The following is a 50,227-nucleotide window of genomic DNA, read 5'->3' as shown; positions in this document are numbered from 1 at the left end:
GCAGGGCGCGTCGGGCAAAGGTTTAAGCGGTGACGGTGACAGCGCAGGTGTCGGTCTTGGTGCCGTCTGCGGCGCTGGTCGCGGTGATGGTGGCGGTGCCCACGGCCAGGCCGGTGACAAGGCCGGTCTCGCTCACGCTGGCGATGGCTGGGGCGGAACTGGTCCAGGTGACCTGCTGGCTGGCACCGGCCGGGGTGACCACGACTTCGAGGTCTCCGGTATCGCCTACTTCCAGGCTCAAGGTGGCCGGAGTGACATCCACGGCAGCCACAACGATCGGCGCCGGCAGGCGGGTGATGGTCGGCGCCACGCGGCGAGCGGTGTAGTTCAGCTCGACCTGAATGATGTCGGTCGAGCCGCCATCCGGCCAGTCAGCGGTGATCTCCATCTCTGGGATCAGGAACCGGTAACCGCCGTCGGCATTGCCAATGGTGAATTCCAGGCTGATCGCGTCGTTGGTTTTCTGGGCCTTCCACAGCTCGTAGGCCATTTTCGACCAGCTGATGGTGATCGCGCCGGACGGGGTGAAGGTGGTGGCGATGATGTTGCCAGGGTACGGGTTGCCGTTGCCGATGCAGCGCTGGGTTTGCACGGCGTTGTCGAACTGCAGGTTGAAGCTGTCGACGCAGGCGTTGTCTTCACCCACCTGGACGCCGTTGATCTTCAGGCCGCTGATGTCCTTGAAGCTGAACCGGCGCTGGCTGACCTCTGGCTGGGCGTTGATGATGAACGAGGTGTTGTCGCCCTTGTCATCCCAGGCGCGCGCGGCCATGGTCGTAGTGACCGTGACCTCGTTGTCGCCAGGGAAGTCGAAGTTCATGGTGGCGACTTGCACGCCGCGGGCGATGGCCGACACGCCGATGTCGGTCGCGTAGGAGGCGATCGAGAAGGTGATACGGTCGTCGCCCATGGTGAGCTGGTTGCTGGCCCAGGCCTTGCCGAAGCAGGAGGCCATGAACCCGTCCAGCGCACCGAAGCGCCACTTGGTTTCGATATCGCCACCAACGTCCACGGTGGTCTGGGCCGTGCCCTGCGACATGCGGGTGAAGCCGATTTCGTTGTTCTCTTCCGAGTTGAAGGTCGGCATCAGGCCGTTGCTGATTCGCGTCAGCACGTTCCAGTCGCCGGCCGGGGTAACGCCGGGGGTTACTTCTTTGATCCAGGCCAGCTGGACCTTAGCGCCCGAACTCATCGGTGCCTCCTTAGATCGTAGTGATCCGGGGAGGCGTGGCGATCAGAGGGGCCTTTCGGCGTGTCTGGTCAGCGTGCCCGGTGGTTCAGGTTGTTCAGATGTTCAGTTCGACCTCGACAGAGGTCAGGACCTGGCGGCTTACCTCGCCGAATGTGGTGAGGTCGACGTACTGGAGGTTGACGTACTCGACGCTGAGCCCCGTCTTTTCGTTGAAGGCCTTGATCGCGCCATGAATCTGCTCGGCCAGCACGCGGCGCTCTTCGCGCACTTGGTCGATGGTCATGCTTTCACTCATGGTTTCCCACCCTGATGATTGTTGGGATCGGGTCGCCAAGCGCCCAAACGGCCTGCTCCCCGTTAAGCAGATCAGGCTCTTCACGTGTAGCGCTGCCGAAAGGCCCGCGGTCGTCATCACGGACGAAGTAGCTGGTGCGCTCCACGAGCTTTCCATCAATTCGAACTTGCATCGCCACCCTCCTTTGCCGAAAGCCAGCGCTCCCAGGCGGCAAGCGCAGCCTTGGCCGCGCGGATCAAGCTGCGGTGCAGCTCCACGGTTGTCTTGGACATGCTTGACTCTCAGTAGGCGCGATAGGGAATAGAAACGTTGACCTGATACCAGCCGTGCCCGTCATCGCCAATGGTGCTGGCCGAGGCCGCGTAGCACTCGAATGGCCCGGTCGGGTCGCTGTAGAACTCGAAGTGCTGGACCAGCGTGTCGGCGGCCTTGGTGATGGCCAGGGTGCCCTTGTTACTGGGCACGAACAGCTGAACCATGATGATGCCGGTCCGCCGAACGCATGGGCCGATGCCGACCTCTGGCGCGCTGGACAGGCCTGGAACGTCCGCCAGCCTGGCCCAGATGGGTTTGCCGGACGGGTCGAACGGCCCCTGCGGGTTGTTCGGGTAGTCGACAGCTGATGCGGGAATGCCCGCCCACTGCTGCATGCGGCCAATGACAATGGCCCGGATCTGTTCGAAGGTCATGAGTAGGCCTGCGAGACGCTGTTGAACGACACCGCGTAGATGCCAGCGGGCGCCTGCTGGGAGTGCCCATCCTCAAGCGGAACCGCGTATGGAAGGTTGTTCTGAATGAACACCTGCGTGTAAGGCTCAAGCCCGGTCATCACCCTGACGCCCTGCTGGATGGTCTCCGAGCCGGTAGGGTCGACATTGACGCTGCTGGTATACACAGGCGCGCCAACGCTGACGATGTTGTTGCCACGGAACCTCCCAGTGTCGACCGGCGACCGCAGAACGATTTCGTTGAGCATGGCCAGGGCAATGACGCGCACACGATGCGCCAGGGCCTCTTCGACCAGGCCGGTGAACAGGCTTGGCGGTGTGCTCCATCCCCTGCTCTTGGCCATGGCTACTTCCTCAGCTGCATTCGGTAGGTGGCCGAAGCCGGGTCTGCGCGCACCGACTTGACCAGGTAGACCACCTGCTTGGACCGGTCCATCAGATCGGGAGCGGTGATCTTGTGCCCAACATCCGGGGTATCGGTGACCTCGTTGGCAAGCGCGGTGAGGCGCAGGTCGCCGACCAGGATGTTCACGTTGTCGATCCGGCTATCTTCGTAGCGGGACAGCACGCCACGGCCCGCATATGTCACTGGCTGGGCGGTTGTGGTCTCACTGACCGGATCCCAAACGCCAGGCCCCATGTACTCGCCCGCGAAAGTAAGCACCGCGTCGGCCAGGTCCGTATTGAACGCCTGGGCCAGGTCGGCCTGCAGTTCATCGCGAAGTCCCATATCAGCCCCTCACGATCTTGGTCTGGCCGCTGCTGTTCAGGTAATGCGCCAGCAACGCCAGGGCGAACGACTCACCAGCGCTGATGGTTCGGGAGGATTCGGAGTAGGTTTTGCTGCTGGAAACCCCGTCAGCGTTGACCGACTTGCTCAGCACGCCGGTCTCCTTGCTGCCGTAGATGTTCCCTGCCGCAGCCTCTCGGGCAATCTCGGCTCCGGCCTGGATGACGTCGTCCGGTACCGGATCGAACTCAGGCAGGCCGAGATTGGTAATCCAGGTGTTGGCCATCAGCACCGCCCGGGCCTTCTGGTCGTCGGGCGCCCAGGTCGGCCCAAGCAGGGCGTCTACCTGCTCGACGGTGACGTAGATGGTCATTACGCGGCCTCGTCCAGCAGCTTCTTGAGGTCTTCCAGGCTGGCGTCAGGGCTGAATTGCACGCCCTTTTCGATCAGGGAGGCCTGCAGCTTTGCCTTCAGCTCGACTTCTTCGGCAGCCTTCTTGTCGGCAGCGGACTTGCCAGCCTTCGAGCCTTTGGCTTCCTTCAGGGGCTCCGGGTGCTCGTAGCCATCGGGCGCGAAACGCGCATCGATAATCTTGTACCCCTTCTGCCGCAGTTCGGCTTTACGCTCAGGGCTGACCGGGTGCTTCTCGTAAATCACTTTCTCGCTCATGGCGATCTCCTGGGGAATGCGCCCCGGAGGGCGCGGTACCGGTTACTTGGTGGCGTCGCCGATGGTCAGTACGCCGGCCGAGGCCTTGATGCTGTTCGCCACCAGATCCCAGTTGGTGCCGGTGGACAGCTCGGCGTTGGTCGGCGACTTGCCGCCGTTGGCGGTGTCCCAGGTGTAGCCCTTGAGGCCCAGGCCGAAGGTGTAGTCGGCCTGCATGGTGGTCTCGATACGCTCCTTGCCGTTGGAGGTCTCGATGTTGGTGATCAGGTCGGAGCCATCCATCACCACCGCTGCGCCGTCGGCCAGGCTGAGCACCTTCTGCTTGTTCGGGGTGCCGGCCTCGTACAGCGCAGGGGCGTCGGTGATGATCACGGCTTTGCCGAGGATGTCGACCACCTGCACGCCGGAGAACTGGAACAGACGCTCGGCGTTGGCGAGGTTCTGGCCGACCAGCTTGTGGTACATGGCACCGGTCATGACCTGGGCCACCAGGCGCTGGGAAGCGTCACCGAACAGCGCGTGGGCGTTGTTGATCGCGACGTAGGTCACGCCAGCAGTCGCCGAAACGTCGTTGGTGGCGGTCGGCTGGTTGCCAATGGCGCCGGCCAGGGCCGAGATGGCGGTGTTCAGCTGGTCCGCCATGATGGCTTCGGACAGGTTCCGGCTGATCACTTCCAGCGCTTCTTCCGGGTTCTTCTGGATCCAGGAGAGCTGGGAAGGCTCCCACAGGATCGGGCCGAAGCCGCCGGCGATCTTCACCGAGTCGTACTGCTTCTGGGCCAGCGGGGTGGACGCCTGGGCGCCGTTGGCGGCGTAGCGGTCGACGCGACGCTGGGCGCCGTGCAGTCCGGCCCAGAACGATTCCTGCAGGAAGTCGCCGTCGATGCCCTGGGTTGTCAGGCGGATGGCGCCGGCCGAGGATGCGTTGAACTTCTCGACATCCTGAGCCAGGGTCTCGATGGTGGTGCGCTTGAGGTATTCGTTGAATACCTTCATGTTCGAAAGGGCCATTGGGCCTCCTTATTCGCTTGCGGTCAGGCCCTTGATGGCTTCAAGACGTTCAGCCTTGGTACCACCGAAGTTGCCCTTCGTGGTTTTGTGCTGGCCACCGCCGTTCGGCGCGCCGCCGCCATTGGCGCCGGAGCTCTTCAGGATGTGGTCGCGATGGGGGTACTGCGAGACGAGGGTTTCGAGCGCTTCGTTGAAGTCGGCCAGTTCGCCCGGGCGAGCGCGGCTGAAGATCTTCTGGCCCTGGGCGTCGTACGCGACGACCTTGCCTTCCTCGATCTTGAAGTTGCTGCCGAAGGCGGCCTGGACCATGTCAGCGGGAACAGCCATCTTCTCGGCGATGAACTGGGAGCGCGCGAAGCTGCCGCCGATCTTCTCGGCGTACAGCTGCTGCTCGAAGGTCTGCGCCTTGCCGTTAGCTTCATCCAGCTGGGTTTGGAAGGCCTTGCTGATTTCGCCCTTCACCTTCTCGATTTCGCCGGCATCCACCAGCTTCTTGGCGTCGAGGTTGGCAACGATCTCCAGGGCTTTCTTGGCGGCCGCAGCATCTTCGATGCCTTCGAACGCCTTCGCAGTTTTCTCGAAGCTGTCCGCGCGCTCACGGTGCGACTTCGCCTCGGCATTCAGCCGGGTGATGGTGTTGCGAGTGCCAACTGCATCGAAAGCGACGTCCTTGCCGTCGTCATCGGTGTAGACGGGCTTGCCATCTTCGATAACTGCGTACTGCTTGCCATCCACTTCAACAGTCTTGAGTTTCATTTCGTCTCTCTGGGCCATCCGGCCTGTTGGTGAGCCATCCGGCCCCAGGTCGCCCCGTCCATCCGAACCGCAGGCATGAAAAAGCCCCGCACTGGGCGAGGCTTTGCAATTGCGCGCCACGAAATGGCGCTTTGGTGTTTTGTGGCGCGGGCTACAACAGCCGATCCCGCAGCTCATCGAGCGTCAGGAACTTGCCCATGTCGTTGTAGAAGTCCTGCAGCTTCAGCTTGTCCTGGCGCAGCAGCTTCCCCCGCTCCGGGCCGAGGATTTCGTCCTGGCGGGCGGCAGGCTGGCGTGCAAGCCATTGAGCGTACGTGGTCTGCTGCGGCACCTGCCCGTCCATGCTTGCCCGGGTCGCGGCGTCGCTGATCCCCAGCGCTATGGCGCTTTTGAGGATCGGCAGTTTGGTCGAGCGGCAGCAGAAGTGGATTCGGCCAGGGCCGGCTAGCCACGGCACCTTGTGCCCGATCGGTCGGTACGTGCCCAGCGTGTACGGCAGGCGGTCACGGATTCGGCAGGTCGTCGATGTCCGGTTATCCAGCGTGCTCAGCCACTCAACATGGCTGATGATGTCGCTGTTGGCCTCGAATGCCTTGTCGCTGGCCGTCTCTGCTGTGCTGGACACTGCAGACCGGACAACCGCCTCCACCTCCCGGCGAGACCTCTGCAGGATGCCGTCAGCGTACTTCTCCGCCTTGGTACCCATGATCTGCCTGACGATCTCCGGTGTCGTTCGGCCTTCAAGCACGCCAGACCGCACTGCATCGCGGATCGACGCAGCACGGTCAGCCTCAATGCCGGCCATCCACTCGCTGAGCAGCCGCCCCTGGAAGGGCCTTGCCAGCGCAATGGCGCGTACCTGACTGAACTGTGCCACGGCAACCGGGAATCGCGCCTGCACAAGCTCAGGAACAGCCGCTGTAAGCGCAGCGGCCTGAAAGGCAATCTCGTAGCTGGCCACGCCGTCGATGACGCCTGTGAGCGCCTGCTGCAGGCTAAAGAACGTCGATTGATTGATCCGCAGCACGGGCGCCAGAGCGGCATCGATCGCTGCAACGGACGCGCCGGCATCCAGGCTGTCGATGGCAGCAATGAGCGCTGCCCGCAGCTCAGGGTCAGAATTGTTCAGGATCCTGATGATCGCCACGACCTGGCTGTTGCTCAGCCTGGACAGGTCAACCTCATGGCCGATCAGCTCATCCAGCAGCTTCTCGTTGGCCGTCTTCATCACAGCGTACCGAGTGCCGGGCCCTGGGCCTCAATCTTCGCCAGTTCCTCTTCCCAGTCGTATTCGTCGCTGATCACGCCGCGCCGCTGCATCTCGGTGAATAGCGTCTCCTTGCTGATCATCCCGGCGTTCGCCATGGTGACCAGCGTCGGCAGCGACACCTCCGGCATGTAGTCGACGTCGAAATTGCCGCGCATCTCTACGGTTCCGCCATCGCCCAAGCCGCGATAATCGGCCATGAACTGGAGCAGCTGCGCCAGGCAGTCGGCGAAGTGGTGCGCCATGCGCGCGAGCGGGGACAACTCCTGCGCCGCCTCCTCCTCCGCCTGGGTGGCGGTCTTGGTGGCCGTCTTGTCCGGCGTCAGCAGCTTGGCCCCGGCCATGCGCATCTCGTTGATCAGGTCCTGCAGCGCGGTGCGGCCTGACTCGACGGCCTTTCCGGTGTGCTCAACGTATTTGAGGTCACCGTCCTTGGGCAGATCGGTCAGCTGGCCGGTGCCAACCTTGAACTCTGGTGGGATCACCTTCCCTTGGTTGTCGTACTGGGTCTGGATGCCGATGCGCACCAGAATCGGGACGCGGATAACGTGCAGGATGTTGTCTTGGTCGCTCTGGCTTTGCCAATGCTTCACGTTCAGGTGCGCCAACTCAATCAGCGGCGGCTTGGCCGTCATGAAGCCGGTGCGGCCGGTGTAAAAGGTGACCCATGGAATCGCGGTCAGGCTATTGGTGCCTTCCTCGTGCAGCTCCCAGGTACCGCCGGCTGCGGCCTGCTTGCCCCGTACGGCCTTGGCCGACCTGCGATAGGTTCGCCAAGAGCCAGGCTCCAGCACGCGAATTTGCTCGACGCACTTGGCGCCGAACTCCCCATCCTCCTCCTCGACCACCTCGATGTAGCGGATCATGGTCAGCACGCCGCCCTTGGAGCGCCAACCCAGCACCTGCTCAGGCCTCACCATCACAACGTAGGGGCGCACACCGGCGGCCTGCTCGTCGGCCTGGGTCTTGAGCTCTCCGGCTGGCGGGTGATCGACGAAGGCATGGCACAAGCCGTGGCTCAGCCCCTCGGTGAAGAAGCCCACTGCCCAGGAGTTGAGATCGTTGCCGGCGTGATCGATGTCCTTGGTCATCTCGACAATGGCCTCTGGCACATCGTCGCCCACCTGCAGCGGCTCAGCGAACACGCGGGAGGTCATGTTGCCCACGGTCTCGGAGTACGCCGGCAACAGGGTCGATAGGCGCAGGCGCTCTTTGTAGGCCTCGTCGTCTTCGGCTGGGTACTGCGGTAGCAGGGTCTTGCCCGCTGCGCGCATCGCCATCGTCCCGCCCATGAGCGGCGAGATCACGGCCCAGTAGGCGCGCATCGCGTCGACAGCGGGCAGCGTGATGCTCGGGTTATCGCTCATGGTCACATTCTCAGGGATTGGGTCGTGAAGACCGGTCGCTCAATTGGGTAGTCGTGGTGGATGAAGTAGCCACCCGCGTCGTTCGCGTGGTCCACGCCAGATTTCTTGTCAGGCTCGCCATTGGCTGCCCATACCTGCTGCTCCAGGCCGTCTGCATAGGTCGGGCAGCGCAGCGGGTTGATCAGATAACGCCGCTCGCCATTCGCGTTGCAGAACATCGCGTTCATGGCGTTGATCCTGTCCTTCACTGGCGGGTTGGCATCGGGCGCGATGACGCTGAACCCGGCCTGGCGCAGGATGGCGATGTCCGTCTCGCTAGCGTTCACCGACTTTCGCGATCCGCCCGAGGCGTCGGGATAGATCCTGATCTCACAGGTCTTCTCGTAGTCCCTGCCGTTGTGCCGCCAGTAGCGCTCTTTGATGCGCCGGATCATGTCCGGGGTATCAAAGCCGTCGATCAGCTCATCCACTGCCCTGGGCTTGCCGTCCGGCCGTTTGACATGGACGATCGCCGCCATCTTTCCGACGTTGAAGTCCATGCCGATGAACAGGGGCTCTCCAGGCTCTACGGTGTCGAAGCAGGAATTCAGCTTCCGGTCGTAGGCGTGGTAGATCGACCCGGAGTTCAGGTTGACGAACTGGCCGTTCAGGTAGGCCAGGATCAGCTGGGCCGGGTACGACTCCATCAGCGACGGGATGTAGTCGGGCGGCAGGTTCAGCTCGTTGTCGAACGTGCTGGCCTGCACCAGGCCGTACATGCCCTGGAGGGCAGGTTTCTCCCGCAGCTGCTTCACGAACTGCTGGTAGACGAACTTGAACCCCTCGGGGGTAGTCGTCACATCCACGCCGTTCTTCAGCCCGGGCACGTTGTAACGCATCCGGGCAATGATCTTGCGCCAGGCGTGCTCAGCCTTCAGCGCGGGCAGAACGTCGAGCTCGTCGACCAGAGCGTGCCCGATCTTGAAGCCCACGATGGTCTGCGGCTTCTCCATCGAGCGGCAGATGGTCGTGCTGCGGTACTGGCCGCCGCTGTAGAACTCGACCTCTTTGTCGCTCTCCTTCGTCTTGACCTTCAGGCCCCAGTCGAAGGCGACCTCCTCGATGGTCGGGAAGAAGATGTCGCGGATCTGCGGGTACGTCGGAGCAAAGTAGCCGGAGTCGATCCGGGGCCACTCCCATACGTGCTTGCACAGCGCTGCGCAGCCTACCCAGGTCTTACCCGAGCCGAACCCGGCGACGAAGCCGCGGAACTTGTTCTCCATGCGGAGGAAGCTAGCCTGCGGAACGTTCAACGACGGCATCAGGCTTCCTCGCATCCACCACATCAACCTGCACCCGAGTAGGCGGAACGTTGTCGTGGGGATTCTCGTTCTTGGTCTGGCGGTTCACGTAGACATCACCGACCTCTTTGGCCGCCTGCTCCAGCAGCTGAGCCGTCAGGGCAATGTTCTTCATGTTCTCGGCCTTCTCGGCCATCCGCCCCAGCACACGAAGCCGAAACGCTCGGTTGGCGATCGGTATCTCAGCCGTCTCCTCACGGAAGCGCTTACGAGTGTCTTCGAAAAGGGTCACCCAGCGCTTGGCCAGGTCACGCCCAGCACGCTTGGTCGGGTCGTGCGCCTCACACTTCTGCCGGGTAACCTCAAGGCCGAATTCTTCTCGGACGGCTGCCGCGACTTGCGAGGGGGTATCGAAACAGGCCAGGGCCTGAACGATGAAGGCTTTCACCTCGTTGCTCAGGGCCGCCATAGGTTTTCATCCGTCGTGGGTCTGTCAGGGGTCAGGCAGACTTGAGCAGACAGGTTCCGCAGGCCCTCGAAATGTTGATCTTGGCCACCTCAGGCGGCCGGCTTGCAGCTTCGATCAGCTGCTGTACGTCATGCCCGGCGCCGTAGCGGCGAACCACCCCGACGAACTCTTCCACATCGTGTCCACGCAGCGTCAGGCTGGGCAACCCGTCCTGGGTGAACTTGGGCGCGCCGTACTGATCGAGCTTCTGGGCAATGTGGTACAGCTCATGTTCGATGAGGGCGCAGAACTCGGTGTCGGAACACTGGGAGCAGTAGTCGGCAGCCAGTGTGATGACGAAGCCCGGCACCTCGCCGAACCAGTCGATCATCTGTTGCTCTTGCCGGGCCTTCTGCCACCCGCCAGCACGAAACATCACAGCCTCGGCCTGGCCTACCACGGTTCGACCTTGCTTCTCGAAGCAGGCAGACGCCCACAGGAAACGCAGCGGCGCGTCGATCAGGTGTGCATGGTCAGGGTTATGCAGTTCGCCACCCTCACTGAGGATCACAGCCTGCACCCATTCGCCAATCTCGGACGCTGGCTGAAGCCTGGTGCCGAGCATCGATAGCTCAGTCAGCTCCAGCAATGCAGGCGGCGGCATGGGCCTGGCCATCGCTCCGCTCACTTGCATACCATCTTGTGCGTCTCAGCGTGAGCATGGCCATGCAGCAGGCCGACGATCAATCCTTGCGGAAGCCCGGCAGCCTTTGCAACGTCAATCGCAGCCGCCAGCGCGGCGTCTAGGCCGGATACAGCAGCCCTGATGTCGTTACTGACCGGTAGTTCGTGGCGGATCCGAGTGACACAGCCCGCCATCAAATCGTCTCGATGAGTCATGTTGATGGCTTCCCTTTGCGGTACTAATACTTAGTTGTCTGCCTGGGGAGGCTCGAAAAATGCAACAAAGATTCGTTATCGTTCCGGCTGTACCTATCGAAGGTGAGTCCTTCCAAATCGGTAACCGGTTCTATGCCGCCACCACTTCGGGTGGCTTCGACATTTACGACAACCAGGAAAAAGAACGCCTGAAACGCGGCTTTATCAATCGGTCTGAAGCTGCTGCTGCGTGCGAGAAAATGAATGCCGAATCACGCGATCCAGAGCAGCTATTCCCTTTGCTTCGCACAGACTGATACGCACGAACCGGCGCATTGGGAATTTGTGGCGCCCTACCCCGGCTGAAACACATGGCCACGTCGAGCGACCGCGTACAGGACGATCCCGAGCTTGAGGATCACGCCGTACACGGTGGGCACATGACCGTTCATGGCCAGGACGAACGAGCCGAAGGCGCCGATGGCCACCAGGTAGAACGCGACGGCCAGTAGCGGGTGATCCATTGGGCGGATGCGGCGCAGGTAGTCGCACGCAGCGATCACCACCAGCACGCTCAGGAAGGCATTGGCGCCAATCAGGACTTGAATCAGGGTTGAGCTCATTAGGTAGCCCCCTTGGCTCCGAACTGACTCACCACCGACTTCAGGACTGGGATGATGTTCATTGCCAGTAGGCCTATGAGGAAGGCCACGCCGTATTGGGTTTCTCCGCTTGTGCCAAGGCCGAAGTAGCTGATGGCTAGCGGGGTGCAGAAGACTGCCGATGCGAAGCCGGTGAAGAAGGCGGCGACCGCCTGGCCCCGGGTAAGGCCTCGCAGGAAGGTCAGCGAGAGGATTGCTCCTGCGAAGCCGCCAATGATCACGCCGTACTTCACCAGCAGGACGCCGGCAGTCGTGCTTGCTGGTTCGGCCATGAGTGGTTCCTAAAAAATGACCCGATTTAGACCCTTATTAGGGCGCGGGCAAGTAAAAACGGTACACAGAGAGTCAGTTACATGGCCAACAGGCTCTATGCCAGGCATCGGCCGGTATGATTACCTAGGCACAAAAAAGCCCGCACAGGGCGGGCAAAGAGGGATCGTGCTTTTTTAAATCTGGTGGCTGTAGAACAGCGAGTATGACTCGATACCGTCGTTGGGCTGCTTAATGCCAGCGTTGGAGTAGTGAATCGCTCGGATACCAACCTTCTGCGTCTCGCCGATCTTCAAGCCCGCACCGATGCGGTCTTCGAAGTTGAAGGCCGAACCAAAGTCCTGGTCACCCGCGGAGGTGCCGGAAAACACCGCAACGCCAATACCCGCCTCAACAAATGGCTTCACATTGCCGCTACCGAACTCATAGACGAACACAGGAGCGAATGAGAGCGAGTGAGCGCCGCCGGAAGCATCTCCGGCCTCCCAATAGGTATACCCAGCATCCCAGTAACCGGTTAGACGGCCCGCGCTGGACTCAAACCAGCTTCTGTCCCAGTTAAAGCCAACGCCTACGCGCGCTGTAATGCCACCTTGACTTGTCGCGCCCAGCGCCCCGGAAAGCTCAGCTGCTCCGGCGGACGCAGCGACAAGGGACAGGGCTGCAGCAGCTAGAACGGTTTTCATAATCACGGTCTTCCATGTTTGTTTAGTTAGCAACCTATCAGAATCATAGTGCTATCAAAACGTTCCGTGTTACAAAAAAAATTTCTATCCGACCTCGCTCGGCGGGTTCCGCCAGGACTCTTGAGGCCCTCTTCGGGCAATAAAAAACCCGGCACGATGGCCGGGTTTTGGTGTGCCACTCCTCAACACGCGCAGGAATGACAGGATGCAAGAATTTTGTTGCACCGTTGCACGGATGTCAAGCGGCATCTGCCATCAAAACGCCTTCCTCCTGAAGTATCTTGCCAGACGCAACCAGCGCCTCGGCCACCATCTCGTCCAGCACCTTCTCGATGGCCTTCTTCCAGCGCCAGTACGTGGTCCGGTTCAGGCCCTGCCCGTCCCACGTGTTGATGTCGTAGAACTCGGCCGGCAGCACGATCATGTCGGTGGAGCGCTTCACGTACTGCTCGCGGCGCGCCTGGCCGGCGTCCTCGGGCATCTCGCCGCCATCCAGGTGCTTGCCCACGCCAGCGGTGAGGGAGTCGAACTCTGCTCGCTCCCGGGCCGCCCGGCTGGCGACCTCATGCCCCGACTGCGCCTGCACGCCCCTCACAGGCGGGATGGCCCAGGCGGTGACCGCCTTGTGCCGGAACAGGTTCGGCGCCTGCGTGGCGATCAGCGGTACCAGCTTGCCGATCGCATCCACCTTCTTGGCCTTGTGGGTCGAGAACCTGGCCGTCAGCGCATTCCAGTGCCGCGGGATCAGCTTGCTGTGCAGGCGGGCGTGCACCCAGCAGTCAACCAGCATCGCCGCATCCTTGCCAGTGATCTCCCCCTTCAGCTTCGAAGCCTGGACCTTCGGCTCGAAGTCTCCGCCACCAACACCGCTCATGGCCTCTGCCGCAAGGGCGCGCACCACTGCCGCCAACACGCTCTGGTACTTCATGGCTTACCCCCTGCCCGCTTTGCCTTGCTCAAAATGAATTCTTCGTAGTACCGCTTGCGGCGCACCGCCCCAGCCCAGGACAACGCCACACCACCCACCACCATGAGGGTGGCCAAAATCAGGAATCCCCATGCTGGTGTCATGCTGCCGCCCTCCTCAGGTCTTTGAGCTTCTGCCTGTACAGGGCCTTGATGGCCTGCAGGTCCTCGATGGTCAGGCGCTGGGGCTTATGAGGCCCTTCGAGCCAGTCCACCTGGTCGGCGCCGATGCGCTTCACCAACCGGATGCGGTACTCGACTGCGTTACCCGACAGGTTCCGGTTGCACTTCACGCACTGGCGGTGGACGTTCAGCGGCTCGAAGCGCAGCTCCGGACAGGCACCCACAGACCGGTAATGGCCGGCGTCCCAGCGGCTGCCGGTGATGAGATCGTTATCGCTCGGTAGCGAGTCGCAGCTGATGCACGGCAGGCCTGCGTCGCGCTCGCGGATGTATGCATTGAACGCGGTCTGCGCCTCGGCCATGTGCTCGCGGCGGGTCTTCAGCTTCTCCCGGCGCTCCTGCAAGTCCTGGCGAGCCTGCTTGGTGATGGCCTTGGCCGCGATCTTCTGCAGCTTCGGGTCTTTGGCCATGGCCTTCGCACAGGCGATGCTGCACACCTTCTGCGTGGTCATGGACGGTTTGAAGGGCTTGCCGCAACCTGGAGCCTTGCACTTCTTCGGCTTGATCTCGGCTATGCGCATGGCTCAGCCTCCTTGGCTTTCTGCTGCTCGGGCTCGAAGTCGCCGCGCAGGGGCATGAGGAATTGCTCTCTGCATGGCCCTTCGGAGGTCGTCACGCCGCGCTTGTCGGTGTACTGGCCCTCGGTCAGCCGAACGAGCCAGATACGGTTCTCCTCGACGTTGTCTACCCAGCCGCCAGCTTCCAGGAAAATCACCCGGTCATCGCCAAGGTATTCAATCAACTCCACCGTTCTGCCCAGCGTCTCGTATGCAGTGAGGGTGCCGACGATCAACGCGAGATCACCCGCCTTGAATTGATGTCTCATGCCGCTTCCTCGCTCAGCAGATCACTGAACACCACACCCTGCGGCGCGAACTCGGCCACGATCCGGTCGGTGTACTGGCAGCCCTGCGCCCGATCGAACAGCCGGGTCACCGGGAAGCCATCCGGACCGAACATCGCGCACGGCCCCATCAGGCGCAGCTTCACCTCATACGGCAGGTGGATGAACGACTCGGCCCAGCCGGTGCGAAACTCATCACAACCGGCACGCATGATCGGCACGCCGAAGTGCAGCTTGCAGTACCGGCGCACGTCCTCGATGTCGCCCATCTCGGTGCTCTTGGCGATCCGGTCGTACATGGCGAACCACAATGCGTTCTGGTCCAGGGTACGGTCCTTGCCTGGGCGCATGCTGACCACGACGAACTTCTTGTCGCGGAACATGCGGGTGAGCATGGTCACAGCCTCGGAGAGCTTGGCCTGGCTGTTGACGCTGATGCGGTCAGCCATGGTTCGCCTCCTTGGCCATGGCCGCCTCAATGATCTCGTCAATGTTGTCGCAGTAGCCGTAGATGTCCTGCACATCGCCTCGGCAGTTCACTACGTCACGGACAGCGCATCTGATATTTCCGTCAACCTGGCCGCTGATTTCGCCCAAGGCCTTGCGCAGAGCCTCGTACTCTGCCTTGAGATCTTCAATGATCTGCTCATATCGCTCCTGCCCGGACTTGTAGTCTTCGTTCTCAGCCTTGAGCTGGTCGATGATGGCTGCACAGGCCCTGCTGGGCAGAACTGGCGAAGACCTCCGCCATTCGGCTACAAGATCTTGTAAGTGCTCGATCTCCGCGAGCAGGGCCAGGATGGTGGCCGGACTGCATGCAAGGAAAAATGCCTCGTCAGCCTCGCCACGGTCGCCCACAAAGCCGAACTCATTGTTCTTGTGGTCAACCTTGAGCACCAGAGAGCCATCGTCACCAGTGCACTCGTACTTGATGCCTCCGCCAGCAGATTCAAGGCGATCGTAATGGCGACCAGGTGTTGCAGCCTCAGCCAGCGCCTTCAGCTTCTCTTTGTCGATGGTCATGGATTGGCCCTCACACAGGATGTACGAACGGTGGTCAAGGTTCCTTCCAGGTCAGCCTTCGCCTTGGTCGCGGCCTGCTGGCATTCATCCGAAGACCCCATTGGAACCGAAGTCAGGGCATACCCGTTGGCGCCCGCGTACAAGACGATCAGGAAAAAGGCGGTGGTCATGGCTTCACCTCACGAGCCTTTACCTTCAGGCCCTGCTCTTCGATCCCATCTACCGCCTCGTCGCGCATATCGTTCCAGCCGCCTTCATAGCTTGCATACGGTGGGGCATCCATTGGGCTCGGCAGCTCCACCACCACGGCCTCGCGGCTGGCCTGCCAGGCCCACATAGCTGCACCCATAAGAGCCATGCTGTCTTCATGCTGCGCGGCTACAACCTCGGCGATTCCGCACCCAAACTTGGCTCGAAACGCAGCGTCGAACTGCGCTTCCATTTCTGCCGGCATCTTGTTGGTGTCCATCAGTGCTTCTCCCTGGCTACGAGCATGGCGTCCGCGAAGTCGTAAGCGGCTGCGGAGTACTGCGGCATGGTTGTGTGGTTATGGCGATTGCCTTGGGCATCGGTGTAACCCCAGCCGCCGGAGATGATCATGGCGTTCAGTGCGGTCATCGCGATCTCATCACGCAGGCGCACCAGGTCATCTGGTGTGCCGGCCGCGATTGCTTTTGCTGGTCTGGACATCACATCCCCTCCCCGGCCGGCTGCCCGGCGCGCTTGATGTTCAACTTGGCCAGCAGGTGTGCGCGGTTCATGCTGCCTCCTTGCGAGCATTGAGCTTCTCGACGAACTTGGTGAGCGCCCATTCGCAGCGGCTCATTTGGCCGTGCATGGCGGACTTCTCCGAGTTGGCTTCGCGGCTGACGCCGGCCAGGTAGCGCTCGCGAACGCTGCGATCCATGGCGGCCACTGCTGAGCTCTGGGCGATTTCGTAGATATGCAATGCGCCAGGGTGCGGCTGCTTCATACCGACACGCAGGTAGCCGTGGTATGCGTCCTTACCAAGCCCATGCTCGATCAGGCCATGCATCTCGTGAGTGCTGAACTCGACGGTTCGGCCGGCATACAGGACAAGCAGCCGCGCACCGCCGACACCAGGTAACATGAACTGCATGTCGCCATAAGCGATCACCACCGGGCAGCCGGTAGCGGCGCTGGCGTCCATGGCCTTTTCGCGCTCGATTTCCGTTGGATGAGGGCCTTTCACCTCAACGAACAGGCCGGCCCGAGGCAGGTAGAAGTCAGGCAGATAAGCTCCGTGCCGGGTTTTCACCAGGCGCGGCTCATACAGCCAGTCGATGTTCAGGGCGTCCATCATGTCGGCCCAGCGAGTTTCGGAGTGCGAGCGCATGAGATAGCCACCGCGTACGAAAATTGTCTGGCTCATCAGTGCGCACCTTTGAAGTTATTCATCATCGACCTTGCCGAGCGGCGCGGGGCTGGAGCGGTCCGCTCTTCCTCCTCGCGATCACAGTGGGCAGCGTTTACGAAGCGGGCGTACTCACCCTGGAACTGAAGGAGGCAGCCTTTCGGTTGGGCGTGCCGAACTTTCACCACGTCGACTTCAGTGATGCCATTGCGGCCACGTTCTGAGTCGTTGTCGCGATGCGCCATGATGATGACGTCGGCGTCCTGCTCAATCTCGCCCGAGTCGCGCAGGTCGCTCATCTTCGGCTTCGGATCGGCGCGGTTCTCGATGCCACGGTTCAGCTGGGCCAGAACCACCACAGGAATGCCAAGCTCCTTTGCCAGGGCCTTGAAGCCGCGGGTATACGAGCCCAACTCAAGGTTGCGGTTCTGGATGCGGCTGTTCGGATCGGTTGCGATCAAGCTCAGGTAGTCGATCACAATCAGGTCCAGCTTCTTGGCTCGGTGCTGGAACCTGGCGATGCTGCAGATGCGGGAGAACGTGAGCGCCCCCTTGTCGCAAATGCGGATATCGGCTGCCGACAGCTTTGCCACCGCTGCCGTGATCCGGGCAGAAGCATCCTCGTTCATGACCGCTTCGCCGTTTTCAATCCAGTTCTGGCTTACGCCCGCGACCGCTGCAAGCGAGCGCTTGGCCAGTTCCTTGAATGGCATTTCCAGCGAGAAGACCAGCGAAGCTCCGCCCTTCAGGGCAACCCTGTCAGCCAAGCTGGTACCCAGCACCGTTTTCCCGGTACCTGGGCGGCCAGCGATGATGACCAGGTTTCCCGGTCGCGCAGTCTTGACGATCTTGTCCAGTTCGATCAGGCCGAAGTCCTGCCCCATGACCTGAACACCGTCCAGACGATCCTGCATGTCCTCGAACACCGGGCCGAGGGCCTGCTTCATGGTCACGACATCCGGGGTCTCTTCCTGCGCGTTCAGCTCAAGCACCAGGGACTGAGCCAGCGAGATCTGCTCAGGAATACTGCCACCGGTCATCGCGAGGTCCATGATGCGTTGCCCGGCCTCATACAGCCGGCGAGCCTTGGCGCGCTCGACAACGATCTTGGCGTAGTGGCGACCGTTTGCTGCGCTCGGGACCTGGTACATGATCTCTGCGGCATAGGCGATCGTGATCTGGCCGCTCGGCAGTTCCGAGCGAATCTCAGACAGGGTGATCGGGTCCGGCACCATCTTCTTCGAGTGGCAGGCAAGAATCAGGGCGTACAGCGTGCCGTTGTCATCGGTGCTGAAGTCGGCCAGGTCGAGGAATGCGCCGATGTCTTCACACAGGTCAGGCTGATGCATGAGCGCACCCAGCACGCCGTGCTCCGCTTCCATCGCAACCAATGGGCGTTCCATGCTCATACGGCCTCCAGAACTTTCAGGACTTTGTCCTGACGGGTCAGGAACTCAATGTCAGCAGTCCATCCGCTGTCATTCGAGCCGGTCCAATGCCGGTTGGTCAGGCAGTCGTTGAAATACCCCTCCCAGAACTCACTGGTGCGGAACGGGTACGAGCCGTTGATCTCCAGGTTCCAGCAATTGCGGATCTGGCGCTTGCGCTTCTCATTGAGCTTCAGGCAGCGCGGCAGGCGACCACCACAGACTCGGTTGTACAGGTCCATGATCTTGTTGAACGGGATGCGCTCGGCCTTGGGGTCATCAGGTTGAACAGGTTCGGGGGTGGCCTGCTGTTCCGCTCCAGATTCCGAAACCTGGTCCGTCGCAGCGACAGCGGCGACAACTGCGTTAGCAGTAGTTTTTGTATTTATGTCTTTTATGTGTGTAATTTTCGACACAGTGGCAAGTGTCTTTTCTACACAGTGTGTAGATTTCGACACAGTGGATTTCTGGTCAATTTTCCACTCGGAAACAGGCAGGAAAGTGATCGGGTCGCGGCTGCCGCCGTCACGGAACAGCACCCGCTGACGGATCAGGGAGTTGATCGTGCGAGAGACGTTTGCACGCTCAGCGATGGCCTTGGCTTCGTCCTGATACATCATCTTGGCGATGTACAGCGCAGCCACCTTTACGGCTTCCTGGTTGTAACCTGCGGTGAGGCGGTGGATTGCCAGAGCCACGCGAAGCTCACGCCCCGACAGGTCTGCCGCGATCAGGGCCTCGTACAGATCGTTTTCCATCCGGGTAAACCCCCCGGCCGATTTGAGAGAGATGACGTTACTCATGGGCTGCTCCAGGGCGCGGGGCAGCCAGGAACGCATGCAGGTGATGCAAGCATTCACGGACGAGCTGTCGTTTGGATTGTCGCGAGTACTGGGCTCGGACCTGGCGAGCGGCACTCACTGCCAGCTCGAAATGATTGCGCGCCACGAAATCGTGGTTCGCATTTTGTGGCGCGGGCCGGATGAGGGCCTGTACACTTGGGGTCTGTGGATGCATAATTGGTCTCACTTTTATGCGTTGCAGAGAGCCGGGGTGCCACCCGGCTTTTTTGTGCCCATAATTCGGGCTTATCAGGGCCTGTTCAGGCCTTTCGATGAAACGGGGTCACGACTCCTCGCGGGTTGCGAGGCTTGGTTCGGTTGGCCAGTTCTCGACGGATCAGCTCAGCTGCCAGCGCCTCAGGGCTTACGCCCCTTCTCATCGCCTCTTTCTCCAGCTGCTCCATCTGCCCCTGGTCCAATCCGATTTCTTCAATCGGCATGGGGCCTCCTACGGGCCTTCAGGCCACGTTCTGATCGCCGGTATTCTCCGAAGCCAGGGCGGCCAATTGAGCTTCGAGCAGCTCACGGCAGAGCACAGCGCGCTGGGTGCGGTGAAACTTGGCCAGCGCCTGAATCAGTTCGAACGTGTCCTCATCGACCCGGACCTTGATCTCACGGTCGTGCAGGTGCTTGGGGTTGGCGTACATGCTGGCACTGCTCCTTGCGGCTATTGAAGTTTCTGAAGGCGTTTGTGTGGATCGGAGCGGCATGACTAAGCGGCTTGAGTTTTTTGCTCAGCCTTAAGCGCTCCCTGGGTGATCCGCTCGATTTGGTACTGGCGAAGCTCAGGCACTCCATCCCACTGGCGCACAGCCTCGTAGGTGACGCTGAGGGCTTTCGCCAGCGCCGAAACGGAGCCGAAATGCTGGATTGCTTGTGTCTTGGTCATGGCGACCTCCTTTACTTACCCGATATTCAAGCATGCTTGTGATTTCAAGGCAAGCATGCTTGTCAAGCTTCCTTGTAGATTGCTCGCATGAAAATCACTGATCGAATCTCAAAACTCGTCCTGACACGAAAGCCTGCCGTAGGTGCTCGTGGGCTTAAGCGCGATATCGCCACCTCCTGCGGCATCAGTTATGAGGCTGTGCGTCAGTGGTTTGCTGGCGACACGGGCAACATCAAGAATGAGAACTTGGTTCAGCTAGCAGACAAGTACGACACCACTGTCGACTGGCTACTGTCTGGCAAAGGCGAGCCGCCGCGCAGAGGCGATGCGTCTACACATGGAAAGTCCCAGATCAGCAGCGGTGCCGCTGAAAAGGTCATGGAGATGATCCGCAAGCACGCAGGCAAAAGCCTTGACGCGGAAGCGCAGGAAAAGATCGCAGCGGCAGCGCTGACGGCGGCAGGCGAGGCTCAGGGAAAAGTGATTCAGGCCGACTTCTCGGGATTGAAGGCAAAACCAGAAGAAATCGTGATCCGTCAGTACGATGTGCGTGCCTCAATGGGTCATGGCCAGGTGCCAAGTGACTACAACGAGGTGATCCGCAACCTGATCATTCGTGAGGATGTGCTACGCGAAAAAGGCGTGACATACACCTCCCCCCATTCGCTGGCGATGATTACCGGCTGGGGTCAGTCGATGGAGGGGACGATTAACGACAAGGATCCGGTGATCGTTGATCGTGGAGTCAATGAATTTGTTGGTGACGGAATCTACGTCATAACGTGGCAAGAAATGCTGTACATCAAGCGTCTACAAATTCATGACGCAGAACACTTCGACATGATCTCTGACCACGAAAAGCACAAGGATCGAGTGGTCCCGATTGGAGATGTAACCATTCATGCCAAGGTTCTTTTGATCTGGAACGCCAGGAAGGCCTAGCCATGCCCCTAACCAAGCCCAACCAAGACCTCCGCCGCGACCTCCAGGGCCTGGCCTCCGACCTGAAGTGGTCGGCGGTCGAGCTGATGCGGATTGCTGAACGACTGAGCCTGGCTGGAAACGAGCATGACGCCCAGGCAGTGATCAGGATCTGCCAGGTGATGCAGGCTGGGGAGGATCGGTTGGTGGGGTATGGGGATGAGGTGATGGCGGGGCGCATCAGTCGCAGCGAGAACCAATAAAGCGCTTATTCGATAGAGAAGAGAATGGAATCGATTCATCAAATCAAGCTAGCCTCCGAGATGCCTGTAACCTACACCGGAAGGATTACAGACCAGCACCTTATCGACGCCTCTCAGTTTTCTCGCTCGCTCGCAGGCATGAGTCGGCTTTACTCATTGATTGGGCATTACTGTCTCACCTTAGAAGTGCCCGCCCCCAGGGCTCAATTGCCCTTTCAGTGTTTTTCCAGGCCTAGCAAGGAAGGATCATACGCTGCCTACCTAACACTGGCCCATGTAGCGAATGAGTACCAGCTTTTTGCAGACGTTTACAAGGATGCGCTAGACTGGCTAATCTCAAAAGTCATGGGTTTTGTCAAAGACGCCCTCACAGGTAACGGCAACGTGAAAGAACTGGTTGAAGTCATCTCGCAGCAGGCAAAGGCTTCTGCCGAGCTCAACACGTTGCTGGCAAACAGCTTGTCAACAGCACACGGTGACGTGGTGAAGTTGCAAGAAAAATTGATAGAAACTCTGCCCCATCTTGTGTCGGCCGCCAAACCTGCATACCGATCCGCAACCACTCCTGTCGGCAAAAGCTGTAACGCCATGGTCCAATTCGGCGGAACCAGTGAAGAAATTCTCATCTCGGAAGCAGAGGCTATGGCGATGCGCTCAGATGCCGATCTCGAGGTAGGGGCTGCAGCTGAATTCGTTCTTGAGCGAATGGTTGCCCTCAACGTGAATACTGGCCTATGCCGTGTAAAAATTGAGGGGGAGTCCTCCTTGGTGTCAGGACAGGTGGTAGATATCGAGCTATCCATGCCGAACAACCCATATTCCAAAGCGCTGAATGAGCATTCAGCCATGCGCGTCAGGGCGAAGCCCGTCTTCAAAGATGGTGCGCTTTATAGGCTGTTCATTAGCGAAGCCATCCAGTGAATGACGGCCCGCCTCGGCGGGCTTTTTCATGCCTTCACGCTTTTTTCACGCCCTACCCTGCACAGTCAAGGCTCATCCGCTTCCCTACGTTAGCCCGCATTGCAGTGCGGGCTTTTCTTTGGGCGCCACACACCCTCACCCGTGCATCCGTAGCGCAGCATTCGCCGTTCGGATCAGCACCAACCACTCTTGAAAGTCGATCAGGCCCCGATGCCTGAGGTCAGCAGCTGCGTTAATGGCTGTGGAGTAACGCTCTTCGCTTAGCGGGACCCCTGCATAGGTTTCTTTCCATGCTTCTAGAGCATTCGGTCTTTCCTGCTGCTCCTGCTTACTCAGCGACTCGAAATCCTGCTTCATCAACGCGCCCTAACCTTTAGATTAATCGTTTCAGCAATTATACCTATGGCTAGGATGGAAAGATTCAACTACGCGACGAGCGTGACTTTACAGCAGAGTTTTTTGTGTGTTCGTGATGGCTGATGGCCATAGTGGTAGGATGGCGCATCAGCAGATCCGCGAAAGGAATCCCATGCCGCTCATCACCTGCCCTGATTGTCAGCGCGAAATTTCAGACTCAGCACCGGCCTGTCCCGGGTGTGGGAGGCCTGCATATAGGTCGGCCCGGAGATCTCTGGCATACTCGGCCGTTAAAAATTTCCTGGTAGCCGGGGCATGCTTCGGCGCTCTTTACTGGATATTTTCAGGGGCAATCCCAGATCCCAGTTCCGAGCAGTCAGGGCCAGCTGAAGATTACTCTTCTGGTTGGCCAGCAGGACCTAACGTAGCGGGCTTTTCAAAAGACCTGCGTGAGCACGGTAAAAGCCTATGCACCGTCTTCATAACGCCATCAGGTCGCGACAGCCCGATACTCATGATTCAAAAACATAGCGACCAAAACCTTCTCCACCTCAAGCTCTACAATCAAAACTGGTCCTACCCAAAAGACACCTGGGGCAAGCTAAGCGTTGAGTTTCCCGATGGCAACCCGCTTACCCTGAATGGATTCAGATCTGGCCGGGTAGTTGACGCAACCATTCCGACCGCAGCTACTGTCGCTTTCGTTACCAAATTCCGTGAGACAGCCTGGATCATGGTCGTGCAGGCTGGGGAGCAGGAGCCAGCCTGGCGGGTAGATCTGTCCGGGGCGGCGGAGAATATGGTGAAGCTCAACAAGTGCGCCCTAGAGCAGGCCTCGCTACCACCCCAGTAGCGCTGAGAAATTCAACTAATCAACAAGCCCGCCTAGCGCGGGCTTTTTTGTGCTTGTCAGAAAGGCGCCTCCTCTTCGACCGAATCAACCTCCTCCTCTTCCAATACCAAGTCCTCGTCAGTCGGCTTCTCCCATTCAATCAGCACGTCACCATCATCTTGGAATGTCAGGCTAACACCGTCTGTCTCGCCAAGCGCCTCCATAACCTCGTCCCAGGCCTGATCCGTATCGGTTTCCAGTCGGTGAACCAATGCGGAGCACCGCTCTTGAGCTCTTGGTGAATTGATCATCGCTGATATCCGCAGCCCAAGACGCTCTGCGCCTGTCATTTGGCGAGCTTCGGGCTTTGCCGCTTTCTTCGATTTCCCTGTCATGGCCATCTCATTTCTTGTTACTGGATATCCATACAGTAAAGATATTTTTCACAAGCTTGCTTGCATTCGAAGTGCAAGCATGCTTTTATAAATGCAAGCCGACTTGCATAGCAAAACACAAGCGAAGTTGGTTAGGGCCTCAAAAGACCCTCTGCTCTTTCACATTGATGGGAACCTCGCGGATCGATCCCCGGAAACGGGAAGCCCCTTGCGGGCATCGCTGAAAGGCGAACAGCGCGAGCAATAAATTCGATCCCCATGCCAGCTCTGGAACTGGCCAGCTCGAAATCAGGCGCTTACGGCGCGGATGGAGGGTTGAGCTGCAAACGCTCCCTGCCAGGTAGCCCTCAGAACGGGCTGATGCACTGGTACAGCGGGCCACGCCGGGGAACCGGTGGAGGCTGCAGCAACGAAGGAATCGCCCAGGCCACCGTGGCGTGTAACGGAGCCAGCAGGATTTCCTCGATGCCCTTCTCACGAGGGGTATCAGGGAAATCACACGGGAGTCACAACATGAGTGTTGATGCATACGCCGGGATCGACCCGGCACGGAAACGCTGCTGCGCCGTTGGCGAGGCGGATGCCCATAACGTGATGGAGGCGTTGCGGGATGGCCTGATTGTCGTCCCGGTTTCGGTCGATACGGCCAGGATGATTTGGGGTAGTGAGCCGGTTGATATCTACGCCATCGCCCTTGGCGGAAGCGTAACTCCCGCCAAGGTGGAAGGCCTAAGCGCCCAGCAAATTGAACGGTTTCGTCAGATCGTTCAGGAGATCTCGACCGACGAGAAAGTTAGCTTCGATGAGGCATTCTCAATCGCTTCAAATCACCTGGCCTACTGGGTCAGCGAGATGCCCAAGGGAAGACAAGCTAAAGCGTGTGGCTCTGCTCAGTCCACATACAGCCAGGCCGACCAATCGGACGACTGACAAACGAATACGGAAGCATTTCTGTGAGGGGATTGCGGATTAGCGACAGCGCGCACCCTGTCACGAAGCTGTGCTGAATTTAGCTGGCTTGATCCGAAGTAGGATCCAGTTGGTAGCCGGTATTCATGCCCATCATCGAATCTCACCGTCCTATTCAGCCCCAGCGCGGCCATGCCGTCGTGCAGGTCACTGTAGTCATCGCCCTTCGCGCTAAATAACTCAACACGCACAAAATATTCCGCCATACCGATGTTCCTTATCTCGACTGTGGAGATCGGAGCATAGGGTTTTCCCTCGACTGTGGAAAGCGAGGAAACAGGGAGCCTGCCCCTGTAAAAACAGGCTTCCATCACCAGCGCAGAGCGCCCTGCCCCATCAGTTCAGGGGAAACAGTTCACAGGGTGCTCTGCGGTGTTGATGAATGCGCAGGCTGATGCGCGAGCTCATGGAAGCGGGACCTGTATACCTCAGTACTGTGTGCGACCAATGCCGGAGATCAGCGCCGGCCATCAACACCACCCATCCCTTGACTGCCAGGAAAGACTGGCCCGATGCCCTGCTCCCCATCGCAGGGTGCATTGGAGAGGGCTTTTGTAAATCGCACCTATCCCGGCGCCGGGCTAAGTCAGCCATTGGCTGATGGTGTGGAGAAAGCCCTCTACCGATACACCCCGCATCCCCTTACATTCACATACGACCGCATTGGCAGGCGCCAGGCCACCTTTCACGGTGGGTTTGGTCACCTTCGCCTGGCTCCTGGCCAATGCGGTTCAAGAGGACCTCGCAATGTGCGATTGCAGACAGAAATTCGAGCAAGCCGCAATAGAGCGGCACCCGGAAATCACCGGCGCCAAGGCTACCTTGCAGGGTTACATGCTCATTCCGGCAGGACGCCAGTACGCGGAATGCGAAATCGTAGGCACCAGAACCACCGCCAAAGGCAAGGAAGTGAAGGCCAAGGCAACCATCAACGTGCTTGGCAACTACTGCATGTTCTGCGGCGAGAAGCACCCGGAGGCAGCATGAGCGGCTGGATCAAATGCAGCGACAGGCTGCCGGAGGTTGGGACCAGGGTTCTTGCTTGGAACGAACAATACGGTGCCCGTGAGTCGCTTTACCGCGAATACGGCAAGGGCTCGATTGCTCACTCCCTCGGATATCCGCCGTACTTCTCGTGGGAAGAGCCGCAAAGCAGTTGGGCTTCAAGCTGGAAACCGACCCACTGGCAGCCCCTCCCTTCCCCACCCACCGAGTAACCCACCACCTGGAGGCGACTATGGCCGTCACAGTCGAGACTGCTGCCGTCTTCCGTGGCGGCGGTCGTCGCTGGTTCACGCTGCGCGCCGCATGCGCAGCAGAAGCGCGGGCGCTGCTCAACAAGCACTGTGATTGCGACTACTGCGATCACGAAGGCTATGGCAGAGAGCACCTCTACTGCCGCCTTCACCACCCCGACCGATACCCGCGAATCATGCAGCGCCTGACCAAAGGCCTCATGCGGCGCTATCGAGCATCCCAACCGTAACTGGAGGCGACCATGGCCGAGCACAGCAAGGAATACCAGAAAGGCTACGACGCCCGCCAAGACGGCGAGCCAATGAATCACAGTAAGTCCAGCGACTGGCAGTGTGGCTGGTGGGCTGCTGAACACGAAATCGGATAACTGGAGGCGACCATGGGCGCACTTCGAGCAGCACAATGGCAGTACGACCATGCTGAGCCGGAAGACGACTCGGCGTATCAGGAAGCGGCGCAGAACTGGATCGCGAGCAAGGCCGAGGAGCTGGTCGGTGGCTGCGATGTTCTGATCCCGCAGCGTTTTGGCGGCCCGGTGGGCGTGCGCCAAGAGCAGTTCGTAGCCAAGGTCGCCGAGCACCTTCGGTCGCTGCAGGAAGCCGAGCAGGACGATATCACCGCCCTCGCCCAGCTTCTTCTACAGGCCCTGACCGGCGGCCCGGTGAAAAGCATGGTCGAGGACATCGTCGGCCAGAGCAATCACGCAAACGGCAAGCTGTACGAGATCGCCGAGGCAATGCTTGAGCAGTACGTCGACCAGGGCCTGAGCTACGACGCCGACGAGGCAAGGCTATGAGAAGCCCCCATGTCCTGATCGACGAAGAGCTTGAGGTCATGGCTCACCCTGAGACGCCACTGACCTGGCAGGCCGTGGTCCTCAAGCTCCTCACCAAAATGCTGGACGACCAGCGCATCACCATCGAAGAGTTCAACCACTACTGCGGGCGCCTCAACAAGATCGTTGATGGGCGCAAGGAGGTTGCATGACCACGCCAATCGTTAAATCGCTGATCGACGAGCAAATCGAGGAAGTGCAGGCCGCCCAAGTGCGCGGCACTTTACGTTTCCCGGTGGGTATGCGTGTGGCAGACCTGCCCTACCCGATCAAGGCCGACTGGCTGAAGCGCCGGCCAATCGCCCGTCCGAGGCCTTGCCCGTGACCCGGTACCAGCGCGCCCGCCGCATCGCGGCTTGGCGCGGCTCCTTCTCGATGCTCTTCGCCTGCACCTTCTTCATGCTTGCCAGCGCACTGGCCGGCAGCATCACTTCCTGAATCTACGTAGCCGAGCACGGCGGCCCTTCGGGATAACCGTACCCCTTCGGGAGCGTAAGCGGCGAGAGCGCGCAACCATCCACCGCAGCCAGGGCCTGGAGCGTACCTCCGTGCCTGGGTGACCTGGCGATTCCCTATTCCAACTGACGGCGCCGGCCTGGCGCGAGGTTTTCTAATGTCCGCAGAACAGAAACTGATCGCGATCGAAGAGATCAGCGAGGCGAACGCCCCGGCCATTTACGTGGCCGGCGGCCTGAAGCAATTCATCGACCTGGTGAAGGCTGAGGTCGAAGGCGAAGTACCCGACCTGACCACCCGCAAGGGCCGCGAACGCATTGCCAGCCTGGCCGCCAAGGTCAGCAAATCGAAGACCGCCGTAGAGAAGCCGGGCCGCGACTACCTGCGCCGGCTCAAGGAAATGCCGAAGGTGGTCGAGGCCGAGCTGCGTGAGTTCGTGACCAAGATGGACGCGCTGCGGGACGAGACGCGCCGGCCGCTCACCGAGTGGGAACAGGCCGAGGCCGAGCGAGTTAAAGGACATGAGATGCGCATGCTTGGCCTTCGTTCAGAAGCCTCTGATCTCGGATCGCTCAGCAGCGACGAGTTACTGAGCAGCATTGCCAGAGTGGAGGCCGTTGCCCTGGATGAAACCTGGGAAGAGTTCGCAGCCGAGGCCGGCCAGGCTAAAGACCAGGTTCTGGCCGCTCTGCGTGAAGCTCTGACCGCGCGGCAGAAGTACGACGCCGAGCAAGCCGAGTTGGCCCGCCTGCGCCGCGAAGCTGAAGAGCGCGCCGAGCAAGACCGCATCAGGCTGGCACAAGAGGCCGCGGTTGAGGCCGAGCGCCAGCGCGTGGCCCAGCAGCAGCAAGCCGAGCGCGAAGCGGCGGCACGCCGCGAGCAGGAACTGATTGACCAGGCCGCTGCGCAAGAGCGCGAAGCCGAGAACCAGCGTCTCCAGCTCAAATTGCAGGCGGAGCAAGCCGAACGTGCCCGGGTTCAGGCTGAAGCCGATCGCGTTGCCGCCGAGCAGCGGATGGAGCAGGAGCGTCAGGCGGCCGCCCGCCGGCAAGAGGAAGCAGCCGAGCAGGCCCGCCAGGACGAGCGCCGCCGCGCTGATGCCGCTGCCGCGGAGATTCTTCGCCAGCAAGAAGCTCGAGAGGCCGACAAGGCGCACCGGGCGAGCATCAACCGCGCCGCCCTGGAAGCCTTCATGGCCGAGGGCATGCCTGAAGCGTGCGCCAAGCAAGCGGTCACCCTGATCGCCCAGCGCAAGATCCCGAATATCGCCATTTCCTACTGAGGCACCGACCATGAGCAGCACGATCATTGTGCCGGAGCAGCGCCGCCCGGTGGCCGCGCCCGCGCAGGCCGACAGCAGCATCCTCACCGTAATCAGCCGGGCAGCCACCGACCCAACTTGCGACATAGACAAGCTTGAACGCCTGATGGCGATGCACGAGCGTATGCAGGCCCGCGACGCTGAGGCCGAGTTCAACGCGGCAATGGCGGCCATGCAGAGCGATATCCCGAGCATCGCCGAGCGCGGCGCCATCGTCGTAAATGGCCAAAAGCGCAGCGACTATGCCACCTTTGAAGACATCAACGATGTGATCAAGCCGATCATGCAGACGCACGGTTTCGCGATCACCTTCAAGGTCGAGAACGTGCCGGCTGGCCTAAGCGTCACCGGCATCCTGATGCACCGGGCCGGACACCGCGAGAGCACAACCATGCTGCTCCCGCTCGACACCAGCGGCAGCAAGAACGCTGTCCAGGCGGTCGGCTCGTCCACCAGTTACGGCAAGCGCTACGTCATGAGCGCCCTGCTCAACCTCACCACCCGCGGCGAGGATGACGACGGCCACGCAGCCGTGCCAACGGCGAACGTCACTAGCGTGCAGGCGGCCGGCATCAGCGCCCTGCTCGATCGCTGCACCCAGAAGACCCGCGACTGGTTCACCGGCGAATATGGTTCGGCCGAATGCGTGCCGAAGGGTCGCCACGACATCCTGGTCGCGCAATTGAACAAGGCCATCAGGGCCGCGGAGGCCGCAAATGCAGATCATCAGTGATGTCGAGCAAGGCACTCAGGCCTGGCTGGACCTGCGCCTGGGCATCATTACCTGCAGCGAGCTGGATTGCCTGCTGGTAAACGGCAAGGGTGAGGCCGGTTTCGGTGCCGGCGCCTTCACCTACATGAACACCCTGATCGGCGAGCGCATCACCGGCGAAGCGGCCGACCCGTTCACCGGTAACCGCCACACCGAGCGCGGGCACGAACTGGAAGGTACTGCCCGTGCCCTGTATTGCGACCGCGAGGACGTCCAGACCCACCAGGTGGGGATCATCCTGAATCATGGCATTGGCTACTCGCCAGACGCCCTGGTCGGCGACAACGGCCTGACCGAGATCAAGACCAAGCTGCCAAAGCTGCAGGTCGACGTGATCTTGGGTGGCGAGATCCCGAAAGAGCATGTCGCCCAGTGCCAGGGCGGCCTGTGGGTATCGGAGCGCGAGTGGATCGACTTCATCTGCTACTGGCCGGGCATGCCGCTGTTCGTAAAGCGCGCATACCGGGACGAGGCGATGATCCGCAAGCTCTCGGAGCGCGTGAAAACCTTCTACGAAATCCTCGACGAGCGCATGAATCGCGTGCTCGGAATCGCAGCATGAGGTGAGCATGAACCAATCAATCGACCTGGAGGCCGCCAAAGCGGCCTTCTTCGCATCTGGCGGCCAGCTGATCGTGCTGGAGGGCTTCACCTACCGGCCGCTGCCGCAGCGCAAGCACCCTGAGCCTGCCCCGAAGAAGCGCCGGGGGCCGCCCCCAGTGCAGCACGGCACCCGTCAGGAAAAGGCTCAGGCCCGCGCCGACATGGTGGCAAAGATGGCCGAGACCATGACCTGCAGAGAAGCGGCCCAGGAACTCAAAGTATCCCAGTCCTCGCTATGGGATATGGCCAAGCGCCACGGCTTCGCGTTTGTCTCGGGAAACCGCGGAAAACACATCGAAAAGCCAGACGTCGAGGCCCGTGACGCCAAGCTGGCCGATCGAATCCGGGCGCTCAGGGATGCAGGCCTATCGCGCAATAGCGCAACTCTGAAGCTTGAGATCGGCCACACGACGATGAGTCGGATCATCAAGAAGTTCGGTATCGACTTCCCACTCAAAAAGCGCAGGAGGTAGCGATGCGACCGCGAAAGCACAAGAAGGTCTTCCCGCTACCCTACTACCAGGGCCGAACCGCCCGAGCCGCTGGCCGGTGCCGCGCATCCCAGACATACCCAGAAATGACCGTAGACAGCGCTTGGTGGCTTGGAGGCTGGCACGACTGCGACATGGAGCTATCTGATGAACCGAAGAATTACCCGAACGCTGCAGATGCACAGGCGGCGTGAGCAGTTCAACCTACCGCCCAGCAGACTAGTTACTGCGTCGTACAACTCCGTCAAAGCTCAGGCTGCCGTTGCTGGTCACTTTTGCAGAGTGTTCGCTCTGAAGGGCCATTGTGTAGGAATAGGTGCCTCCATCCATACCAATGAAGCCGTAAGTAATGGAATTGCCGTGGACGGTAACGCTGGTGAACTCAGATGTGCCACTTTTTCCAATCACCCGCCCAGTCAGGCGTCCTTGCCGCACCTCTAGTTCGATAGTAACCGGGTCTGAGAAGAGCATCCATTTCAGCGTTCCTCTCCAGCTACCCACGAAGCGAGCAATTCTTGGGTCAATTTGATTGACAGAAGGAGGACGAGCACCTTCATTCCCTTGCTGATTCGCTGCTGATGCACAGATCTCACAGCGTAGGGCGGAGAAGTTCTTCATGGAGATCGGTTCGGTACCGAAGGTGCTTTCTTCAACACTGTTCGTGCCCGCCAGAATGTTGAAGTAAGGAGTACCATCAATGTTGTAGGAGACTTTCGAGCAACTCGCCGTTGTCGAGGTGATCGTATAGTTTGCTGTGAACGATGGCTTCGAACCACTCAACGATTTCATTTTGATTGAAGCCGCGCACTGCCCAACTATTTTGCTGCAGTCGCATAACGGCTCAGCTTGTGCAGCCATCCCGGCCAGTCCAAGGCTCACGCCCAGCAGAGCTATTCGAACATTAACCATGCGACCTATATCTCCAAGATCTGTTCGCACGAATTCTAGCAGCAGCGCCTAGGGGCCATCCATGCTGTTTCAAAACCTAAACCGCCTGAGGATTGAAGGAGGTGCCGTATGGCGATGTCTCAGAAGGACCGCGACGAGAAGCGCCGCGCCAAGGCAGAGCGCCTGCAGGAAGAAGACCTGCGCTTGAAGGTTCGACCAGGGACTAAACAGGCCCTGCTGGAGCTGATGGAGTGGGCCGGGATCGAGGAGCAGGGCGAGGCGATGACGCTGATGATTCATCACATCGAAGCGCTCGGGCATGGAGCCTTGTTCAGGATCGCGCGCCACGAAATCGAAGCTCACCGATCTGTGGCGCGGACTGAGCCGCTGCGGCTATCAGCCAGGAAACGAACCGGTCAGCACCTGCGCGCCATCTGCGGCTTGGCTGACGCCACCTGCAGCCAGGTGATGGAAGCGCTGATCCACGGCATCCACGCCCTGGGCAGCCTGCACGCGGCGAAGTTTCTCACCCCGCCGCGGCACGAGATCAGCATATCGCCGCGCCTGGCCCTGGCCTTCGACCGGAAGAGCATGCTGATGATCCAGCAAGACCCAGGCGACGAGATCATTGATCCTTCATCCCGAGTTCCTTCCGGACTTGCTGCCTCAGCAGCTCGGCCTTGACCGGGTCTGGCTCGACGAACTTCCACACTTCGTTCATGTTTGCGAATAGTCGCTTCATCCCAGGGCTGTTCCGAGCTATTTCCAAATTCTCGTCACCCATCAGATGCTTAACCAATAAAAGTACCTCTCCAGACATGATGTAAGAGTTCTCAACAGTCACGGCAGACACTTTTCGGATCTGATCACGAATCGCCTCAACTTCTTCCCGAGCTTGTTTGGCGGCAGTAACGTCACGCTTTATAGAGGCCTTCCACAAGGTAATCTCAGTTATATCGTGTCCGAAGATCATCGCCGCCGACACCACTAGCCATAATGCTCCGATGGACAAGAAGGTTGGTAAATCGATTCCTCCTGTGAAAACAGCAATCGGCAACGCTACGACAGTTGTTGCTAGGAGAGCGAAGCCGCATCTTCCTGAAAGTCCAATCGGCTTTTCGCCCATAAGTTAGATCCTAATATTCGACCCCATGCCGGTCACCCGTAATACCCCATCCCAAACCAAATTGCCACCATGCCGCATCCGGCCACGGAGGGCGGCGCATGCATGGAGTACCGCAATGCAAGTCGAGACCTCGACAGTCACCAAGCTGCTGATCACCGGTGCCGAAGGCCTGGACCCGATCAGCGTCTACCTGGAAGACTTCGAGCCCTGCAAGGGCAAGATCACCGTCAGCTGTCATGACAATACCTGGCACGCTTACTGGGGCGGCATGTGGGATGGCCTGAACATCGGCCAGTTCTTCTGCAAGCTGCAAGACGCCTACATCATCGGCTACTTCGACCGGTCGCTGAGCTCTCGCCGGTTCAGCGCTAAGGCCCTGGCTGACAAAGCGCGGAAGGTGATCGTGCAAATGCGGCGCGACCGGGAACTGGACGCAGAAGACGCCCGGAGCCTGCTCGACGAGGCCGAGGATGTTCGCCACACCACCTCGCTCGATGAGTGCGGCGGCGCTCACCGCGAGTTCATGCACCGAGTGTTCGGTGACGACTGGTGGAACCTGCCGGCCGATGCCATGGAACCGAACCCGGACTGGGCCTATCTCTGCCGCATCATCGCGGCAGTGCAGCAAGCCCTGGCTAAACAGTTCCCGCTCGCCGCCTGACCCTCCTGCGCTGCCCGCCAGCGCCTTAACACTTTCCGCCGAGGACAGGTGGCAAGGCTGTGAAGAACCAGTAGATCCCAGTTCCTAACACCAAGGTCCACCGGCTTTCGGGGTTGAGAAACATCCCGACCACGCCAAGCGCGATCAGCGCAACGCCAGCCCACCGTCTGCGCTTCGGGTTAAACCACAGCTGGAACGCTCGAAGCCTTTCGCGCAAATGCATCACCACTCTCCTTGGCTGGTAAGCGGCGAAGCATATCACTCGGCGCGGCCCGCCAGCGCCTTCCCCTACTCAACGATAACGCCTCCCAGGCGAGGGCGGCGGATGCATGGAGAAAACCATGATCGAAGCCACCGAGAAGCAGCTCGGCCTGCTCTGGCACACCCTGGGCCTTTACACCCAGTATTCGGACCGCCGCTTTATCAGCCGCAACCACTTCCTGAGCAGCCCAGCCTACGACGAGGCGAACACCCTCGATTTTTGGTCACCGCCGATCTTATGCCAGCAGCACCCCTCCATCTTTCTGCACCGATGACGAGCAGCTCTACCGCGCCACATCGGCCGGAAAAAATACAATAATTTCCTTCCCAATAGCGCCAACTACGTGGGAGTTCAAACTAGCCTAGCTTGACCACCCAATCTAACCAACTAGCCCCCAATACTACACCAGGCATTAACCCCCATTTTCCCTACAACTCTAAGCAAAAGCGCCACGGCAGGAACGATCAGACTTACAGCCACACCAAGGGTCGTCGCGATGGTTGCGCTGATTGCACAAACAACGAAACCCGCTACAGGATTAGCACATTCCATCAATTTTTCTCGTTCATCCCTGTATCGTTCAGCCCCACAAATAAAAGCCCTAAACTCCGCCTTAAAAAGCTTATAGAATGGCGCACCATTAACTTCTTGCTCTCCGCCAAACGGTCTCAACCCAGAGGGCCCCGAAGAGCTCAACCAAACCCTAGCGGCAGATTCATCATCATACCTAGAGAGCAGTTCACGCAATATATTTTTTTGGAACGGCTTCAGGAACTCGATCAGTTCATCATCACTGTATCTAGGTAAATTTAATCCCTTCATATCATATCCTTAATATATTCAGCCGAAACAACATGGCTGGTCTGGTTAAGCTCGGCAGGATTTATACCCATGAATCTGACCTGGGCACCTGAAGGGGCGTATGTGCCTGACAAGAGGCCAACCACCTTACCAAGTCTTCTGCTGAATACTAAGGATCCGGACTGACCGGGTCTTGTTTGAGAGTTAATCACGGCATGCTTAACTTTTAGTGAGCTAGACTGTAAAAAAACTTTTGCACCAATACTTGCTGACTGGTACGTCAGAACTCTCCTCCCATCTAAACAGTGAGGAAAACCGTATATTTCTACGATCTCACCAACTTTGATATCATCTAACGAACCAAGCTCCGGAGCATCAAAAACCTTATTCCCAGTCCTCAACAGAACCAGATCAGCAATTGGATTTATCTCATATATAGAAGCATCAGCCACATGACAAATATCATCAGAAACATCCTGATAGGCATTGATGCTCGAAATATTCGGGCCGATCACAACAAGATTACTTAAATTATCCCCAACTACATGGCGCGACGTAACAAAAAGGTCATCGACCCCGATATAGAAACCTGTCCCAAGAATCAATAAACCGTCCGGAGTTACTTTGCCGACCGGAATCACACTTTGAGTAAAGCGATCCATACTTCCCCCCTTTCCAAAGCAAGGGCTAAAGCCCAAAACGCATTACATATACATCAGGAAAATTTTAAAGCCAACAAAAAACGTAGCCCCGCGTGACTATATGTCTACTAGCGCAGGTAACCCTCCACGTGAAGGCACACCCAACGTGCTCGGAAGATTCGGCAGTGATCATGCTCATCTAGCCGGCACGTACTAACGAATCAGCGTCCTCTACTAACTGCCGCGATATCAGCTGCGTGAAGGTATGGCTGCCGCAAGTGGCCGGCAACGAGCGCCAGCTCTCCCCGCACGAAACCCAACCCGAACCTACACCCGCTCTGGCGCCTGGGCGCTGGATTGATGAGAGGTATGAGCTGTGAGCGAGAAATTCGAGCGTGAAGAGCGCTACATCGTCTTCAAGGTGAAGGACCTGAGTGAGCACAAGCTCGGCTGGGTGCGCGACGTGATCAGGCTGAACGATATCCCGACCGTGGACGCTGTGGTCGTTGAGGCCGACTGGCCAGAGTATGAGCCGACCTGGGCGGCTATCGAGCGCCGCGTAACCGGCGCGCAGTGGAATGGCGAAGGGCTTCCGCCAGTAGGCCAGAAGATCGAGATGAAGAACAAGCGCTCCACGGAAGAATGGGCTCGGCCTGGTTTCCAGGAAGTGACCATCACCGCCATGGGCACGCAATTGTTCCTCGTCACGTACAGCGATGGCGGCGACGAGAACTGCGGACACCTCAGCGAGTACGACTTTCGCCCGCTCAGCTCTCCGGAACAGAAAGCAGCTGAAGAGCGTCAGCGGGCTGCGCGACAAATGTGCCTGGATGCCGGGCATGAGTCACCAACGCCCGGGCAGATCAGTATGGGTTTAAAGCTCTTCGACGCAGGCTACCGCAAGCAGGTGGCGCCATGATCCTGCCCCTGATCTACATGGCCTACCTGATCTACAGGGGGCCGCGATGAGTGATGCACCGATCGAGCCGCAAGACTGGTCGTTCGGCGTCAAGGTTGTGCAGATAGAAGACATCCGCGTCGCTCGCGGCCTCACACGAAGGCCGAAAACGACCTGCCGCCACCGGAAGCTGGTCTATGACGACAAGGAGCGCCGCATCTGGTGCAGCGACTGCGAGTCAGAGGTCGAGCCTTTCGATGCTTTCGCTGGTCTGGTGGAGATGTTCAGCGGCGCACAGTCCCGAATCAACCGCCGAGCTGCAGAGTTGGCTGAGGCTGAGAAATTCCAGATCCGCAGCCGGGCAGCCAAGTTGATGGACGAGGCCTGGCGCAGCACCAAGACCGCGCCGCTGTGCCCTCACTGCAATAACGCCCTGCTGCCAGATGACGTCGTAGGCGGCCTGGCCAGCGCCAGCAAGGCCCTGGTTGTCGCCGCTCGCAAGCGCAACGAAACCAATAAGCCGAAGTAACCCCTCCCCCTACTACTCAAGCCCGCCGACATGCGCGGGCGAGGATTCTGCATGCTCGAAAACATCGAGGTGGTGCGCATCAAGCGCTTCGCCGCAAACACGGCTGGCCGAGATTTCGCGGTCGGCGACATCCATGGGCACTTCACCCGGCTGCAGTCTGCCCTGGACGCGGCCGGATTCGATCCGGCGGTTGACAGGCTGTTCAGCGTCGGCGATCTGGTCGACCGCGGGCCAGAGTGCCGCGACGTGCTCGAATGGCTGGCCAAGCCCTGGTTCCACCCGGTGCGCGGCAACCACGACGACTACGTCTGCCGATTCGACACCTGCGACGTAGACAACTGGGTCTACAACGGCGGCGCCTGGTTCGCCGGCCTGGCCTGGGACGAACAGCGCGAGTTCGCCGCCCAGTTCCGCGAGCTGCCGATCGCAATTGAGGTAGAGACCGCCGAGGGCCTGGTCGGCATCGTGCATGCCGACTGCCCTTTCCCGTCCTGGGACGAGTTGCGCGCCAGGCTTGAGGCGCCCGAGAGCGCAAAACAGCTCAAGCTGACCCAGAACACCTGCATGTGGTCGCGCAGCCGAGTTCAGGATGGCGACAAAGAGGGTGTCGACAGCCTTCGCGCACTGGTGTGTGGTCATACCCCACTACGCCAGCCGGCCGTCCTCGGCAATGTCTACCACATCGATACCGCCGGCTGGATGGATGGTCACTTCACCCTGCTGGAGCTTGGCTCTCTCCAGTGCACACCACCAATCAAGCCAGGCGTCAGCCACGACTGGGACTGACCAAGGAGGCATCCATGAACCTGATCGACTGCTACGTCACGAAGATCCTCGGAGAGCCGTACCGCAAGTTCGGCGCCTGGTGGGTATTGGTTGAGTTCGAAGCCGAGGGGCACCCCGGCACGAAAGAAATCATGTTCCGCACCGAGGAAGCCGCCCGGGCGGCGCAGGTCGGATATCACTTCACGGCCTGAGGAGGCGCGCAATGGTCCGATACAAGACCGTGGAACAATTCTCCCGAGAATCTGGCTACACACCTGACGCCATAAGGACCAAAATTCGCGACGGCAAATGGCCGAAGCACATGGTCTGGCGCAAAGCGCCTGACGGAAGAATCTTAATTGACGTTGAGGGGTATTACTCATGGGTAGAGATGGGGGAGGCGTCAGGCCCGCGTCTTCAAGTAGTATCGAAATCACATTCCAATACCAGGGCGTCCGGTGCCGGGAGCGGGTCCAGCTCAAGCCCACCGCCGCTAACCTGAAAAAGGCGGAGCAGCACAAGTCTGCAATCGAGTATGCCATATCAAATGGCACATTCGATTACGCCGCCACATTCCCGCGATCAAAGCGCGCCGCCCAGTTTGCCAGGGCCAGCTCAAACCAGAATATCGGCGTCTACCTGGACGAATGGCTGGAGCGGAAAACGAAGACCTTCAAATCGAGCACCACGGCCCTATACCGGTCAATCATCAGATCGATACTCAAGCCAATGTTTGGGGATCTGTCGCTCGGAGAGCTCAACAAGAAGGTAATCAAAGATCAGTTGTCCGATTACCAGGTTTCTAACAGTAGGCTGACCACAGTTCAGACCTGCTTTCGGTCGGCGCTCAATGACGCGGTAGAGGACGAAATCATTGAGAGCAACCCGCTTTCGGGGTGGGCATACAAGAATCGGGAGGAGATCAAGGAGGAGGATGACGTAGATCCGTTCACCCGGGAGGAGCAGGAGGCCCTGCTCAGGGCGGCGCGGGGGGAGACGTGGGCTCAGCTGCAGTTCGCGTTCTGGACGGGCCTTCGTCCTAGTGAGCTAATCGCGCTGGAGTGGGGGGATATTGATTGGATCGCTGGCGAAATCCGAATTGTTCGGGCCAAGACCAGGGCTGCCAAGGTTCCCGAGTCGACCAAAACCGCATCTAGCAGGAGAACGGTTAAGCTGCTTGGCCCTGCAAGAGAGGCGCTGCTCAAGCAGAAGGAACTGACCTTCCTGGCCGGAAAGCATGTGTTCCTGAACACCATCACTGGCGAACCATGGCGACATGCCGGCTACATCTACCGAGTGATTTGGGTTCCCGCAATGAAAAAAGCGGGCGTGCGGTGGCGTCGCCCTTACCAGAGCCGACACACATACGCCTCGATGATGCTCAGCGCTGGCGAAAATCCAATGTGGGTTGCTCAGCAAATGGGCCACAAAGACTGGACCATGATCGCCAAGGTTTATGGTCGCTGGATGCCCTCCGCTGACGTTGGAGCTGGAGGTCGCGCAGAGGCTCTTTTTGCACGTAATGCCAGCGTTATGACAACATCATCTCTAGACCCCGCGTTGTAAGCCGAAACGATCCAGTTGCAAAAGCTGGAATGGGTCATGTCCGGCGGCATTGACGCAGGGCCTCAGGCAAGTGAAAAGGCAGGGCTATTGCGCCCGCAGGTAGTGCAGCAAGGTGTCCAGGGCAACCGAGTTGGGCCGCGAGCGCAGGGTCAGCACGCCCAGGTTGGCCATGGCCAGCGGCAGTTCCACCGGCAGGATGGCGACAATGCCATAGCGGGCATAATGCTTGGCCACATCATCGGGCACCACCGCAATCATCTCGGAGGCTTCGAGCATGGCGGTGGTAGCCAGGATCGAGGCAGTTTCGACGATATCCAGTGACTGCACCATGCCGCCGGCCTGCAGCGCGCTTTCGACGCGGCGGCGCATCGGGCTGCCGATCGGGTGCAGTATCCAGGTCGACGCCACCAGGTCGGCCAGTTGCAGCCCGGTGGCATTGGCCAGCGGGTGGCCTGCGCGGGCGATAACGCGCATCTGCTCACCGCCTTCGAACAGTTCGATGTTCAATTCCTGGCTGTCGCTCTGGTCCGGCAGGCGCCCCACCACCATGTCGAAGTCGCCACGCAGCAAGGCCGGCAGCAAGGTGTCGCTGGTGCCAACCTCCAGGGAAATGCGCACTTTGGGGTGATCGCGCTTGTAGGCCAGTACCGCCCTGGTCAGCACACCCGGCACCGGGCCTATGACGCTGCCCACCCTCACCAGGCCCTGAGCCCCGCGCGCCAGCTCGGCAATCTGCGCCTGGGCGTGCTCGAACTCATGCAGCGCGTTCTGCGCATAGCGGATCATCACTTCGCCATACAGCGTCGCTTGCATGCCCCGTGGCAAACGCTCTTACAAGCGTACGCCAAGGCGTTCCTCGAGCTGTTGCAGCAACAGGCTCGCTGCCGGTTGCGTGGTGTGCATCGCCGCGGCAGCACGGCGCAGATTAGCGAACTCGCCCAAGGCGTTGAGCAGCGTGATCTGCCGGCTGGAGATCTTCAATGCGCCGAGGCTGGCAGGCGCCTGGGCGCTGTCGGGTGGCAATCGAGACATATCGAATCCGGTATCGCTGGTTAAGATTTGGCGATTATGCCTGTATCGCTCGACAACCTACAGTCAGGTCCCCCAGTGCTTGAACAGAACAAGAGCCGACCATGAGCATACGTATTACCCACCTGAGCGTTCGCGACATTCGTTTCCCCACTTCGCTGTCGCTGGACGGCTCCGACGCCATGAACAGCGCCCCCGATTATTCAGCGGCCTATGTGGTGCTGCACACCGACGCCGAGGCCCTCGAAGGCCACGGCCTGACCTTCACCATCGGCCGAGGCAACGAGATTTGCGCGGCGGCGGTGCAGTCGCTGGCGCCGCTGATCGTCGGCCTTACCCTGGAGGAAATCACGGCCGACATGGGCGGTTTCTGGCACCGCTTCACCGTCAGCGACAGCCAGTTGCGCTGGCTGGGCCCGGAAAAGGGCGTGATCCACCTGGCCACTGCCGCCATCATCAATGCCGTGTGGGACCTGTGGGCCAAGCACCAAGGCAAGCCGGTGTGGAAGCTGCTGACCGACATGACGCCCGAACAACTGGTGCGCTGCCTGGACTTCAGCTACGTCACCGATGTGCTCACCCCCGAAGAAGCCATCGCCCTGTTGCGCCGCCAGGCCCCGGGCAAGGCCCAGCGCGAAGCGCAGATGCTGCGCGAAGGCTACCCCGGCTACACCACCGCGCCGGGCTGGCTGGGCTACAGCGAGGAAAAGATGCGCAAGCTGGCCCGCGAGGCGGTGGAAGATGGCTGGACCCACATCAAGCAGAAGATCGGTGCGGACCTGGAGGAAGACATTCGCCGCGCCAGCATCCTGCGCGACGAAATTGGCTGGGAGCGCACCCTGATGATGGATGCCAACCAGGTATGGGGCGTCGAGGAATCCGTCGCCAACATGCGCCGCCTGGCCGCCTTCGAACCACTGTGGATCGAAGAGCCGACCAGCCCGGACGACATCCTCGGGCACGCCACCATCCGCCAGCGCATTGCGCCGATTGGCGTGGCCACCGGTGAACATTGCCACAACCGGGTGATGTTCAAGCAGATGTTCCAGGCCGGCGCGCTGGACTTCTGCCAACTGGACGCGGCCCGCCTGGGTGGCCTGAACGAAGTGCTGATCGTGCTGCTGATGGCTGCCAAGTACGACGTACCGGTGTGCCCGCACGGCGGCGGTGTCGGCCTGTGCGAATATGTGCAGAACATTGCCCTGTTCGACTACATCGCGGTGTCGGCCTCGCTGCACAACCGGGTGCTGGAGTACGTCGACCACCTGCACGAGCATTTCATCGACCCGGTGGTGATCCGCCGCGGGCGCTACATGCCACCGCAACGCCCGGGCTACAGCATCGAAATGCATGCCGAGACCCTGGAGCGCTACCAGTACCCCAACGGCGCGGTGTGGCTCGACATCAACCGTTCCTGACCCACCTACCTGGGAGTGCCGCCTTTGCGCGGCACGCCACCAGCTCTTTCCACGGGGAAAAAACAATGACAATCCTCACCGGTACTGCAGCGGCGCCCGCCCCTGCCGCCACCACCGAACAGCGCCTGAACGGCCTGCTGCTGCGCAAATTGATGCCACTGCTCATCGTTGTCTACGTGATGAGCTTCCTTGACCGGACCAACATTGCCCTGGCCAAGGCCAGCATGGGCATCGACCTCGGTCTGTCGGCAGCGGCCTATGGCCTGGGCGCCGGCCTGTTCTTCCTCACCTATGCCCTGGCCGAAGTACCCAGCAACCTGATCATGCATCGGGTGGGCGCACGCTTCTGGATCACCCGCATCATGATCACCTGGGGCCTGCTCTCGGCGGGCATGGCCTGCGTCCAGGGCGAAACCTCGTTCTACGTCATGCGCCTGTTGCTCGGGGTCGCCGAAGCGGGCCTGTTCCCCGGCGTGATGCTGTACCTGACCTACTGGTTCGACCGTGAACAGCGTGCCCGCGCCACGGGTTACTTCCTGCTGGGCGTGTGCCTGGCCAACATCCTCAGCGGCCCGCTGGGGGGTGCGCTGCTGGAAATGGACGGTGTACTGGGCTGGCACGGCTGGCAATGGCTGTTCGTGCTCGAGGGCCTGCCGGCAGTGGCCCTGGCCTATGTGGTATGGAAGAAACTGCCCGATGGCCCGGCCTCGGCGCCCTGGCTGTCGCCCGCCGAAGCCGAGGACATCGAGCGCCGTCTGGCTGCGGAGCGGGCCGCCGCACCGCAGCAGAACAAGTTGGGGCAGATGTTCCGCGACCGGCAGATCTGGCTGGCGATCGTGGTGTACTTCGTGCACCAGATCACCATCTACACGGTGATTTTCTTCCTGCCGGGCATCATCGGCACCTACGGCGCGCTGTCGCCCTTCCAGGTCGGCCTGCTGACCGCCGTACCGTGGATTGCTGCCGCCATCGGCGCCGCCACCTTCCCGCGCCTGGCCACCTCGCCGAGCCGTTGCCGCACCCTGCTGTTCGGCGGCCTGCTGACCATGGCGGCCGGGCTGCTGCTGGCGTCGCTGGCCAACTCGTTCATCGGCCTGATCGGGTTTTCGCTGACTGCCCTGATGCTGTTCGTGGTGCAGTCGATCATCTTCGTCTTCCCCTCCAGCCGCCTGAGTGGCAGCGCCCTGGCGGCAGGACTGGCCTTTGTCACCACCTGCGGCCTGTTTGGCGGTTTCGTCGGCCCATCGGTGATGGGCCTGATCGAGCAGGCCACCGGCAGTACCCGCAATGGCTTGTGGATCATCGCCGCGTTGCTGGTGATGGCAGCGCTGGTCAGTACCCGCTTGCGGCAAGGGCAGGAGCAAGCGAATCGCTGACAGGAGGCGCTCATGGAACAACTGTGGGAGCGGGCATGTCGAGGCGTCGAACCGCCGCGAACACCGGCGAAGCCGGTGCCATACACCGAGCTGTACGCTTCGCGGGCACGCCCGCTCCCACAGGGAATGTGACACGCTCTTGAGCATTGTTCCCTGAACGACAGCGCAGCCCGAGCAACCCCGACGGCTCAAGGAGTAACCCCGGCGGGCCGGCCACAGCGCAGTTCCAGCACCTGGGCCAGGCGCTCTACCGCCTGTTGCAGCTCCCCCGGGTGATCACCCAGCCAGGCCATCGCCAGGCACTGCTGGTAGCGCCCCTGCAAGCTGAACTGCTCGCCCGGCATTGCATGCAGCGCTGAACCCGCCAACGACGCGGCAATATCCGCCCACGGCAGTGGCTGGCGAAAGCGCACCCACAGTGTCCGGCCACCCTCCGCCATTTCCAACACCACCCGCTGGCCGAACTGCAGCTGCAACTCACGCGCCAGGCATTGCATACGCTTTTGCAGGTCCGTACGTAGCCGCACCAGTTGCGTCTCGATCTCGCCTTTGCCCAACATGTGCGCCAGCGCTTGCAGGCGAAGCGGTGCAAGCCGAAACGCACGCTCCGCGAAAGCCTTGGCCAGCCCGGCATCATGGCCCAGCAAGTAGGCATAGGGCGCCTCGCTCCCCACTGCGGCATCGAACGCCCCCATCACCAATAGCCAGCGGGGGTCGACCCAATCGCGCAGGCGCATATTCGGCGGCCCGCTGTAACAGTGCTCACTGTCCAGGTCGTTTTCCAGCACCCATACAGAGTGCTGCCCAAGCATCTGGCCAAGCTGCTGCTGATAGTGCGGTGATACCAGCCGCCCCTGCGGCATGCCAAGGCACGACGGCATCACGAGCATGCACACCGGCTCGCTATCCAGTAGCCAGGCCAGGGCGCGCAGGTCCGGGTTGCCGCAGGTATCCAGTGGTACCTCCAACACTCGCATGCCAGCGCGGGCCAACGCGCGCAGTACCTGCCAGCAACAGGGCGAGTGCACCACCACGGTTCCACCTTGCACAGCCAACGCCGCCAGCAAGGTCTCCAGCAACGCCTGCACATCCGGAGCCAACTGAACGTCCTCGGCACGCCAGTACCGGTTGGAGGAACGGGTATAGCGTTCTGCGACGGCATTGCGCAGGCGGGCGCTGCCGGGCGCGTCCCAAGGGGCACCATTGTGCGTGCGCTGACGTGCCAGGCGCCGTTCGTGGCTGAGCAGGGTTCGCTCCAGCATCGGCTGTGTCGGCAGGGGGGCCTGCAGGGGCATGGCCGCTGCAGCATCCTTGGCAGCGCCCTGTACGTAATAGCCCGACCTGGGCAGGCATTGCACGCGGCCCTCCTCTTCCAGCAGGCTGTAGGCACTCTGTACGGTGGCCAATGACACCCGCAACCGCCGGGCCAACTCGCGCAACGACGGCAAACGGCAGGGGCCACTTCGTGGAGCCTGGTCGATCAAGGCTTCCAGGTAGCGATAGACCTTGCGATAGGCGAACTCTCCGGCGCCCGATTGCTCCATCAAGGCGGCCCCGCATGACCACGCCGCCGCCCCGCTGCCCGCCGCGGCAGCAACCTCAGCTGTACATCGCGACGGGCCAGATGGCTCATCAGGCGCCAGGAGGCCAGCGGCAGGCCCCCGCCATAGATCAACCTGAGTTGCCCCAGCGGCAGGCCGCTGGTGTTCACCAGCCAGTTTTTCACCGCTTCAGGGCAGGGTTTACCCTGCAAGGCCCGATGCAGATATGGCAGCGCCACCAGCATGTCGGCATGCCAGCACTGCAGAAAGCGCTCCAGGTTCTTCCCCTGCCTGGCAAACGGGCTGAACAGCAGGCACACCTGTTGGATCTGGTTGATGCCGTATGCCCTGCCGAACTGCAGTTGATGCACATCGCGCCGCTTGTTGGCGCCCGGCTGGCCAGCCAGCCGCAATGCCGGGCGACTTGCCTGCGGTTCGAGACTGCGCGCGTGCAGTTGCTGCAACTGCGCCGGGGCCAACGGCTCGACGAACGCGGCCAATGGCCGGGCGTCCTGGCCCCCCTCGAAGCGGCAACCGAGCATGAGGTCAAGCTGCTGTTCTTCGAGCAATGGCGGCAGCAGGTCGTCAATGGCAATCAACCGCACCGGCGTGTTTTGCGGCGCCGCCCCCACGGCCGGTTCCGCCAGGGCGCTCGATGGGCCCCCGATGCTGCCGTGCAGGCGACTGAGCCCCTGTGCCAGCGTCGCCAGGCACTGGTGCACCGCATGCGAACCCCGCTCCCCTGCCAGGCGCAAGCTGCGCCGTGCCCAGGCAAGGTACCGGCGGCGCTGGCACGCCGGGATGGCGGTGATCAATACATCCGCAGGGGTATGGGCCTGCAGCGCAAAGCCCACCGCGGCCGCCAACTCCAGGTGCAGACGACTCCCTAGCAGCGCTTCGGGGCTGGCGTCGACCAGGTGACCGAACATCAGCATGGCGTCCCTCGCCAACAGCCAGCTCTCGGGTGCGGCAGGAGCATGCCGGCTGAACGGTACTACTTCACGCCCCCTGATCATCTGCAGTTGCACCCGCGGGTCATCCTGCAAGAACAGCGCATTGAAGCCGCGCTCATGGCATTCGAGCGTGGCACTGTCAGCCACGGGCAGGCTCACTACCAGCACCCGCAGCTGGAAGGTTACCGGCGCACGCAGGGCGATACTCAGTTGTGCGGCACGCAGCATCGCCAGCAGCCGGGCGCTGCGGTGATCGTTGCCTTGCAGCACCAGCAAGCGGTAGGTGCCGATGTATTCTGGCCCGCCTGCAGCAACCAGCAGCCGTTGTATCAGCAACTGCAAGGAAGCACGCTGCGCCTGTGACATATGACTGAGCAAGCGCTCGAGTACTTGCTGGTAGATATAGTGCATTGCCTGGTCGTGAATAGCAGTCACGAAATCACCTCATCAACTTCATGCAGCCAGCGCACGTTGATCAGAGAACCTGAACATCAACATGCCCTGAACTTTTCCAGAAGAAATTTCCTACAACTAATTGGAAGTAATGACGTAACCAGTCACTGTCGCCAAGACATCGAGAAAAACGCATCGTAGCGACGCCCCGCCGCTGCCATACACCGCCCTGGCCTGGGCATAGCCATGCTCATTCCACGCTCCTTGCGCAAACTATCATTGAGCCATTATCGAGGGATGCAAGGCGAATAGAAGATACAGATCAGGGTAAAAAAACCATTCAGAAGAAGTGAGAAAACACATTGACCGCGAGGGAATAACAATTCAAGGCAAAAAGCTTGGCCGGATATTTCGACCAACCTCCGGTGATAGCTTAAATATAATCCCCATCTCTTTTTATTGTAGGAAATTTCCTTTTTTGAACATCAATCATGATGTACCAGACACAAAAAACCCGGGACTCTGCCCGGGCTTCCTGATGACGCAGACCGCTGTCAGTGTTGCGCCATGTCCAGCACTACGCGCCCGCCGCATGGGCATTGGTCCATGTAGCGATGCGCCTCGACCACCTGCTCGAACGGGTAAACCTTGATGATCTGCGGTGTCAGCAACTGGTCGGCAGTGAACTGGTTGATATCGCGCAAGGCGCGCTGCAGCGCCACCTGGTCCTGGCTGATACCCAGCTCCGGCTTGCCGGTGAAGTTGCCGATGCAGTGCACATAGAACTGGATGTTCTTCTGGAACGCCGCACAAGCCGGGAACGGCGTCTGGTTGCCGCCTTGCAGGCCATACAGCACCAGGCTGCCGCGCGGTGCCAGCACATCGCCGAGCAGCGACATCTGCGGCCCACCCATGCCATCCAGGACCATGTCCACACCACGGCCATCGGTGTACTTGCCAACCTGCAGCAGCAGGTCCTGCTCTTCGGTGACAATAACCTTGTCGGCGCCCAGGCCCAGCAGGTACTCCCGCTGTTCCGGCTCCTTGGTGGCGGCGAACACCTTCAGCCCCAGGGCCTTGCCCAGTTGCACGAAGGCAGGGCCCGCGCAATGGCTGGCATCGGTGACCAGCGCCGTCTGCCCGGCTTTCGCCCGGGCCAGATCGACGTAGGCGAAATAGGCGATCAGCAGCGGCGTGTAGTGCACGCTGGCCTCGATCGGGGTAAGCACATCCGGATAACGGGTAATGGCCGAACGCGGCAGCACGATGACATCGCCATACACCGGGTGGTCGTTGGCACTGGTGGCCGGGAAGCTGGCAACCCGGTCACCCACCGCAATATCCTCGACCCCTTCACCGACCGCGGTCACCACCCCGGCCATCTCGTGGCCGATCCCCGCCGGCAGACGTGCCTGGGACGGTGCCAGGTTCTGGCGCCAGAGCACGTCATACCAGCTGACGCCAACCGCCTCGACGCGGATTTGCACCTCGTCGGCAGCAGGTGACGGTTCGGCCTGCTCCTCGCAACGGAGCACATCGGCAGCGCCGAACTTGTGGAAACGGATCATGCGGGACATCGCATACCTCGCCTTTGTGAACCTCTAATTACCACGGACTTTATCCGGGCTTTGCCGGTTAGACCATCAGTGGTCATTAATAGTCGACATGCCTGTCATCGATTGGGCACCTGACTTTCCCTGCGATTGGTCCCCCTAAACCCGTGCAGGGTACCAGCCTTTGGCCTTAAGATTCACCTCTGCCCCACTTCAGGCGAAGCTCACCGATGAATCGAAACGACCTGCGTCGCGTAGACCTCAACCTGCTGATCGTGTTCGAAACGCTGATGCACGAACGCAGCGTGACCCGTGCCGCGGAAAAACTGTTCCTCGGCCAGCCCGCCATCAGCGCGGCGCTGTCACGCCTGCGCAACCTGTTCGACGACCCGCTGTTCGTGCGTACCGGCCGCAGCATGGAGCCCTCGGCCCGGGCCCACGAGATCTTCGCCCTGCTGTCCCCGGCGCTGGACTCGATTTCCACCGCCGTCAGCCGCGCCGCCGAATTCGACCCGGCCACCAGCAATGCGGTATTCCGCATCGGCCTGTCGGACGACGCCGAATTCGCCCTGCTGCCGCAGCTGCTCAAGCGCATACGCGCCGAAGCGCCGGGTATCGTGCTGGTGGTGCGCCGGGTCAATTACCTGCTGATGCCGACGCTGCTGGCCTCGGGCGAGATCTCTGTGGGGGTCAGCTACACCAGCGAGCTGCCAGCCAACGCCAAGCGCAAGGTGCTGCGCCGCAGCATGCCGAAACTGCTGCGCGCCGACAGCGTTCCCGGCGCCATCACCCTGGACGACTTCTGCGCGCGGCCGCATGCGCTGGTGTCGTTTGCCGGGGACCTGTCGGGGTTCATCGACGAGGCGCTGGAAGAGATTGGCCGCAAGCGCCATGTGGTGCTGGCGGTGCCGCAGTTCAACGGGCTGGGGAGCTTGCTGGCGGGCACCGATATTGTCGCTACGGTGCCGGACTACACGGCGGATGCGTTGACCGCGGCGGGTGGGTTGCGGGCCGAGGATCTGCCGCTGGATGTGCGCAGTTTCGAACTGCACATGGCCTGGCGCGGGGCGCAGGACAATGACCCGGCGGAGCGGTGGTTGCGGTCGCGGATTCAGATGTTCTTCGGGGACCCCGATAGCCTCTGACCGAGTTCCATTGAGAACCAATAATGCTTCAAAAACATAGACTTAGAGCAAATCATCGTCCGTTTCCGTCCATCGGAATCCACTCAATTCCAGCTTGACTGGGGGTATCTTTGGGGGACACCAAGCCCAAACTGAAAAAGATACCCCCACACCATGTCCCCCGAAAAACCGCCACCCTTCCGCCAGAAACTCAGCGATGCATTCATTCGGTCGTTGACCACATCAGGCAAGTACGCCGATGGCGACGTGCCGGGTCTCTATCTACAAGTGCGTGCCTCGCTCAAGCCTGGCAAATCTCCCTCCCGGCACTGGCGACTGAAGTACCGTCTTCGCGGCAAGGAAAACGTGTTCGTGATCGGCAGGTATCCGGATGTGGGCTTGAAAGAAGCCCGCGAGCTCGCCCGGGCAGCGCGCAATAGCGTGGCCAATCACATCGACCCACTCAAAGCCAAAAAAGCCAAGATTGAGGCGCAATGGCTAAATGAGTCACGTACGTTCGCCTACGTCGCTGAAGAGTGGATGAAGTTCAAATCCGCCGACCTGGTCAGCAAGTCCGTTTCTGGATTTCGCGGCGCGCTGCAGAACCACATCTTGCCCGCCATCGGCGAGCGGCCCGTCAGCGAAATCAAGCTCGAACACATCACCGCCATCATTACCGAGTTGCGATACAAGCGAATCATGGCGATGGCGAGGCGTGTGCGGACGATCATTCGCTCCATCCTCGGCTTTGCCGAAGGACGTGGCTGGGTCGAGCGAAACGTGGCCCTGAGCAACACTGAAGAACTCAAGATCCGCCACGTGGTGACCAGCAACCCCGCCATTGAGCGGCCTGCTGATCTGGGCAAGTTTCTGCTGCGCCTCGATGACCTGAACCTCGGCAGCGTGGCCTATGCGATGCGCCTACTGGTGCTATTACCGGTTCGGCCAGGTGAGCTTGTGAAGATGCGCTGGGAGGATGTCGATCTGATCGGCGCCGATTGGCGATATGTGGTCAGCAAGACCAAGCATCTGGACAAGAGCAAGCATATCGTGCCACTGCCAGAACAAGCCCTAGTCCTGCTGCGCGAACTGCACAAAGATCGGGTGGTTGATGATGCTGGTAACGGCTGGGTGTTCGGATCGCCTGTCTATCCAGGCCGGTCAATTGATGCGACGTCCATCCTCAAGTCGCTGCAAAAAGTCTGGCCTGAGTACGCAATCACCGCTCACGGCTTTCGGGCTACCTACCGCACGATCGCTCATGAGCATTTGGGCATCGATCCAATTGTACTGGAACTGTCGCTATCGCACCGGATGCCAGGTGCGCTGGGAGCAGTTTACGCACGGGCTCAGCTCTTGAGTCAGCGCCGGGAAGCCGCGCAACTGTGGGCGAATTACTTAGATCAGCTTCGGAACAATACAAAGCTAGCGCTTGCAGATTAATCGCCGCCCCTAAATTGAAGCCCAACTGTAACAGCCCCAGTCGTCTTTCTCCCATAACACGCGAAACGAATTTGGCGGAGTATCCGGGATTCGAACTCAACGGAACAGCTCCAAAAGTCGAAATTTTTATTCATAAAAATCAACATCTTATGAAAATTAGTTCGAATGCAGCGTAGTCATTCGAAGTGTGTTTCCACCCCCGACCACCGGCATCCAAAACCCGACGCCCGGGCGCTCTAGAACGGCATATTTGGGGTAGCTTAAATGTTGCCGCAGTCTTCTAGCTTCCGCCCAGTTCCGCCTGTTTCCAGGCTACGAGTGGGGGACCAAATGGGGGACCGGATTCAAAGATCGGAGGTCAACACCATGCCCAAGCTCACCGCGAAATTGATAGAAAACCTCAAGGATTATGGCAAGTACGATGATGGCGATGGCCTGCGCCTTGTCATTCGAAAGTCTGGAAAAGCGTGGGTGCTGCGCTACCAGCTTGCAGGCAAGCGCAAGGAAATCGGCTTGGGCCCTTACCCTCACTATGGATTGAAGGAGGCGCGCTCCCGCGCCGACACTCACAGAGCATTGATTCGTGAGGGTATCGACCCTCTGACACACAAGGCTGATGCACTCCAGCAGGCTGAGGCTGCGCGGGTTGCTCGGGAGATGAATCTTGAAAACACCTTCCGCGCTTGTGCAGTGGACTACATCGAAGCCCATAGAGCTGGCTGGAAAAACGCAAAACACGCGCAACAGTGGGTCAACACACTCACTACCTATGCATTCCCCTTTATCGGAGAAAAGCCAGTCGACGAAGTTGAAACAGACGATATCTTGAAGATTCTGAATCCAATATGGACCGCTAAGCCTGAGACAGCGGCCAGGGTCAGAAACCGGCTAGAGCTTGTTCTCGATGCAGCCAAAGCACGCCGGCTGCGCACGGGTGAAAACTCCGCTCGCTGGCGAGGTCACTTGGACAAGCTTCTACCTAGAAGAAGGCTGGCAGACCGTGGTAATCATCCCGCTCTACCCTGGGAGCAATTGCCAGCCTTCATGGCAGAACTAGAGCATTCCAGGGACCTTAGTT

General features: G+C 60.3%; 75 protein-coding genes (1 of these 75 running past the window's edge). 30 read left to right on the top strand and 45 right to left on the bottom strand.

Going from position 1 to position 50,227, the window contains the following annotated elements; translation table 11 throughout:
- Positions 1 to 22: 22 nt before the first annotated feature.
- From NY023_RS13040 to NY023_RS12965, 16 genes are all read right to left on the bottom strand, one after another.
- Positions 23 to 1,192 (bottom strand): phage tail tube protein, encoded by a 1,170-nt coding sequence (locus NY023_RS13040; protein ID WP_013972422.1) that lies wholly within the window; start codon positions 1,190 to 1,192, stop codon positions 23 to 25.
- A gap of 94 nt (positions 1,193 to 1,286) precedes the next feature.
- A complete protein-coding gene (locus NY023_RS13035; RefSeq protein ID WP_042930042.1) occupies positions 1,287 to 1,475 on the bottom strand; it encodes a hypothetical protein in 189 nt (62 codons plus the stop codon).
- Positions 1,476 to 1,479: 4 nt separating this feature from the next.
- Positions 1,480 to 1,659 (bottom strand): hypothetical protein, encoded by a 180-nt coding sequence (locus tag NY023_RS13030; RefSeq protein WP_042930044.1) that lies wholly within the window; start codon positions 1,657 to 1,659, stop codon positions 1,480 to 1,482.
- 109 nt (positions 1,660 to 1,768) lie between these two features.
- A complete protein-coding gene (locus NY023_RS13025; RefSeq protein ID WP_013972421.1) occupies positions 1,769 to 2,176 on the bottom strand; it encodes a phage tail terminator-like protein in 408 nt (135 codons plus the stop codon).
- Positions 2,173 to 2,559 carry a hypothetical protein gene (locus NY023_RS13020; protein ID WP_013972420.1) on the bottom strand — a complete coding sequence of 129 codons (387 nt, stop codon included), beginning with the start codon at positions 2,557 to 2,559 and terminating at the stop codon, positions 2,173 to 2,175. Before NY023_RS13020 ends, NY023_RS13025 begins: the two co-directional genes overlap by 4 nt.
- A gap of 2 nt (positions 2,560 to 2,561) precedes the next feature.
- Positions 2,562 to 2,945 carry a hypothetical protein gene (locus tag NY023_RS13015; protein ID WP_013972419.1) on the bottom strand — a complete coding sequence of 128 codons (384 nt, stop codon included), beginning with the start codon at positions 2,943 to 2,945 and terminating at the stop codon, positions 2,562 to 2,564.
- A 1-nt stretch (position 2,946) separates the two neighbouring features.
- Positions 2,947 to 3,318: a hypothetical protein gene (locus NY023_RS13010; RefSeq protein WP_013972418.1), complete on the bottom strand. Its 372-nt coding sequence runs from the start codon at positions 3,316 to 3,318 to the stop codon at positions 2,947 to 2,949.
- Positions 3,318 to 3,614: a hypothetical protein gene (locus NY023_RS13005; RefSeq protein ID WP_013972417.1), complete on the bottom strand. Its 297-nt coding sequence runs from the start codon at positions 3,612 to 3,614 to the stop codon at positions 3,318 to 3,320. Before NY023_RS13005 ends, NY023_RS13010 begins: the two co-directional genes overlap by 1 nt.
- 42 nt (positions 3,615 to 3,656) lie before the next feature.
- On the bottom strand, positions 3,657 to 4,625 hold the full coding sequence (locus NY023_RS13000; RefSeq protein ID WP_013972416.1) for a major capsid protein: 969 nt from the start codon (positions 4,623 to 4,625) through the stop codon (positions 3,657 to 3,659).
- 9 nt (positions 4,626 to 4,634) lie between these two features.
- On the bottom strand, positions 4,635 to 5,381 hold the full coding sequence (locus tag NY023_RS12995; RefSeq protein ID WP_013972415.1) for a DUF6651 domain-containing protein: 747 nt from the start codon (positions 5,379 to 5,381) through the stop codon (positions 4,635 to 4,637).
- A 151-nt stretch (positions 5,382 to 5,532) separates the two neighbouring features.
- On the bottom strand, positions 5,533 to 6,609 hold the full coding sequence (locus NY023_RS12990; protein WP_013972414.1) for a hypothetical protein: 1,077 nt from the start codon (positions 6,607 to 6,609) through the stop codon (positions 5,533 to 5,535).
- A complete protein-coding gene (locus NY023_RS12985; protein ID WP_044047017.1) occupies positions 6,609 to 8,015 on the bottom strand; it encodes a DUF4055 domain-containing protein in 1,407 nt (468 codons plus the stop codon). Before NY023_RS12985 ends, NY023_RS12990 begins: the two co-directional genes overlap by 1 nt.
- A gap of 2 nt (positions 8,016 to 8,017) precedes the next feature.
- Entirely contained in the window at positions 8,018 to 9,316 is a 1,299-nt protein-coding gene (locus NY023_RS12980) for a terminase large subunit domain-containing protein (RefSeq protein ID WP_044047016.1), read from the bottom strand.
- On the bottom strand, positions 9,288 to 9,764 hold the full coding sequence (locus NY023_RS12975) for a DUF2280 domain-containing protein (RefSeq protein ID WP_013972411.1): 477 nt from the start codon (positions 9,762 to 9,764) through the stop codon (positions 9,288 to 9,290). The genes NY023_RS12980 and NY023_RS12975 overlap by 29 nt, the downstream gene beginning before the upstream one ends.
- Before the next feature lie 31 nt (positions 9,765 to 9,795).
- The gene (locus NY023_RS12970) at positions 9,796 to 10,419 is read right to left on the bottom strand and encodes a putative metallopeptidase (RefSeq protein WP_013972410.1); all 624 of its coding nucleotides are present in this window, start codon (positions 10,417 to 10,419) and stop codon (positions 9,796 to 9,798) included.
- An 8-nt stretch (positions 10,420 to 10,427) separates the two neighbouring features.
- Entirely contained in the window at positions 10,428 to 10,643 is a 216-nt protein-coding gene (locus tag NY023_RS12965; protein WP_013972409.1) for a hypothetical protein, read from the bottom strand.
- 59 nt (positions 10,644 to 10,702) lie between these two features.
- Here NY023_RS12965 and NY023_RS12960 point away from each other — a divergent pair, with 59 nt between their 5' ends.
- Positions 10,703 to 10,939 carry a hypothetical protein gene (locus NY023_RS12960; RefSeq protein ID WP_013972408.1) on the top strand — a complete coding sequence of 79 codons (237 nt, stop codon included), beginning with the start codon at positions 10,703 to 10,705 and terminating at the stop codon, positions 10,937 to 10,939.
- A 36-nt stretch (positions 10,940 to 10,975) separates the two neighbouring features.
- On the opposite strand, the gene NY023_RS12955 is transcribed toward NY023_RS12960, so the two are convergent.
- The 18 genes from NY023_RS12955 to NY023_RS12870 form a co-directional block, all read right to left on the bottom strand.
- Complete coding sequence (locus NY023_RS12955; RefSeq protein ID WP_013972407.1) at positions 10,976 to 11,245, bottom strand: hypothetical protein; 270 nt, start codon at positions 11,243 to 11,245, stop codon at positions 10,976 to 10,978.
- A complete protein-coding gene (locus NY023_RS12950) occupies positions 11,245 to 11,556 on the bottom strand; it encodes a hypothetical protein (protein ID WP_013972406.1) in 312 nt (103 codons plus the stop codon). Before NY023_RS12950 ends, NY023_RS12955 begins: the two co-directional genes overlap by 1 nt.
- Before the next feature lie 174 nt (positions 11,557 to 11,730).
- Positions 11,731 to 12,240, bottom strand: coding sequence for an acyloxyacyl hydrolase (locus NY023_RS12945; protein WP_044047015.1), 510 nt, complete (start codon positions 12,238 to 12,240; stop codon positions 11,731 to 11,733).
- Positions 12,241 to 12,478: 238 nt separating this feature from the next.
- The gene (locus NY023_RS12940) at positions 12,479 to 13,168 is read right to left on the bottom strand and encodes a hypothetical protein (protein ID WP_013972404.1); all 690 of its coding nucleotides are present in this window, start codon (positions 13,166 to 13,168) and stop codon (positions 12,479 to 12,481) included.
- Positions 13,165 to 13,311: a hypothetical protein gene (locus NY023_RS12935; RefSeq protein ID WP_193384132.1), complete on the bottom strand. Its 147-nt coding sequence runs from the start codon at positions 13,309 to 13,311 to the stop codon at positions 13,165 to 13,167. Before NY023_RS12935 ends, NY023_RS12940 begins: the two co-directional genes overlap by 4 nt.
- On the bottom strand, positions 13,308 to 13,910 hold the full coding sequence (locus NY023_RS12930) for a recombination protein NinG (protein WP_013972402.1): 603 nt from the start codon (positions 13,908 to 13,910) through the stop codon (positions 13,308 to 13,310). The genes NY023_RS12935 and NY023_RS12930 overlap by 4 nt, the downstream gene beginning before the upstream one ends.
- Positions 13,901 to 14,215, bottom strand: coding sequence for a hypothetical protein (locus NY023_RS12925; RefSeq protein ID WP_044047014.1), 315 nt, complete (start codon positions 14,213 to 14,215; stop codon positions 13,901 to 13,903). Before NY023_RS12925 ends, NY023_RS12930 begins: the two co-directional genes overlap by 10 nt.
- On the bottom strand, positions 14,212 to 14,682 hold the full coding sequence (locus NY023_RS12920) for a hypothetical protein (RefSeq protein WP_013972400.1): 471 nt from the start codon (positions 14,680 to 14,682) through the stop codon (positions 14,212 to 14,214). Before NY023_RS12920 ends, NY023_RS12925 begins: the two co-directional genes overlap by 4 nt.
- On the bottom strand, positions 14,675 to 15,256 hold the full coding sequence (locus NY023_RS12915) for an ead/Ea22-like family protein (RefSeq protein WP_013972399.1): 582 nt from the start codon (positions 15,254 to 15,256) through the stop codon (positions 14,675 to 14,677). The genes NY023_RS12920 and NY023_RS12915 overlap by 8 nt, the downstream gene beginning before the upstream one ends.
- Positions 15,253 to 15,426 (bottom strand): hypothetical protein, encoded by a 174-nt coding sequence (locus tag NY023_RS12910; protein ID WP_158308189.1) that lies wholly within the window; start codon positions 15,424 to 15,426, stop codon positions 15,253 to 15,255. The genes NY023_RS12915 and NY023_RS12910 overlap by 4 nt, the downstream gene beginning before the upstream one ends.
- The gene (locus NY023_RS12905; RefSeq protein ID WP_044047013.1) at positions 15,423 to 15,725 is read right to left on the bottom strand and encodes a hypothetical protein; all 303 of its coding nucleotides are present in this window, start codon (positions 15,723 to 15,725) and stop codon (positions 15,423 to 15,425) included. Before NY023_RS12905 ends, NY023_RS12910 begins: the two co-directional genes overlap by 4 nt.
- Positions 15,725 to 15,946 (bottom strand): hypothetical protein, encoded by a 222-nt coding sequence (locus NY023_RS12900; RefSeq protein WP_044047012.1) that lies wholly within the window; start codon positions 15,944 to 15,946, stop codon positions 15,725 to 15,727. The genes NY023_RS12905 and NY023_RS12900 overlap by 1 nt, the downstream gene beginning before the upstream one ends.
- 67 nt (positions 15,947 to 16,013) lie before the next feature.
- Positions 16,014 to 16,649: a hypothetical protein gene (locus NY023_RS12895; RefSeq protein ID WP_013972398.1), complete on the bottom strand. Its 636-nt coding sequence runs from the start codon at positions 16,647 to 16,649 to the stop codon at positions 16,014 to 16,016.
- The gene (locus tag NY023_RS12890) at positions 16,649 to 18,040 is read right to left on the bottom strand and encodes a DnaB-like helicase C-terminal domain-containing protein (protein ID WP_013972397.1); all 1,392 of its coding nucleotides are present in this window, start codon (positions 18,038 to 18,040) and stop codon (positions 16,649 to 16,651) included. The genes NY023_RS12895 and NY023_RS12890 overlap by 1 nt, the downstream gene beginning before the upstream one ends.
- Entirely contained in the window at positions 18,037 to 18,861 is an 825-nt protein-coding gene (locus NY023_RS12885) for a replication protein (RefSeq protein ID WP_044047011.1), read from the bottom strand. The genes NY023_RS12890 and NY023_RS12885 overlap by 4 nt, the downstream gene beginning before the upstream one ends.
- A gap of 299 nt (positions 18,862 to 19,160) precedes the next feature.
- The gene (locus tag NY023_RS12880) at positions 19,161 to 19,340 is read right to left on the bottom strand and encodes a hypothetical protein (RefSeq protein ID WP_044047010.1); all 180 of its coding nucleotides are present in this window, start codon (positions 19,338 to 19,340) and stop codon (positions 19,161 to 19,163) included.
- Between the two features lie 18 nt (positions 19,341 to 19,358).
- Positions 19,359 to 19,547 carry a hypothetical protein gene (locus tag NY023_RS12875; protein WP_013972395.1) on the bottom strand — a complete coding sequence of 63 codons (189 nt, stop codon included), beginning with the start codon at positions 19,545 to 19,547 and terminating at the stop codon, positions 19,359 to 19,361.
- A 65-nt stretch (positions 19,548 to 19,612) separates the two neighbouring features.
- A complete protein-coding gene (locus tag NY023_RS12870; RefSeq protein ID WP_013972394.1) occupies positions 19,613 to 19,789 on the bottom strand; it encodes a Cro/CI family transcriptional regulator in 177 nt (58 codons plus the stop codon).
- A gap of 87 nt (positions 19,790 to 19,876) precedes the next feature.
- On the opposite strand from NY023_RS12870, the gene NY023_RS12865 reads away from it, so the two are divergent.
- Genes NY023_RS12865 through NY023_RS12855 form a run of 3 tightly spaced genes read left to right on the top strand, consistent with a single transcriptional unit; the run spans position 19,877 to position 21,894 of the window.
- The gene (locus NY023_RS12865) at positions 19,877 to 20,731 is read left to right on the top strand and encodes an XRE family transcriptional regulator (protein WP_013972393.1); all 855 of its coding nucleotides are present in this window, start codon (positions 19,877 to 19,879) and stop codon (positions 20,729 to 20,731) included.
- A 2-nt stretch (positions 20,732 to 20,733) separates the two neighbouring features.
- A complete protein-coding gene (locus NY023_RS12860; protein ID WP_013972392.1) occupies positions 20,734 to 20,973 on the top strand; it encodes a hypothetical protein in 240 nt (79 codons plus the stop codon).
- 24 nt (positions 20,974 to 20,997) lie between these two features.
- Positions 20,998 to 21,894 (top strand): hypothetical protein, encoded by an 897-nt coding sequence (locus NY023_RS12855; RefSeq protein ID WP_009396426.1) that lies wholly within the window; start codon positions 20,998 to 21,000, stop codon positions 21,892 to 21,894.
- Positions 21,895 to 22,029: 135 nt separating this feature from the next.
- On the opposite strand, the gene NY023_RS12850 is transcribed toward NY023_RS12855, so the two are convergent.
- A complete protein-coding gene (locus NY023_RS12850) occupies positions 22,030 to 22,251 on the bottom strand; it encodes a hypothetical protein (RefSeq protein WP_009396425.1) in 222 nt (73 codons plus the stop codon).
- A 514-nt stretch (positions 22,252 to 22,765) separates the two neighbouring features.
- Between NY023_RS12850 and NY023_RS12845 the strand changes: the two genes are divergently transcribed.
- Positions 22,766 to 23,104 carry a hypothetical protein gene (locus NY023_RS12845; RefSeq protein WP_013972390.1) on the top strand — a complete coding sequence of 113 codons (339 nt, stop codon included), beginning with the start codon at positions 22,766 to 22,768 and terminating at the stop codon, positions 23,102 to 23,104.
- Between the two features lie 56 nt (positions 23,105 to 23,160).
- On the opposite strand, the gene NY023_RS12840 is transcribed toward NY023_RS12845, so the two are convergent.
- The gene (locus tag NY023_RS12840; protein ID WP_044047251.1) at positions 23,161 to 23,478 is read right to left on the bottom strand and encodes a DUF1654 domain-containing protein; all 318 of its coding nucleotides are present in this window, start codon (positions 23,476 to 23,478) and stop codon (positions 23,161 to 23,163) included.
- Between the two features lie 513 nt (positions 23,479 to 23,991).
- Here NY023_RS12840 and NY023_RS12835 point away from each other — a divergent pair.
- The 12 genes from NY023_RS12835 (at position 23,992) to NY023_RS12785 (ending at position 30,164) form a co-directional block, all read left to right on the top strand.
- Positions 23,992 to 24,408 (top strand): hypothetical protein, encoded by a 417-nt coding sequence (locus NY023_RS12835; RefSeq protein WP_013972389.1) that lies wholly within the window; start codon positions 23,992 to 23,994, stop codon positions 24,406 to 24,408.
- 786 nt (positions 24,409 to 25,194) lie between these two features.
- Positions 25,195 to 25,434 carry a hypothetical protein gene (locus tag NY023_RS12830; RefSeq protein ID WP_238531268.1) on the top strand — a complete coding sequence of 80 codons (240 nt, stop codon included), beginning with the start codon at positions 25,195 to 25,197 and terminating at the stop codon, positions 25,432 to 25,434.
- Positions 25,431 to 25,664, top strand: a complete 234-nt coding sequence (locus tag NY023_RS27730; protein ID WP_038409491.1) for a DUF551 domain-containing protein — start codon at positions 25,431 to 25,433, stop codon at positions 25,662 to 25,664. Before NY023_RS12830 ends, NY023_RS27730 begins: the two co-directional genes overlap by 4 nt.
- Before the next feature lie 20 nt (positions 25,665 to 25,684).
- Entirely contained in the window at positions 25,685 to 25,933 is a 249-nt protein-coding gene (locus tag NY023_RS12825) for a hypothetical protein (protein ID WP_044047008.1), read from the top strand.
- Positions 25,934 to 25,945: 12 nt separating this feature from the next.
- On the top strand, positions 25,946 to 26,071 hold the full coding sequence (locus NY023_RS12820) for a hypothetical protein (protein ID WP_256206997.1): 126 nt from the start codon (positions 25,946 to 25,948) through the stop codon (positions 26,069 to 26,071).
- Between the two features lie 12 nt (positions 26,072 to 26,083).
- Positions 26,084 to 26,500, top strand: coding sequence for a hypothetical protein (locus NY023_RS12815; protein WP_013972388.1), 417 nt, complete (start codon positions 26,084 to 26,086; stop codon positions 26,498 to 26,500).
- Positions 26,497 to 26,691 carry a hypothetical protein gene (locus NY023_RS12810; RefSeq protein WP_013972387.1) on the top strand — a complete coding sequence of 65 codons (195 nt, stop codon included), beginning with the start codon at positions 26,497 to 26,499 and terminating at the stop codon, positions 26,689 to 26,691. The genes NY023_RS12815 and NY023_RS12810 overlap by 4 nt, the downstream gene beginning before the upstream one ends.
- Positions 26,688 to 26,864, top strand: coding sequence for a hypothetical protein (locus NY023_RS12805; RefSeq protein ID WP_013972386.1), 177 nt, complete (start codon positions 26,688 to 26,690; stop codon positions 26,862 to 26,864). The genes NY023_RS12810 and NY023_RS12805 overlap by 4 nt, the downstream gene beginning before the upstream one ends.
- A gap of 288 nt (positions 26,865 to 27,152) precedes the next feature.
- Positions 27,153 to 28,277, top strand: coding sequence for a hypothetical protein (locus tag NY023_RS12800; protein WP_044047007.1), 1,125 nt, complete (start codon positions 27,153 to 27,155; stop codon positions 28,275 to 28,277).
- Positions 28,278 to 28,287: 10 nt separating this feature from the next.
- Positions 28,288 to 29,049 carry an ERF family protein gene (locus NY023_RS12795; RefSeq protein ID WP_013972384.1) on the top strand — a complete coding sequence of 254 codons (762 nt, stop codon included), beginning with the start codon at positions 28,288 to 28,290 and terminating at the stop codon, positions 29,047 to 29,049.
- The gene (locus tag NY023_RS12790) at positions 29,033 to 29,650 is read left to right on the top strand and encodes a lambda exonuclease family protein (protein WP_013972383.1); all 618 of its coding nucleotides are present in this window, start codon (positions 29,033 to 29,035) and stop codon (positions 29,648 to 29,650) included. Before NY023_RS12795 ends, NY023_RS12790 begins: the two co-directional genes overlap by 17 nt.
- 7 nt (positions 29,651 to 29,657) lie before the next feature.
- Complete coding sequence (locus tag NY023_RS12785) at positions 29,658 to 30,164, top strand: hypothetical protein (RefSeq protein WP_044047006.1); 507 nt, start codon at positions 29,658 to 29,660, stop codon at positions 30,162 to 30,164.
- A gap of 237 nt (positions 30,165 to 30,401) precedes the next feature.
- Here NY023_RS12785 and NY023_RS12780 read toward each other — a convergent pair whose 3' ends face one another.
- The gene (locus NY023_RS12780) at positions 30,402 to 31,091 is read right to left on the bottom strand and encodes a hypothetical protein (protein WP_148265640.1); all 690 of its coding nucleotides are present in this window, start codon (positions 31,089 to 31,091) and stop codon (positions 30,402 to 30,404) included.
- 108 nt (positions 31,092 to 31,199) lie between these two features.
- Here NY023_RS12780 and NY023_RS12775 point away from each other — a divergent pair, with 108 nt between their 5' ends.
- A complete protein-coding gene (locus NY023_RS12775; protein ID WP_013972381.1) occupies positions 31,200 to 31,754 on the top strand; it encodes a hypothetical protein in 555 nt (184 codons plus the stop codon).
- Here the strand turns inward: NY023_RS12775 and NY023_RS12770 are convergent.
- Positions 31,696 to 32,196, bottom strand: a complete 501-nt coding sequence (locus tag NY023_RS12770; RefSeq protein WP_044047004.1) for a hypothetical protein — start codon at positions 32,194 to 32,196, stop codon at positions 31,696 to 31,698. The two genes, NY023_RS12775 and NY023_RS12770, sit on opposite strands and share 59 nt — an antisense overlap.
- Before the next feature lie 115 nt (positions 32,197 to 32,311).
- On the opposite strand from NY023_RS12770, the gene NY023_RS12765 reads away from it, so the two are divergent.
- Together NY023_RS12765 and NY023_RS12760 are read left to right on the top strand one after the other, a co-directional pair.
- A complete protein-coding gene (locus NY023_RS12765; protein WP_013972380.1) occupies positions 32,312 to 32,857 on the top strand; it encodes a hypothetical protein in 546 nt (181 codons plus the stop codon).
- Between the two features lie 341 nt (positions 32,858 to 33,198).
- Complete coding sequence (locus NY023_RS12760) at positions 33,199 to 33,393, top strand: hypothetical protein (protein WP_044047002.1); 195 nt, start codon at positions 33,199 to 33,201, stop codon at positions 33,391 to 33,393.
- Between the two features lie 113 nt (positions 33,394 to 33,506).
- Here the strand turns inward: NY023_RS12760 and NY023_RS12755 are convergent, their stop codons facing one another.
- Both NY023_RS12755 and NY023_RS12750 read right to left on the bottom strand, forming a co-directional pair.
- Positions 33,507 to 33,941, bottom strand: a complete 435-nt coding sequence (locus tag NY023_RS12755; protein WP_148265638.1) for a hypothetical protein — start codon at positions 33,939 to 33,941, stop codon at positions 33,507 to 33,509.
- Complete coding sequence (locus NY023_RS12750) at positions 33,938 to 34,582, bottom strand: serine protease (RefSeq protein WP_080563778.1); 645 nt, start codon at positions 34,580 to 34,582, stop codon at positions 33,938 to 33,940. The genes NY023_RS12755 and NY023_RS12750 overlap by 4 nt, the downstream gene beginning before the upstream one ends.
- A gap of 355 nt (positions 34,583 to 34,937) precedes the next feature.
- On the opposite strand from NY023_RS12750, the gene NY023_RS12745 reads away from it, so the two are divergent.
- From NY023_RS12745 to NY023_RS12725, 5 genes are all read left to right on the top strand, one after another.
- Complete coding sequence (locus tag NY023_RS12745; RefSeq protein WP_013972377.1) at positions 34,938 to 35,480, top strand: hypothetical protein; 543 nt, start codon at positions 34,938 to 34,940, stop codon at positions 35,478 to 35,480.
- 46 nt (positions 35,481 to 35,526) lie between these two features.
- On the top strand, positions 35,527 to 35,988 hold the full coding sequence (locus NY023_RS12740; protein ID WP_013972376.1) for a hypothetical protein: 462 nt from the start codon (positions 35,527 to 35,529) through the stop codon (positions 35,986 to 35,988).
- 51 nt (positions 35,989 to 36,039) lie between these two features.
- Positions 36,040 to 36,774: a metallophosphoesterase gene (locus tag NY023_RS12735; protein WP_013972375.1), complete on the top strand. Its 735-nt coding sequence runs from the start codon at positions 36,040 to 36,042 to the stop codon at positions 36,772 to 36,774.
- Between the two features lie 14 nt (positions 36,775 to 36,788).
- Positions 36,789 to 36,965: a hypothetical protein gene (locus tag NY023_RS12730; protein WP_013972374.1), complete on the top strand. Its 177-nt coding sequence runs from the start codon at positions 36,789 to 36,791 to the stop codon at positions 36,963 to 36,965.
- Between the two features lie 169 nt (positions 36,966 to 37,134).
- Entirely contained in the window at positions 37,135 to 38,319 is a 1,185-nt protein-coding gene (locus NY023_RS12725; protein WP_013972373.1) for an Arm DNA-binding domain-containing protein, read from the top strand.
- Between the two features lie 84 nt (positions 38,320 to 38,403).
- Here NY023_RS12725 and NY023_RS12720 read toward each other — a convergent pair whose 3' ends face one another.
- Positions 38,404 to 39,132 (bottom strand): LysR substrate-binding domain-containing protein, encoded by a 729-nt coding sequence (locus NY023_RS12720; protein WP_193384131.1) that lies wholly within the window; start codon positions 39,130 to 39,132, stop codon positions 38,404 to 38,406.
- Between the two features lie 18 nt (positions 39,133 to 39,150).
- A complete protein-coding gene (locus NY023_RS12715) occupies positions 39,151 to 39,351 on the bottom strand; it encodes a LysR family transcriptional regulator (protein WP_193384130.1) in 201 nt (66 codons plus the stop codon).
- Positions 39,352 to 39,452: 101 nt separating this feature from the next.
- Here NY023_RS12715 and NY023_RS12710 point away from each other — a divergent pair, with 101 nt between their 5' ends.
- Positions 39,453 to 40,766: an L-fuconate dehydratase gene (locus NY023_RS12710; RefSeq protein ID WP_013972372.1), complete on the top strand. Its 1,314-nt coding sequence runs from the start codon at positions 39,453 to 39,455 to the stop codon at positions 40,764 to 40,766.
- A gap of 65 nt (positions 40,767 to 40,831) precedes the next feature.
- On the top strand, positions 40,832 to 42,142 hold the full coding sequence (locus NY023_RS12705) for an MFS transporter (RefSeq protein WP_013972371.1): 1,311 nt from the start codon (positions 40,832 to 40,834) through the stop codon (positions 42,140 to 42,142).
- 188 nt (positions 42,143 to 42,330) lie between these two features.
- Here NY023_RS12705 and NY023_RS12700 read toward each other — a convergent pair whose 3' ends face one another.
- The 3 genes from NY023_RS12700 to NY023_RS12690 form a co-directional block, all read right to left on the bottom strand.
- Positions 42,331 to 43,686 carry an aminotransferase class I/II-fold pyridoxal phosphate-dependent enzyme gene (locus tag NY023_RS12700; RefSeq protein WP_013972370.1) on the bottom strand — a complete coding sequence of 452 codons (1,356 nt, stop codon included), beginning with the start codon at positions 43,684 to 43,686 and terminating at the stop codon, positions 42,331 to 42,333.
- A complete protein-coding gene (locus NY023_RS12695) occupies positions 43,686 to 45,071 on the bottom strand; it encodes a hypothetical protein (RefSeq protein ID WP_013972369.1) in 1,386 nt (461 codons plus the stop codon). The genes NY023_RS12700 and NY023_RS12695 overlap by 1 nt, the downstream gene beginning before the upstream one ends.
- 512 nt (positions 45,072 to 45,583) lie before the next feature.
- Positions 45,584 to 46,606 carry a zinc-dependent alcohol dehydrogenase family protein gene (locus tag NY023_RS12690; protein WP_015270146.1) on the bottom strand — a complete coding sequence of 341 codons (1,023 nt, stop codon included), beginning with the start codon at positions 46,604 to 46,606 and terminating at the stop codon, positions 45,584 to 45,586.
- A gap of 206 nt (positions 46,607 to 46,812) precedes the next feature.
- Between NY023_RS12690 and NY023_RS12685 the strand changes: the two genes are divergently transcribed.
- The 3 genes from NY023_RS12685 to NY023_RS12675 form a co-directional block, all read left to right on the top strand.
- Positions 46,813 to 47,727 (top strand): LysR family transcriptional regulator, encoded by a 915-nt coding sequence (locus NY023_RS12685; RefSeq protein ID WP_013972367.1) that lies wholly within the window; start codon positions 46,813 to 46,815, stop codon positions 47,725 to 47,727.
- Positions 47,728 to 47,880: 153 nt separating this feature from the next.
- Positions 47,881 to 49,149: a tyrosine-type recombinase/integrase gene (locus tag NY023_RS12680; protein ID WP_013972366.1), complete on the top strand. Its 1,269-nt coding sequence runs from the start codon at positions 47,881 to 47,883 to the stop codon at positions 49,147 to 49,149.
- A 366-nt stretch (positions 49,150 to 49,515) separates the two neighbouring features.
- Positions 49,516 to 50,227, top strand: the 5' portion of a protein-coding gene (locus NY023_RS12675; RefSeq protein WP_044047250.1) for a tyrosine-type recombinase/integrase. The gene runs 536 nt beyond the window's last position; 712 of the gene's 1,248 nt are visible here — the first part of the coding sequence; the start codon lies at positions 49,516 to 49,518; the stop codon falls past the right edge of the window.

Source organism: Pseudomonas sp. NBB, assembly GCF_032701105.1.
In the GTDB taxonomy this organism is placed as follows: Bacteria; Pseudomonadota; Gammaproteobacteria; order Pseudomonadales; family Pseudomonadaceae; genus Aquipseudomonas; species Aquipseudomonas asiatica.
This window is presented reverse-complemented; position numbering and strand designations above follow the sequence as displayed.

Coding starts and splice junctions, on each gene's coding strand:
- NY023_RS13040 (WP_013972422.1), bottom strand. CDS start 1,192: ATGAGTTCGGGCGCTAAGGTCCAGCTGGCCTGGATCAAAGAAGTAACC.
- NY023_RS13035 (WP_042930042.1), bottom strand. CDS start 1,475: ATGACCATCGACCAAGTGCGCGAAGAGCGCCGCGTGCTGGCCGAGCAG.
- NY023_RS13030 (WP_042930044.1), bottom strand. CDS start 1,659: ATGCAAGTTCGAATTGATGGAAAGCTCGTGGAGCGCACCAGCTACTTC.
- NY023_RS13025 (WP_013972421.1), bottom strand. CDS start 2,176: ATGACCTTCGAACAGATCCGGGCCATTGTCATTGGCCGCATGCAGCAG.
- NY023_RS13020 (WP_013972420.1), bottom strand. CDS start 2,559: ATGGCCAAGAGCAGGGGATGGAGCACACCGCCAAGCCTGTTCACCGGC.
- NY023_RS13015 (WP_013972419.1), bottom strand. CDS start 2,945: ATGGGACTTCGCGATGAACTGCAGGCCGACCTGGCCCAGGCGTTCAAT.
- NY023_RS13010 (WP_013972418.1), bottom strand. CDS start 3,318: ATGACCATCTACGTCACCGTCGAGCAGGTAGACGCCCTGCTTGGGCCG.
- NY023_RS13005 (WP_013972417.1), bottom strand. CDS start 3,614: ATGAGCGAGAAAGTGATTTACGAGAAGCACCCGGTCAGCCCTGAGCGT.
- NY023_RS13000 (WP_013972416.1), bottom strand. CDS start 4,625: ATGGCCCTTTCGAACATGAAGGTATTCAACGAATACCTCAAGCGCACC.
- NY023_RS12995 (WP_013972415.1), bottom strand. CDS start 5,381: ATGAAACTCAAGACTGTTGAAGTGGATGGCAAGCAGTACGCAGTTATC.
- NY023_RS12990 (WP_013972414.1), bottom strand. CDS start 6,609: ATGAAGACGGCCAACGAGAAGCTGCTGGATGAGCTGATCGGCCATGAG.
- NY023_RS12985 (WP_044047017.1), bottom strand. CDS start 8,015: ATGAGCGATAACCCGAGCATCACGCTGCCCGCTGTCGACGCGATGCGC.
- NY023_RS12980 (WP_044047016.1), bottom strand. CDS start 9,316: ATGCCGTCGTTGAACGTTCCGCAGGCTAGCTTCCTCCGCATGGAGAAC.
- NY023_RS12975 (WP_013972411.1), bottom strand. CDS start 9,764: ATGGCGGCCCTGAGCAACGAGGTGAAAGCCTTCATCGTTCAGGCCCTG.
- NY023_RS12970 (WP_013972410.1), bottom strand. CDS start 10,419: ATGGCCAGGCCCATGCCGCCGCCTGCATTGCTGGAGCTGACTGAGCTA.
- NY023_RS12965 (WP_013972409.1), bottom strand. CDS start 10,643: ATGACTCATCGAGACGATTTGATGGCGGGCTGTGTCACTCGGATCCGC.
- NY023_RS12960 (WP_013972408.1), top strand. CDS start 10,703: ATGCAACAAAGATTCGTTATCGTTCCGGCTGTACCTATCGAAGGTGAG.
- NY023_RS12955 (WP_013972407.1), bottom strand. CDS start 11,245: ATGAGCTCAACCCTGATTCAAGTCCTGATTGGCGCCAATGCCTTCCTG.
- NY023_RS12950 (WP_013972406.1), bottom strand. CDS start 11,556: ATGGCCGAACCAGCAAGCACGACTGCCGGCGTCCTGCTGGTGAAGTAC.
- NY023_RS12945 (WP_044047015.1), bottom strand. CDS start 12,240: ATGAAAACCGTTCTAGCTGCTGCAGCCCTGTCCCTTGTCGCTGCGTCC.
- NY023_RS12940 (WP_013972404.1), bottom strand. CDS start 13,168: ATGAAGTACCAGAGCGTGTTGGCGGCAGTGGTGCGCGCCCTTGCGGCA.
- NY023_RS12935 (WP_193384132.1), bottom strand. CDS start 13,311: ATGACACCAGCATGGGGATTCCTGATTTTGGCCACCCTCATGGTGGTG.
- NY023_RS12930 (WP_013972402.1), bottom strand. CDS start 13,910: ATGCGCATAGCCGAGATCAAGCCGAAGAAGTGCAAGGCTCCAGGTTGC.
- NY023_RS12925 (WP_044047014.1), bottom strand. CDS start 14,215: ATGAGACATCAATTCAAGGCGGGTGATCTCGCGTTGATCGTCGGCACC.
- NY023_RS12920 (WP_013972400.1), bottom strand. CDS start 14,682: ATGGCTGACCGCATCAGCGTCAACAGCCAGGCCAAGCTCTCCGAGGCT.
- NY023_RS12915 (WP_013972399.1), bottom strand. CDS start 15,256: ATGACCATCGACAAAGAGAAGCTGAAGGCGCTGGCTGAGGCTGCAACA.
- NY023_RS12910 (WP_158308189.1), bottom strand. CDS start 15,426: ATGACCACCGCCTTTTTCCTGATCGTCTTGTACGCGGGCGCCAACGGG.
- NY023_RS12905 (WP_044047013.1), bottom strand. CDS start 15,725: ATGGACACCAACAAGATGCCGGCAGAAATGGAAGCGCAGTTCGACGCT.
- NY023_RS12900 (WP_044047012.1), bottom strand. CDS start 15,946: ATGTCCAGACCAGCAAAAGCAATCGCGGCCGGCACACCAGATGACCTG.
- NY023_RS12895 (WP_013972398.1), bottom strand. CDS start 16,649: ATGAGCCAGACAATTTTCGTACGCGGTGGCTATCTCATGCGCTCGCAC.
- NY023_RS12890 (WP_013972397.1), bottom strand. CDS start 18,040: ATGAGCATGGAACGCCCATTGGTTGCGATGGAAGCGGAGCACGGCGTG.
- NY023_RS12885 (WP_044047011.1), bottom strand. CDS start 18,861: ATGAGTAACGTCATCTCTCTCAAATCGGCCGGGGGGTTTACCCGGATG.
- NY023_RS12880 (WP_044047010.1), bottom strand. CDS start 19,340: ATGCCGATTGAAGAAATCGGATTGGACCAGGGGCAGATGGAGCAGCTG.
- NY023_RS12875 (WP_013972395.1), bottom strand. CDS start 19,547: ATGTACGCCAACCCCAAGCACCTGCACGACCGTGAGATCAAGGTCCGG.
- NY023_RS12870 (WP_013972394.1), bottom strand. CDS start 19,789: ATGACCAAGACACAAGCAATCCAGCATTTCGGCTCCGTTTCGGCGCTG.
- NY023_RS12865 (WP_013972393.1), top strand. CDS start 19,877: ATGAAAATCACTGATCGAATCTCAAAACTCGTCCTGACACGAAAGCCT.
- NY023_RS12860 (WP_013972392.1), top strand. CDS start 20,734: ATGCCCCTAACCAAGCCCAACCAAGACCTCCGCCGCGACCTCCAGGGC.
- NY023_RS12855 (WP_009396426.1), top strand. CDS start 20,998: ATGGAATCGATTCATCAAATCAAGCTAGCCTCCGAGATGCCTGTAACC.
- NY023_RS12850 (WP_009396425.1), bottom strand. CDS start 22,251: ATGAAGCAGGATTTCGAGTCGCTGAGTAAGCAGGAGCAGCAGGAAAGA.
- NY023_RS12845 (WP_013972390.1), top strand. CDS start 22,766: ATGATTCAAAAACATAGCGACCAAAACCTTCTCCACCTCAAGCTCTAC.
- NY023_RS12840 (WP_044047251.1), bottom strand. CDS start 23,478: ATGACAGGGAAATCGAAGAAAGCGGCAAAGCCCGAAGCTCGCCAAATG.
- NY023_RS12835 (WP_013972389.1), top strand. CDS start 23,992: ATGAGTGTTGATGCATACGCCGGGATCGACCCGGCACGGAAACGCTGC.
- NY023_RS12830 (WP_238531268.1), top strand. CDS start 25,195: ATGTGCGATTGCAGACAGAAATTCGAGCAAGCCGCAATAGAGCGGCAC.
- NY023_RS27730 (WP_038409491.1), top strand. CDS start 25,431: ATGAGCGGCTGGATCAAATGCAGCGACAGGCTGCCGGAGGTTGGGACC.
- NY023_RS12825 (WP_044047008.1), top strand. CDS start 25,685: ATGGCCGTCACAGTCGAGACTGCTGCCGTCTTCCGTGGCGGCGGTCGT.
- NY023_RS12820 (WP_256206997.1), top strand. CDS start 25,946: ATGGCCGAGCACAGCAAGGAATACCAGAAAGGCTACGACGCCCGCCAA.
- NY023_RS12815 (WP_013972388.1), top strand. CDS start 26,084: ATGGGCGCACTTCGAGCAGCACAATGGCAGTACGACCATGCTGAGCCG.
- NY023_RS12810 (WP_013972387.1), top strand. CDS start 26,497: ATGAGAAGCCCCCATGTCCTGATCGACGAAGAGCTTGAGGTCATGGCT.
- NY023_RS12805 (WP_013972386.1), top strand. CDS start 26,688: ATGACCACGCCAATCGTTAAATCGCTGATCGACGAGCAAATCGAGGAA.
- NY023_RS12800 (WP_044047007.1), top strand. CDS start 27,153: ATGTCCGCAGAACAGAAACTGATCGCGATCGAAGAGATCAGCGAGGCG.
- NY023_RS12795 (WP_013972384.1), top strand. CDS start 28,288: ATGAGCAGCACGATCATTGTGCCGGAGCAGCGCCGCCCGGTGGCCGCG.
- NY023_RS12790 (WP_013972383.1), top strand. CDS start 29,033: ATGCAGATCATCAGTGATGTCGAGCAAGGCACTCAGGCCTGGCTGGAC.
- NY023_RS12785 (WP_044047006.1), top strand. CDS start 29,658: ATGAACCAATCAATCGACCTGGAGGCCGCCAAAGCGGCCTTCTTCGCA.
- NY023_RS12780 (WP_148265640.1), bottom strand. CDS start 31,091: ATGGTTAATGTTCGAATAGCTCTGCTGGGCGTGAGCCTTGGACTGGCC.
- NY023_RS12775 (WP_013972381.1), top strand. CDS start 31,200: ATGGCGATGTCTCAGAAGGACCGCGACGAGAAGCGCCGCGCCAAGGCA.
- NY023_RS12770 (WP_044047004.1), bottom strand. CDS start 32,196: ATGGGCGAAAAGCCGATTGGACTTTCAGGAAGATGCGGCTTCGCTCTC.
- NY023_RS12765 (WP_013972380.1), top strand. CDS start 32,312: ATGCAAGTCGAGACCTCGACAGTCACCAAGCTGCTGATCACCGGTGCC.
- NY023_RS12760 (WP_044047002.1), top strand. CDS start 33,199: ATGATCGAAGCCACCGAGAAGCAGCTCGGCCTGCTCTGGCACACCCTG.
- NY023_RS12755 (WP_148265638.1), bottom strand. CDS start 33,941: ATGAAGGGATTAAATTTACCTAGATACAGTGATGATGAACTGATCGAG.
- NY023_RS12750 (WP_080563778.1), bottom strand. CDS start 34,582: ATGGATCGCTTTACTCAAAGTGTGATTCCGGTCGGCAAAGTAACTCCG.
- NY023_RS12740 (WP_013972376.1), top strand. CDS start 35,527: ATGAGTGATGCACCGATCGAGCCGCAAGACTGGTCGTTCGGCGTCAAG.
- NY023_RS12735 (WP_013972375.1), top strand. CDS start 36,040: ATGCTCGAAAACATCGAGGTGGTGCGCATCAAGCGCTTCGCCGCAAAC.
- NY023_RS12730 (WP_013972374.1), top strand. CDS start 36,789: ATGAACCTGATCGACTGCTACGTCACGAAGATCCTCGGAGAGCCGTAC.
- NY023_RS12725 (WP_013972373.1), top strand. CDS start 37,135: ATGGGTAGAGATGGGGGAGGCGTCAGGCCCGCGTCTTCAAGTAGTATC.
- NY023_RS12720 (WP_193384131.1), bottom strand. CDS start 39,132: ATGCAAGCGACGCTGTATGGCGAAGTGATGATCCGCTATGCGCAGAAC.
- NY023_RS12715 (WP_193384130.1), bottom strand. CDS start 39,351: ATGTCTCGATTGCCACCCGACAGCGCCCAGGCGCCTGCCAGCCTCGGC.
- NY023_RS12710 (WP_013972372.1), top strand. CDS start 39,453: ATGAGCATACGTATTACCCACCTGAGCGTTCGCGACATTCGTTTCCCC.
- NY023_RS12705 (WP_013972371.1), top strand. CDS start 40,832: ATGACAATCCTCACCGGTACTGCAGCGGCGCCCGCCCCTGCCGCCACC.
- NY023_RS12700 (WP_013972370.1), bottom strand. CDS start 43,686: ATGGAGCAATCGGGCGCCGGAGAGTTCGCCTATCGCAAGGTCTATCGC.
- NY023_RS12690 (WP_015270146.1), bottom strand. CDS start 46,606: ATGTCCCGCATGATCCGTTTCCACAAGTTCGGCGCTGCCGATGTGCTC.
- NY023_RS12685 (WP_013972367.1), top strand. CDS start 46,813: ATGAATCGAAACGACCTGCGTCGCGTAGACCTCAACCTGCTGATCGTG.
- NY023_RS12680 (WP_013972366.1), top strand. CDS start 47,881: ATGTCCCCCGAAAAACCGCCACCCTTCCGCCAGAAACTCAGCGATGCA.